The sequence below is a fragment of the Acidobacterium sp. FHG110202_01 genome (assembly GCF_059115305.1).
On the sequence record NZ_JBZYWJ010000003.1, the window covers coordinates 1 to 57671 of the forward strand.

53 protein-coding genes (1 of these 53 running past the window's edge) are annotated in these 57671 nt (G+C 57.0%); 29 read left to right on the forward strand and 24 right to left on the reverse strand.

The annotated features are described in order from the left end of the window. The 4 genes from AC5S16_RS06340 to hemL form a co-directional block, all read left to right on the forward strand. A partial coding sequence (locus AC5S16_RS06340) for a hypothetical protein (RefSeq protein WP_493929197.1) occupies nucleotides 1-198 on the forward strand: 198 nt, incomplete at its 5' end. Nucleotides 199-259: 61 nt separating this feature from the next. Then, entirely contained in the window at nucleotides 260-1042 is a 783-nt protein-coding gene (locus tag AC5S16_RS06345) for a hypothetical protein (protein ID WP_493929198.1), read from the forward strand. Nucleotides 1043-1054: 12 nt separating this feature from the next. Beyond that, a complete protein-coding gene (locus tag AC5S16_RS06350) occupies nucleotides 1055-1582 on the forward strand; it encodes a hypothetical protein (RefSeq protein ID WP_493929199.1) in 528 nt (175 codons plus the stop codon). A gap of 62 nt (nucleotides 1583-1644) precedes the next feature. Then, nucleotides 1645-2952 carry a glutamate-1-semialdehyde 2,1-aminomutase gene (gene hemL / locus AC5S16_RS06355; protein WP_493929200.1) on the forward strand — a complete coding sequence of 436 codons (1308 nt, stop codon included), beginning with the start codon at nucleotides 1645-1647 and terminating at the stop codon, nucleotides 2950-2952. On the opposite strand, the gene AC5S16_RS06360 is transcribed toward hemL, so the two are convergent. Next, nucleotides 2949-3668, reverse strand: coding sequence for a polysaccharide deacetylase family protein (locus AC5S16_RS06360; RefSeq protein WP_493929201.1), 720 nt, complete (start codon nucleotides 3666-3668; stop codon nucleotides 2949-2951). The two genes, hemL and AC5S16_RS06360, sit on opposite strands and share 4 nt — an antisense overlap. 83 nt (nucleotides 3669-3751) lie before the next feature. On the opposite strand from AC5S16_RS06360, the gene AC5S16_RS06365 reads away from it, so the two are divergent. Next, nucleotides 3752-4402, forward strand: a complete 651-nt coding sequence (locus AC5S16_RS06365; RefSeq protein WP_493929202.1) for a deoxynucleoside kinase — start codon at nucleotides 3752-3754, stop codon at nucleotides 4400-4402. Nucleotides 4403-4635: 233 nt separating this feature from the next. Here AC5S16_RS06365 and rplT read toward each other — a convergent pair whose 3' ends face one another. The 5 genes from rplT to AC5S16_RS06390 all read right to left on the reverse strand — a co-directional run bounded on the left by rplT (nucleotide 4636) and on the right by AC5S16_RS06390 (nucleotide 7632). Continuing rightward, complete coding sequence (gene rplT / locus AC5S16_RS06370; protein WP_493929203.1) at nucleotides 4636-5007, reverse strand: 50S ribosomal protein L20; 372 nt, start codon at nucleotides 5005-5007, stop codon at nucleotides 4636-4638. A 152-nt stretch (nucleotides 5008-5159) separates the two neighbouring features. Beyond that, entirely contained in the window at nucleotides 5160-5357 is a 198-nt protein-coding gene (gene rpmI / locus AC5S16_RS06375) for a 50S ribosomal protein L35 (protein ID WP_117299858.1), read from the reverse strand. 391 nt (nucleotides 5358-5748) lie between these two features. Next, nucleotides 5749-6186 (reverse strand): hypothetical protein, encoded by a 438-nt coding sequence (locus AC5S16_RS06380; RefSeq protein WP_493929204.1) that lies wholly within the window; start codon nucleotides 6184-6186, stop codon nucleotides 5749-5751. A gap of 173 nt (nucleotides 6187-6359) precedes the next feature. Beyond that, complete coding sequence (locus AC5S16_RS06385; protein ID WP_493929205.1) at nucleotides 6360-7217, reverse strand: slipin family protein; 858 nt, start codon at nucleotides 7215-7217, stop codon at nucleotides 6360-6362. A 1-nt stretch (nucleotide 7218) separates the two neighbouring features. Further along, nucleotides 7219-7632 carry a GntR family transcriptional regulator gene (locus AC5S16_RS06390; RefSeq protein ID WP_493929206.1) on the reverse strand — a complete coding sequence of 138 codons (414 nt, stop codon included), beginning with the start codon at nucleotides 7630-7632 and terminating at the stop codon, nucleotides 7219-7221. 260 nt (nucleotides 7633-7892) lie between these two features. On the opposite strand from AC5S16_RS06390, the gene AC5S16_RS06395 reads away from it, so the two are divergent. Together AC5S16_RS06395 and AC5S16_RS06400 are read left to right on the forward strand one after the other, a co-directional pair. Then, nucleotides 7893-8207: a hypothetical protein gene (locus AC5S16_RS06395; RefSeq protein WP_493929207.1), complete on the forward strand. Its 315-nt coding sequence runs from the start codon at nucleotides 7893-7895 to the stop codon at nucleotides 8205-8207. A gap of 129 nt (nucleotides 8208-8336) precedes the next feature. Beyond that, the gene (locus AC5S16_RS06400) at nucleotides 8337-9818 is read left to right on the forward strand and encodes a protein kinase family protein (protein WP_493929208.1); all 1482 of its coding nucleotides are present in this window, start codon (nucleotides 8337-8339) and stop codon (nucleotides 9816-9818) included. A 62-nt stretch (nucleotides 9819-9880) separates the two neighbouring features. On the opposite strand, the gene infC is transcribed toward AC5S16_RS06400, so the two are convergent. Beyond that, nucleotides 9881-10531 (reverse strand): translation initiation factor IF-3, encoded by a 651-nt coding sequence (gene infC, locus AC5S16_RS06405; protein WP_493929697.1) that lies wholly within the window; start codon nucleotides 10529-10531, stop codon nucleotides 9881-9883. A 21-nt stretch (nucleotides 10532-10552) separates the two neighbouring features. Beyond that, nucleotides 10553-11887 carry a tRNA (N(6)-L-threonylcarbamoyladenosine(37)-C(2))-methylthiotransferase MtaB gene (mtaB, locus tag AC5S16_RS06410; protein WP_493929209.1) on the reverse strand — a complete coding sequence of 445 codons (1335 nt, stop codon included), beginning with the start codon at nucleotides 11885-11887 and terminating at the stop codon, nucleotides 10553-10555. Nucleotides 11888-12010: 123 nt separating this feature from the next. On the opposite strand from mtaB, the gene AC5S16_RS06415 reads away from it, so the two are divergent. Continuing rightward, nucleotides 12011-12487 (forward strand): response regulator, encoded by a 477-nt coding sequence (locus tag AC5S16_RS06415; RefSeq protein ID WP_493929210.1) that lies wholly within the window; start codon nucleotides 12011-12013, stop codon nucleotides 12485-12487. Nucleotides 12488-12537: 50 nt separating this feature from the next. Here the strand turns inward: AC5S16_RS06415 and AC5S16_RS06420 are convergent, their stop codons facing one another. The 6 genes from AC5S16_RS06420 to AC5S16_RS06445 form a co-directional block, all read right to left on the reverse strand. Next, nucleotides 12538-12861, reverse strand: a complete 324-nt coding sequence (locus AC5S16_RS06420; protein ID WP_493929211.1) for a zinc-ribbon domain containing protein — start codon at nucleotides 12859-12861, stop codon at nucleotides 12538-12540. Between the two features lie 276 nt (nucleotides 12862-13137). Further along, nucleotides 13138-13335, reverse strand: coding sequence for a 30S ribosomal protein S21 (rpsU, locus tag AC5S16_RS06425; protein ID WP_026442558.1), 198 nt, complete (start codon nucleotides 13333-13335; stop codon nucleotides 13138-13140). A gap of 228 nt (nucleotides 13336-13563) precedes the next feature. Beyond that, nucleotides 13564-14010, reverse strand: a complete 447-nt coding sequence (locus tag AC5S16_RS06430; protein WP_493929212.1) for a DsrE family protein — start codon at nucleotides 14008-14010, stop codon at nucleotides 13564-13566. Nucleotides 14011-14480: 470 nt separating this feature from the next. Next, nucleotides 14481-15512, reverse strand: a complete 1032-nt coding sequence (locus AC5S16_RS06435; protein WP_493929213.1) for an IS110 family RNA-guided transposase — start codon at nucleotides 15510-15512, stop codon at nucleotides 14481-14483. Between the two features lie 248 nt (nucleotides 15513-15760). Continuing rightward, nucleotides 15761-18418 (reverse strand): ADOP family duplicated permease, encoded by a 2658-nt coding sequence (locus AC5S16_RS06440; protein WP_493929214.1) that lies wholly within the window; start codon nucleotides 18416-18418, stop codon nucleotides 15761-15763. A gap of 9 nt (nucleotides 18419-18427) precedes the next feature. After that, on the reverse strand, nucleotides 18428-18760 hold the full coding sequence (locus AC5S16_RS06445) for a PadR family transcriptional regulator (protein WP_493929215.1): 333 nt from the start codon (nucleotides 18758-18760) through the stop codon (nucleotides 18428-18430). A gap of 128 nt (nucleotides 18761-18888) precedes the next feature. On the opposite strand from AC5S16_RS06445, the gene AC5S16_RS06450 reads away from it, so the two are divergent. Further along, the gene (locus AC5S16_RS06450) at nucleotides 18889-19635 is read left to right on the forward strand and encodes a carbohydrate-binding family 9-like protein (protein WP_493929216.1); all 747 of its coding nucleotides are present in this window, start codon (nucleotides 18889-18891) and stop codon (nucleotides 19633-19635) included. A 2-nt stretch (nucleotides 19636-19637) separates the two neighbouring features. Here AC5S16_RS06450 and AC5S16_RS06455 read toward each other — a convergent pair whose 3' ends face one another. Beyond that, complete coding sequence (locus AC5S16_RS06455; RefSeq protein ID WP_493929217.1) at nucleotides 19638-21419, reverse strand: hypothetical protein; 1782 nt, start codon at nucleotides 21417-21419, stop codon at nucleotides 19638-19640. Beyond that, nucleotides 21412-22200 (reverse strand): ABC transporter ATP-binding protein, encoded by a 789-nt coding sequence (locus AC5S16_RS06460; RefSeq protein ID WP_493929218.1) that lies wholly within the window; start codon nucleotides 22198-22200, stop codon nucleotides 21412-21414. The genes AC5S16_RS06455 and AC5S16_RS06460 overlap by 8 nt, the downstream gene beginning before the upstream one ends. Nucleotides 22201-22257: 57 nt before the next feature. Between AC5S16_RS06460 and AC5S16_RS06465 the strand changes: the two genes are divergently transcribed. The 13 genes from AC5S16_RS06465 (at nucleotide 22258) to AC5S16_RS06525 (ending at nucleotide 36574) form a co-directional block, all read left to right on the forward strand. Then, nucleotides 22258-22584 (forward strand): PadR family transcriptional regulator, encoded by a 327-nt coding sequence (locus AC5S16_RS06465; RefSeq protein ID WP_493929219.1) that lies wholly within the window; start codon nucleotides 22258-22260, stop codon nucleotides 22582-22584. Continuing rightward, complete coding sequence (locus AC5S16_RS06470; RefSeq protein WP_493929220.1) at nucleotides 22581-24035, forward strand: hypothetical protein; 1455 nt, start codon at nucleotides 22581-22583, stop codon at nucleotides 24033-24035. Before AC5S16_RS06465 ends, AC5S16_RS06470 begins: the two co-directional genes overlap by 4 nt. Nucleotides 24036-24081: 46 nt before the next feature. Then, complete coding sequence (locus AC5S16_RS06475) at nucleotides 24082-24606, forward strand: gamma carbonic anhydrase family protein (protein ID WP_493929221.1); 525 nt, start codon at nucleotides 24082-24084, stop codon at nucleotides 24604-24606. Nucleotides 24607-24657: 51 nt separating this feature from the next. Next, the gene (locus tag AC5S16_RS06480) at nucleotides 24658-25068 is read left to right on the forward strand and encodes a putative toxin-antitoxin system toxin component, PIN family (RefSeq protein ID WP_493929222.1); all 411 of its coding nucleotides are present in this window, start codon (nucleotides 24658-24660) and stop codon (nucleotides 25066-25068) included. Next, entirely contained in the window at nucleotides 25065-25313 is a 249-nt protein-coding gene (locus tag AC5S16_RS06485) for a hypothetical protein (RefSeq protein ID WP_493929223.1), read from the forward strand. Before AC5S16_RS06480 ends, AC5S16_RS06485 begins: the two co-directional genes overlap by 4 nt. Nucleotides 25314-25400: 87 nt before the next feature. After that, complete coding sequence (hisS, locus tag AC5S16_RS06490) at nucleotides 25401-26684, forward strand: histidine--tRNA ligase (RefSeq protein ID WP_493929224.1); 1284 nt, start codon at nucleotides 25401-25403, stop codon at nucleotides 26682-26684. An 83-nt stretch (nucleotides 26685-26767) separates the two neighbouring features. Further along, nucleotides 26768-28603 carry an aspartate--tRNA ligase gene (aspS, locus tag AC5S16_RS06495; RefSeq protein WP_493929225.1) on the forward strand — a complete coding sequence of 612 codons (1836 nt, stop codon included), beginning with the start codon at nucleotides 26768-26770 and terminating at the stop codon, nucleotides 28601-28603. 189 nt (nucleotides 28604-28792) lie between these two features. Continuing rightward, a complete protein-coding gene (locus tag AC5S16_RS06500) occupies nucleotides 28793-30664 on the forward strand; it encodes an amidase (protein ID WP_493929226.1) in 1872 nt (623 codons plus the stop codon). A gap of 191 nt (nucleotides 30665-30855) precedes the next feature. Further along, nucleotides 30856-31581: an ATP-binding cassette domain-containing protein gene (locus AC5S16_RS06505; protein WP_493929227.1), complete on the forward strand. Its 726-nt coding sequence runs from the start codon at nucleotides 30856-30858 to the stop codon at nucleotides 31579-31581. After that, a complete protein-coding gene (gene gluQRS, locus AC5S16_RS06510) occupies nucleotides 31578-32432 on the forward strand; it encodes a tRNA glutamyl-Q(34) synthetase GluQRS (protein WP_493929228.1) in 855 nt (284 codons plus the stop codon). Before AC5S16_RS06505 ends, gluQRS begins: the two co-directional genes overlap by 4 nt. Before the next feature lie 23 nt (nucleotides 32433-32455). Further along, a complete protein-coding gene (dnaG, locus tag AC5S16_RS06515) occupies nucleotides 32456-34210 on the forward strand; it encodes a DNA primase (protein ID WP_493929229.1) in 1755 nt (584 codons plus the stop codon). 120 nt (nucleotides 34211-34330) lie between these two features. Next, nucleotides 34331-35263 (forward strand): hypothetical protein, encoded by a 933-nt coding sequence (locus AC5S16_RS06520; RefSeq protein WP_493929230.1) that lies wholly within the window; start codon nucleotides 34331-34333, stop codon nucleotides 35261-35263. 288 nt (nucleotides 35264-35551) lie between these two features. Beyond that, nucleotides 35552-36574, forward strand: a complete 1023-nt coding sequence (locus AC5S16_RS06525) for an Ig-like domain-containing protein (RefSeq protein WP_493929231.1) — start codon at nucleotides 35552-35554, stop codon at nucleotides 36572-36574. Between the two features lie 15 nt (nucleotides 36575-36589). On the opposite strand, the gene AC5S16_RS06530 is transcribed toward AC5S16_RS06525, so the two are convergent. Further along, nucleotides 36590-37816 carry a serine hydrolase domain-containing protein gene (locus AC5S16_RS06530; protein WP_493929232.1) on the reverse strand — a complete coding sequence of 409 codons (1227 nt, stop codon included), beginning with the start codon at nucleotides 37814-37816 and terminating at the stop codon, nucleotides 36590-36592. Nucleotides 37817-37880: 64 nt separating this feature from the next. Between AC5S16_RS06530 and AC5S16_RS06535 the strand changes: the two genes are divergently transcribed. From AC5S16_RS06535 to AC5S16_RS06545, 3 genes are all read left to right on the forward strand, one after another. After that, nucleotides 37881-38654 carry a DUF2461 domain-containing protein gene (locus AC5S16_RS06535; protein WP_493929233.1) on the forward strand — a complete coding sequence of 258 codons (774 nt, stop codon included), beginning with the start codon at nucleotides 37881-37883 and terminating at the stop codon, nucleotides 38652-38654. 372 nt (nucleotides 38655-39026) lie between these two features. Continuing rightward, complete coding sequence (locus AC5S16_RS06540; RefSeq protein ID WP_493929234.1) at nucleotides 39027-39323, forward strand: HU family DNA-binding protein; 297 nt, start codon at nucleotides 39027-39029, stop codon at nucleotides 39321-39323. Nucleotides 39324-39488: 165 nt separating this feature from the next. Continuing rightward, complete coding sequence (locus tag AC5S16_RS06545; protein ID WP_493929235.1) at nucleotides 39489-40244, forward strand: spermine/spermidine synthase domain-containing protein; 756 nt, start codon at nucleotides 39489-39491, stop codon at nucleotides 40242-40244. 3 nt (nucleotides 40245-40247) lie between these two features. Here the strand turns inward: AC5S16_RS06545 and AC5S16_RS06550 are convergent, their stop codons facing one another. The 7 genes from AC5S16_RS06550 to AC5S16_RS06580 are packed head-to-tail and all read right to left on the reverse strand — an operon-like array spanning nucleotide 40248 to nucleotide 47738. Next, on the reverse strand, nucleotides 40248-40757 hold the full coding sequence (locus tag AC5S16_RS06550; RefSeq protein ID WP_493929236.1) for an NADH-quinone oxidoreductase subunit B family protein: 510 nt from the start codon (nucleotides 40755-40757) through the stop codon (nucleotides 40248-40250). Nucleotides 40758-40765: 8 nt separating this feature from the next. After that, nucleotides 40766-42313: a hydrogenase large subunit gene (locus AC5S16_RS06555; protein ID WP_493929237.1), complete on the reverse strand. Its 1548-nt coding sequence runs from the start codon at nucleotides 42311-42313 to the stop codon at nucleotides 40766-40768. 5 nt (nucleotides 42314-42318) lie between these two features. After that, nucleotides 42319-43770, reverse strand: a complete 1452-nt coding sequence (locus AC5S16_RS06560) for a hydrogenase 4 subunit F (RefSeq protein ID WP_493929238.1) — start codon at nucleotides 43768-43770, stop codon at nucleotides 42319-42321. Between the two features lies 1 nt (nucleotide 43771). After that, nucleotides 43772-44437, reverse strand: a complete 666-nt coding sequence (locus AC5S16_RS06565) for a hypothetical protein (RefSeq protein WP_493929239.1) — start codon at nucleotides 44435-44437, stop codon at nucleotides 43772-43774. Beyond that, nucleotides 44438-45394 (reverse strand): respiratory chain complex I subunit 1 family protein, encoded by a 957-nt coding sequence (locus tag AC5S16_RS06570; protein WP_493929240.1) that lies wholly within the window; start codon nucleotides 45392-45394, stop codon nucleotides 44438-44440. It abuts the gene before it with no gap. Next, entirely contained in the window at nucleotides 45391-47412 is a 2022-nt protein-coding gene (hyfB, locus tag AC5S16_RS06575; RefSeq protein ID WP_493929241.1) for a hydrogenase 4 subunit B, read from the reverse strand. Before hyfB ends, AC5S16_RS06570 begins: the two co-directional genes overlap by 4 nt. Further along, nucleotides 47409-47738 carry an ArsR/SmtB family transcription factor gene (locus AC5S16_RS06580; protein WP_493929242.1) on the reverse strand — a complete coding sequence of 110 codons (330 nt, stop codon included), beginning with the start codon at nucleotides 47736-47738 and terminating at the stop codon, nucleotides 47409-47411. The genes hyfB and AC5S16_RS06580 overlap by 4 nt, the downstream gene beginning before the upstream one ends. A gap of 388 nt (nucleotides 47739-48126) precedes the next feature. Here AC5S16_RS06580 and AC5S16_RS06585 point away from each other — a divergent pair, with 388 nt between their 5' ends. The 4 genes from AC5S16_RS06585 to AC5S16_RS06600 all read left to right on the forward strand — a co-directional run. Further along, a complete protein-coding gene (locus tag AC5S16_RS06585; protein WP_493929243.1) occupies nucleotides 48127-53886 on the forward strand; it encodes a HAMP domain-containing protein in 5760 nt (1919 codons plus the stop codon). Nucleotides 53887-53896: 10 nt separating this feature from the next. After that, entirely contained in the window at nucleotides 53897-55498 is a 1602-nt protein-coding gene (locus AC5S16_RS06590; protein WP_493929244.1) for an ATP-binding response regulator, read from the forward strand. Between the two features lie 137 nt (nucleotides 55499-55635). Then, complete coding sequence (locus tag AC5S16_RS06595; protein WP_493929245.1) at nucleotides 55636-56517, forward strand: ABC transporter ATP-binding protein; 882 nt, start codon at nucleotides 55636-55638, stop codon at nucleotides 56515-56517. A 23-nt stretch (nucleotides 56518-56540) separates the two neighbouring features. Next, nucleotides 56541-57671: the 5' end (the start) of an ABC transporter permease gene (locus tag AC5S16_RS06600; RefSeq protein ID WP_493929246.1), read on the forward strand. It continues 2538 nt past the right edge of the window; only the first 1131 of its 3669 coding nucleotides appear in the window; it begins with the start codon at nucleotides 56541-56543; its stop codon lies beyond the right edge, outside the window.

Sequence of the window (57671 nt, forward strand, 5' to 3'; positions counted from 1 at the left end):
GGTCCTGGCGGCGGCGTCCCTGGCCCGCAGATTGCAGCTGGTCCTGGCGGCGGCGTCCCTGGCCCGCAGATTGCAGCTGGTCCTGGCGGCGGCGTCCCTGGCCCGCAGATTGCAGCTGGTCCTGGCGGCGGTGTCCCTGGCCCGCAGATTGCAGCTGGTCCTGGCGGCGGTGTCCCTGGCCCGCAGGCTCTTGTTTAGCTGAGATATAAACGTTGATAAAAAAAATAATTTCGATAATGAATCAGCGTAAGATGCGCTTATGCAGCTGTCATTGCTGGATTACTCGCTTTGGGGACTTAGCTTTGTAGGGTATCTTGCAGTAGTTGCTGTCCTTTTGTTTTACAAAAGGTGGAAGCAGTTCCCAGTTTTCACTCTGTGGATGGGCTTCTTTATTGTTCAGTCAGTCGTGCTGTTTTTCATCAGCCGACTTGGTAATCGCCATTCCTATGATGCTGCTTATTGGAGCTTGTTTGTAATCGACATTCTGCTGCAGCTCGCACTGATCGTTGAAATGGCGCGGATTGTGCTCAGGCCAACAGGGACGTGGGTTCATGATGCGCGCATGACATTCATCTCACTGGGTATTGCCGGAGCTGCTATTGCACTGGGACTGTCCTATGTGGTGAAACCTCATGCACAGGCAGGATATGGAGAGTGGGGTGTCCGTGCCTATCTCTTCACCAGCTTGCTTTTTTGCGAATTGTTTTTCGCTATGATGTTTTCTGCCCAAAAACTAGGGCTGGTTTGGAGAAACCATGTCATGGGACTGGGGCAGGGGCTGATGGTCTGGGCATTGACTTCCGCGCTGGTTGACACTGCGCACAGCTACTTCACGGCATCATCTCGTCCTGTGTTCTCCATGCTGGAGCACATTCGTACAATTGCCTGGATCGGGGCAACCATTTATTGGATCATCATCTTCTGGCTTCCGGAGCCGGAGCGGCGTCCACTTTCGCCAGAAATGCAAAAATATTTGATTGCTTTGCACCAAAAAGTACAATACGATGCTTCCCAGGTTAGTAGTGCGCCAAATTCTCGTTGAGAGCTAGCCCTGATGCCAATTGTTCTGCTTCTCGCCTTCGTAGTTCTTCTCGCTGCCGGACTGGTCTCTATGCAGATCAGTGCGCAGCGTCTACGCTCCGCTTCATGGGAAGACCTGATTGCGAAGTTGCAGCCGATGCATGCCCGTGGTCTGGAAATGGTCGCTCTCGATAACCTTCAGCCTAAGCCCAATCAGCTCAAGCTGGAGCCTCAGCATTTGTGGGGATTGATTGGCGGCAAAGAAGGCCTGCGCCGGATGCGGTACAATGCCGACCTGCTGATTGGGCTGGCAGCCTATGTCCAGCGCTGGAACTTTGAAGAAGGCGTCATTGTCACTGAACGGATGCGTCACGATGCTATCCAGCTGAAGCGTGCTGTCTTCCGCATCCGGATGGAGATGCTGTTTCGTCGCAGCCAGCTTCGGACACCTTTCTACATTCATCAAGCTGCGTCAGCATATTATCTGATGACCAAGCGCCTCCTGGCCCTTTATGAGACGAGCCACGCCGGACTTCTGCCCGTGCTGGCTGAGGCGATGTAATCTCCTCAAATTATTTGTTTATCCACTCATAATCTTTTTGTGCGCCCTATACTCTTTAGGTGATGGCTACCTCTCTTAAGCGGCATTTAAGCCGCTCTGTTTCTCTGCAACAGCGTGCTGAAAGGCTTTTTCCGGGCGGAGTAGACTCGCCTGTACGCGCATTCCGCGCCGTTGGTGGAAATCCTCCCTTTGTCGTAAAGGGAGAAGGCGCGTATCTCTGGGATGCCGACGGCAACCGCTACCTTGACTACTTCGGCTCATGGGGGCCCATGATTCTGGGCCATGCGTTTCCGCCCACGGTGGAAGCTATTCGGAAGGCAGCAGCGAGTAGCGCGAGTTTCGGCGCCTCCACCCCAACTGAAGGCGATCTTGCGGAGCTGGTCACACAGGCTTTTCCTGCGGTGGAAAAGCTGCGCTTCGTCAACTCCGGGACAGAAGCGACGATGTCGGCTATCCGCCTTGCCCGCGCCTTTACGGGACGCAAGTACGTCATCAAGTTTGAAGGCTGCTATCACGGCCACGCTGACGGATTACTGGTGAAAGCCGGCTCTGGCGTGGCGACTTTCGGTATTCCTGGTTCCGCCGGAGTTCCGGAAGAAATCGCACACTTCACGCTGGCGCTCCCGTTCAATGACGTACCTGCGCTAGAAGCAGCGTTCGCAGAGCATCGCGGTGAAATTGCCTGTGTGATCGTTGAACCGGTTGTCGGCAACATGGGCTGCGTTCCACCTGCGGAAGGCTATCTGCAGGCGCTTCGTGATATCACACTTCAGGAACACGCCCTGTTGATCTTCGACGAAGTCATGACCGGCTTCCGCCTCTCCTTCGGAGGAGCGCAGGAACTATTCGGCATTCGGCCTGACCTGACGACAATGGGAAAGATCCTTGGCGGTGGATTGCCGTGTGGTGCATTTGGCGGACGGGCCGACATCATGGATCTGCTGGCTCCGCTTGGGCCGGTGTATCAGGCGGGCACGCTCAGTGGAAACCCACTGGCGATGGCTGTCGGCATTGCAACCCTCGGATATTTGAAGGAACATCGCAGCGAGGTTTATTCGCAGCTTGAAACCTTGACTGCAGCGGTTGCTGAAGGTGTTGCGGCTGAAGCAGCGAAGGCTGGCATTCCCGTTACGACGAACCGTGTGGGCTCGATGTTCACCTGGTTTTTCACCAGCTCCCACGTTACGGATTTCGCTTCGGCATCGACCTCAGACACAACAGCATTTGCGCGCTTTCATCAAGCCATGCTGGACAACGGCGTGTGGCTGCCTCCATCGCAGTTTGAAGCGGCATTTCTGAGCACAGCGCATACGATGGATGATGTGGCTACGACAATTGCCGCGGCCAGGGATGCCTTTGCCGCAAGCTAACCCCAGGCATCGATCGTCACGAATCGGATTCCTTCGCTCCTGGCTGCTTCGATTAGAGAGTCAGTTGCTGCAACTGTGTGACTGCGGTCCTGCCCGATGCTGGCTTGTCCTCCATCATGCAGAAGCAGGTTTGAACCAGCACCGCGTTTCCTGTTTCGCCTGATTCCTTCTTGCAGATTCGCGAGCACTGCGTCTGAAGTCGTCTGTTTCCAGTCATAGCCCATTGCGTTCCATAGCACCGGAGTCAGTCCAAGCTTGCGCGCGGTGTGCAGCACATCTGGACGGCGGGCGCCATGCGGCGGACGGAAGTAGCGGACAGGCTCACCCAGGGCATCTTCAATCGCAGCGTTGCAGTTTTTCAGCTCTTCATGGACGTGTTTCGGCGATTGGAACAGAAGCACAGGATGTGTCGTGGTATGGTTGCCCACAAGGTGCCCGGCGGAGCGGATGGCGCGAACTATGTCGGGGCGCTGGCGCACAAAGCGTCCGATCAGGAAAAAGGTTGCGCGGACGTTGTGCCGGGCGAGCACGTCGAGCAGCTGTTGGGTGTAGGGATCGTTGGGGCCGTCGTCGTAGGTCAGGGCGAATTCACTGGCGTCTTTGCCACCGATAATTGCCGGGCCGAAGATCTGCGAAGTGGGCCACATGGCGGCATAGACGTATCCGCCTGCGGCGAGAGTTACCGCGGCTCCGGTGGCGGCCAGTGTGGTGAGCATTGGATTTAGTGTAGCCTGCGGCTAGCGCAGCAAAGCCCAAGCATGATATCTTCGTCTTTTCTTCGCTAAACAGCGGAGTTGGTATGGCCAAACTTTTTGAACAGCCTCAATTTATTGCCGTCGAAGGCCCTATTCGCGTTGGCAAGTCATCGCTGGCGCAGTTGCTGGCCGAACGGCTGCATGCGCGTCGGATTGTTGAGCCGGAGAACAATCCTTTTCTCGACCGCTTTTATCAGAGTGAGCCGGGAACGGCGTTCTCTGCGCAGATGTGGTTCCTGGTGGAACGCTATGAGCAATTGCATCCGGTAAAGAAATCGGAAGGGCCTGTTGTCGCCGATTACATCTTTGAAAAGGACAAGCTTTTTGCCTACGTCAACCTCAGCGATGCTGAGCTTGCTCTCTACAACCGCTACTACCAGATGCTCCGTGAGAGCGTGCCTACGCCGGATCTCGTAATCTATCTGCAGGCTAAGCCGGATGTGCTCAAAACAAGGCTGAAACGCAAAGGTGTCGCCGGCGAGCGCGCCATCAGTGATGGCTACATCGAGCAGCTGGCAGCCGCCTATGAGCATTTTTTCTTTCACTACTCGGCCAGCGATCTGCTGGTGGTGAATACCTCGGACATCGATTTTGTGAATAACAACCGCGACCTGCAATTGCTGCTGAAGCGGCTGTCTGAGCCGGTAAAAGGCACTCAGTATTTTCTACCTCTGGGTGATAGTGCTGCGGGATAAAAATCCTTTAACCGCAGAGGACGCAAGGAGCGCGGAGATCTGCAGAAAATTCTTTTACCACTGAGTTCACAGAGAGGACGGAGTGAATTGCAGTCCTTCGACTTCGCTCAGGATGACAAATGCAAAAGAAAGAGGGCGCGATGATTGTGCGCCCTCTTTGCTAAATTGCCAGTTCGAATCCCTGTACAAGCATGAATGGCACGCGAAAAGCGCGCGTCTGCTCCATGCAATGGTTAGGCTGCGGCTGGCTTTGCCAGGGCGGCCTTCGCCTGCTCGACCAGAGCGGTGAATCCCTGGGCGTCGTTCACGGCGATGTCGGCGAGCACCTTGCGGTCGAGCTCTACGCCGGCCTTCTTGAGGCCGTTGATGAACTGCGAGTAGCTGATGCCGTTCTGATTGGCGGCGGCGTTGATGCGCACGATCCACAGCGAACGATACTGGCGCTTTTTCTGGCGGCGGCCGGAGTAGGCGAACTTGAGTCCGCGCTCGACGGCTTCCTGCGCTGCCTGGTAGAGCTTCGATTTTGTAAGAAAATAACCGCTTGCGCGCTTCAGAATCTTTTTGCGCCGGTCACTGCGTTTGGTTCCACGTTTAACGCGGGGCATTGCTGGTTCTCCTTTTTGCGTTTCGTTCTGCGGCTGGAGGCAGGAGCTGTTCGCTTAACCTCTTCACTCGCTTTTTCTTGCCTGGATCGCTCGGCCAGATGGCCGGGGTCTTCGTAACGCTTGCCGGAAGACCTTAGATTCGAAAATCGAGATCAGGCGTATGGGATCATGCGGGCCACCTTCGCGTGGTCGGCGTCCGAAACCAGGGCGCTGTGTGCGAGCTTGCGCTTGGTCTTGGTCTCCTTCGACGTGAGGATGTGGCGCATCTTGGACTGGCCGCGCTTGATTTTGCCGGTGCCAGTCTTCTTGAAGCGCTTGGCCGCGCCCCTGTGTGTCTTCAATTTGGGCATGGTTATCCTGCTTGGAAAAACAGTAGGTACAGCAGCATTCAGTATACGGGTTTTCAGGGGTTTGCGCTACCGGATGCCCAGTTCTTCTAACCCTCCCCCTGTTTTGTACGGGGATTGTTTGTTTTCAGTAATTTATGCTGAAATCGCTGTACGGAGATCCTTTGTTTTCAGTGAATTACAAAAAGACGCACGAGAAAGGCTCACGCACGATGAGGCGATTCGCTCCGTATGGTTTTAGTTTAGCAAATCAGGTGGAAATTATATGCACTTATAAACGGTTATATATCAAATAGTTAAACGGGTTGGCTCTTGACAATTTACGGCCGGAAGGAATTACCCCCCGTTAGCTCCGCGAACGTGGGGCACCCGTTTTCTCACCGCAGAGCCATGCTTACTGCAAATTGCGGTCCCAGATGCGCGTCAGAAGCATATCTTTGCCGTCGATGGCGTTCTTTATAGCAGCCTGGTTGTTTCCGGTAAATTCTACTCGGAAGGTTTTGAGCTCCTGATCGGCCGGATCGATGGAGCCGTGACGTTTCGCATGCACGACTTCGAAGACCAGTGTGCCTCCCTCCAGGCGAGGGTGAATCAGCTGAACGAGGTCGCCCCGCGTGGCGGTGTATGGGCCATCTGGCTGCTTGATGAGCAGATAGAAGATGATCTGGCCGCTCAGCTTGCCGTTGCAGTCGTTCAGTTCGAGGGCAATGAATGGCTGGTCGTGTTCCCTTGCTGTCCAGACACCTGCGTAGGGGGAATCGGCTGCCCATGCCGGGTGAGTTGCGATCGCGAGAAGAAGTCCTAACAGGCTGAACGTGAGTGTACGTTTCATTTGAGCACCTCAGGGGCTGAAGCCCCGTTGCATTGCCACTGAATTGCGAGGGCTAAAGCCCCTCGCCTACCTTTTCCCCGCTATGCTGCTGACATTTGTGGTTCCCATCCTTTCGGCGAAAAACCTGCCGAAAGGATGGGGCACCCCTTTTCGTGGCCCGATCAGCGCACTTGTTACTGTTTTGCTACAGAGGCCATGGCTAATGTTCCGCCGAGGCCCATGGTTTCTACAGCTGAAGACGGCACGATCACGGTTGAGCCTTTGTCGCGGATGGCCTCGTAGAGCATGTTCATGGCACGCAGGTGCAGGGCTACGGGATTATTGCTGTATGCCTGCGAGGCCTGCGCGAACTGGTCGGAGACCTGGACTTCGGCTTCGCCCAGGATGACGCGCGCCTGGCGCTCCCGCTCTGCCTGTGCCTGCTGCGACATGGCGTTCTCAAGGCCCTGAGGGATGCGCACGTCGCGAATCTCGACTGACTGCACGGTGATTCCCCACGACGTGGTCTTGGCATCGAGAATCTTCTGGAGCTCCTCGCCCAGCATTTCGCGCTCGGTGATCATCTGGCCCAGGTGGTGGCGTCCGATAGACTCACGCAACGCTGTGTGCGCGCTCAGGGTGATGGCCTCGACGAAGTCTTCGACTTCGAGGATGGCCTTTTCCGCATTCCAGACCAGCCAGAAGATGATCGCGTCGACGTCGACCGGCACAGTATCGCGTGTGAGGGTGGATTCAGCATTGATGGTGGCGAGACGGATGCGCTGGTCGACGTAGCGGCTCAGCGTGTCGATGACGGGGACGATGAAAAAGACTCCGGGGCCGCGCAGGCCTTTGTATTTGCCGAAGCGCAACACAGCGACGCGCTCCCATTGGCTGACCACCTTAATCGCAAAAAGAAAGTAGATTCCGATCACGGCGGCCACAGCAGCAAAGGCTGCATTGTGGGTGAGCGCCGAGGCTGCTCCGCCAAGAATGACGCATACAAGAAACACTGTTCTGCCTACACTGCTGACCTGACCAATTCTTGCCATGTCATCTCCTCTTTCTTCCGGCTTCCGATTGAACTTCGCGTAAAATATCGAGCACCTCCTGCAGAGTGAATCCGCCGGCTCCGGCGCGCGAAACAAATTCGTTCACCAGCTGGGAGAGCGCGCGTTCACGCTCTGCCTTTGATTGATCAATTTTGCGGCTGGTGATGAAGGTGCCAGTACCCTGCTGCGTGTCGACGATACCGCGAATCTCCATCTCGCGATAGGCGCGCAGCACGGTGTTGGGATTGATGGCGAGATCGACGGCCACCTGCCGCACGGTGGGCAGCTGCTCGCCATACTCGAGCGTTCCTGCAGCGATGCCGGCCTGCACCTGATCGATGATCTGGCGGAAGACGGGCACGCCGCTGTGGAGATCAAGACGGAAGGCGAACGCTTTTGATGGAGCCGGAGTCATAATCTATTTAACTATTGTACTAATTAAATAGAACATTGCAAGAGGAAATTTTTATTTTTTTTGGGTTTCCGCCGCCAGGTGGATTTCCGGCAAATCTCCCACGTTAGCTTCGCGAACGTGGGGCACCCAGGTTTTGCAGGCCTAAGCAGGGGAATCAAAACAGATATTGAAAATGCGCCAACCATGATGGCATTTCGCTCATCTTTTGTTCTTTACTAACGATGAGCAATACATCACTTCCCATTAAGGATCTGCATTTTATGGCGACTCTTCCGACACCCAACTCAGCAGATAAGTACCTCGTGGCCTTTGTGATCGCGGGCGACGACGTCTTCAAGGTCACAACCGATAACGTTATTCAGGCCGGGCACGGCGCCGGAACTCCGGCATTTGAAGGCGTGGCCAAGCTGAAGGCCGCGGCGGCGCTCTTTCAGCTCACAGACATCCATAACCAGCGGCCCAATGAACTGCGCAAGATGGCGCGCGAGATGGCCATTGAAGGCATGGCGCTGCTGACGAGGGCCAGTTCCGTCCCGAGGCTGACTACCGCAACTTCGGAAAGCTCGGTAGCATAGTCTTTTGTCAGGATTTTCTCCCTAGTTGATTTTTTCCTGCCTGATGTAGCCTGTGGCATGGAGGCACCGAAGAGTGCCCGCTCGGGCTTGCAAGACCTATAAATAAAATCGAGTGAGAGAGTCGCCGAAGTGTGGAGTGATTTTGAATCCGAAAGCGTTGCCGGACGCTATCCGCTGGGCAAGCTCGTCCGGTCAGAAGGTCGTTATGGATGGTTTGAGACGAAATTCAAAGAAAAACCGGCCATCATCAGCCTGATCGAGTCCTTGAATGACGAGGATGTGCTGCTCGAACGCCTGAAGGCTGCTGAGAAGGTCCACCATCCCAATGTTGCCGAGATCTACGAAACGGGCACGACCAAACTGAAGGACACGCCGCTGGTCTACGCGGTGATGGAGTTTACCGAAGAGAATCTCGAAGACGTGCTGCGCTCGCGTGCGCTTTCTGCCGATGAAGCGAAGGTAGTGGCAGAAAGCCTGGTGGGTGCGCTGGCCGCAGTTCACAAGGAGCGGCTGGTTTGTGGCGAGATTGAGGATTCGAGTGTGCTCGCTGCAGGTGACACGATCAAGCTGCGCAGCGACCGGCTGCATAACAACCACACATCGCCGGACACTGCCTTTCAATCGCTGGCAGCCAAGGATGTGCAAGCATTGGGAATTCTGCTTTACCGGTGCCTGACGCAGAAGTCGCCAAAGCTCGACGGAAACGATCCTTCGATTCAGCTTTTGCCGCAGCCTTTTGTGGGCGTGGTGCGCAGGGCTCTGAGCGAGAAGGCGACAACGGATGAGATTGCGGCGCTGCTGCGCGGCGAAACCACTCCGGCAGCTCCAGCAGCAGCGGCGTCTAAGCCCGTGGCTGCATCACCAGCAACAGCCCCGGCTCCATCTCCGGCGGCAGCGGCATCAGCAAAAACGGACGAGAAGAAGCTACCTTTACCTGTATCGCTGTCTGAGTCTGAACCTGAGCTTAAGCCGCGGGCTCGCGTCATCGAAAAAGACGATGAGGATGATGACCTGTTCAAGGACAGCAGCTCATCCAGAAGATCGCCATGGCTGGTTGCCGGAATTCTCGCGGCACTTGTCATTGCTGGCTTTGTGCTGAAGGCAATGTTCTATCCTTCGGGTGGCGCGTCCCGGCCATCTCCTGCGCAGAACGCTCCTGCGGCTGCTCCAACTTCTTCGCCTGCTGCAACGCAGCCCCCTGCACCCGCGCCTCAGGCTTCGGCCCCTGCTCCGGCGGCACCGCAAGCCACTCCACCACAGCCTGCTCCGGAAACTGCACAAGCACCACCGCCATCGGCTCCCCAGCCGGAAACAACTGCAGCTCCGGCGGAACCAGCAACACCACAGACACCGCCAAACAGGAATGCGTCCTGGCGGGTTGTGGCTTTTACCTACAACCATCAGGACCAGGCAGAGCACAAGGCGCGCACGATTAACAGCCAGCACCCTGATTTACAGGCTGGGATATTTGCTCCTAGAGAAAATCATCCTCCGTACCTGGTGACTCTGGGTGGATGGATGGAACGCGATGAGGCGTTCCGGTACCTCCACAATGCTGTGCTCAAAGGGCTGCCACACGATACTTACGCGCGAAATTATCCGCAACGCTAAAACTACCCCACGTTAGCTCCGCTTCCGCTCCGCGAACATGGGGCACCCGTTTTTGCGGGAACTTATGCCTGAGCTGCCGGGGTTGGCTGAGCGGCAGGAGGCTTCGGCGGAGCGGGCTTCTTTGGAGCTTCCTTCTTTGTGGGAGCAAGGATGGCGTGCAGCGTGGTGCCTTCCATGCGCGGCATGAATTCAACTGTGCCGGTGTCGCCTATGTCCTGAATGAGCCGGTTGATGATGGCATAGCCCAGCTCGCGGTGGGCCATCTGGCGGCCCTTGAAGCGCAACGATGCCTTCACCTTGTCACCTTCAGTCAGGAAGCGGACAGCCTGGTTCTTCTTCGTCTGGTAGTCGTGTTCGTCGACGGTGACGGAGAACTTCACTTCCTTAATGGTGATGACCTTCTGCTTTTTGCGCGCTGCGCGCTCGCTCTTGTCTTTTTCGTAGAGATATTTGCCGTAGTCCTGAATGCGGCAAACGGGCGGAACGGCGTTGGGCGAAATTTCAACGAGATCAAGGCCTCGTTCACGGGCGATCTTGAGAGCTTCAAATGGCGGCAGGATGCCGAGCTGCTCGCCTTTTTCGTCGATCACGCGGATTTCGCGGGCGCGGATTCTTTCATTAATGCGGATAAATTGCTTAGCCGAACGCTTGTCTAACTGTGCGATGGGTGTCCTCCAAAAGTGTGACGCAAACTCTGCGCCCCTACTCAGTATAGCAACTTGCTCTGCTTCTTTTTAGATGCTGGAGCTGCCGCGAAGTCCATCTTCGCTCAGATCTGTGATCTGTACGAGGATGGTGCGGTTTGCAGGGAATTCCGTTTCAACTTCTACTTTCAGGAAGTTGTCTGAAAGTGCCGGAGTATGTCCGTTATGGCTGCCTTCGAGTGTCACTACGCTCAGCTCGCTGCCAATGAAGCTTTCGCGGAATGACTGGTTCTTTTCGCGATTCAGCTGGCGCAGGGCGGCAATGCGCTCTTCAACGGCGCGGGCTGGAACCGGGTGGTTTCGATGCAGAGTGGCTGCGGGCGTTCCCGGACGCGCGGAGAATGGGAACAGGTGCAGGTAGGTAAACGGCTGCGCAGCGATGAAGTCGTAGCTTTCCTGAAACAGGGCGTCTGTTTCGCCGGGGAAGCCGATCATCACGTCAGCTCCAATAGCGGCGTCCGGCATCAGGCTGCGGATCTGAGCCAGCTTTTCCGCGTAATGCCATGGGCGGTAGCGGCGATGCATGCGGCGCAGGATCGCGTCTGATCCGGACTGCAGTGGAAGGTGCGCATGGCGCGCGAGCCTGCCTGCGGGCGCGTATTGCGCGAAGAGCGCGAGTAACTCGGGCGTCCAGTCCATGGGTTCGATAGAGCTGAGGCGCAGGCGCGGCAGCAAGGTCTGTTCGAGAATAGCCGCGACGAGATCGGAGAATCGCTGCTGCGGGCTGAGGTCGCGTCCCCAGCGACCGAGGTTGATGCCGGAAAGGACCAACTCCTGTCCGCCGCTTTCCGCAAAACGATTCGCGGAGTCAAGGCATTCTACGAGTGAAACGGAACGGCTGGGGCCGCGCGTTTCCGGGATGATACAGAAGGAGCAGCGGTTGGCGCAGCCGTCCTGCACCTTGAGATTTGGGCGCGTCTGGTGTGCGTCTTCCGCAAAGGGCAGCGCGGCCAGCTCGGCGTGAGCAAAATTTTCGTCGTGCAGGACGGGAACACTGTTCACCAGATGCGCCAGAGGAACAAAGCTTGATGGCTCCGTGATCCCCTGCACAGTGAGAGACTTGTGGCTGTTGCCGATGATCGATGAGACGCCTTCGATCTCTGCAACTTCTTCGGGAGCACGCTGAGCGTAGCATCCGGTAACGACGATCTTTGCCTGCGGATTGCGCCGGTGCACGCGGCGAATGAAAGCGCGGGCGGCGCGATCAGCTTCTTCCGTAACGCTGCAGGTGTTTACAACCACGACGCTGGCGGTCGAGAAGCCCTGGGCTGGCGCGAGGCCGCGATGGCGCAGACCTGCGGCGATGGCCTCTCCATCAGAGCGGCTGGCGCGGCACCCAAAGTTCTCGACGTGATATTCTGCCACGTTGTCAGTGTAACAACCGGGCTTTTGGCCCTCGCCGGACCGGATAATTCCCTTACTTGCGATTCGTGCAGAGTGGTGTAGTCTGAAGCAGCGGCGGAAAATCAGTAAATGCAGGAGTACGGTATGAAACGGCGCATTTTGCTCGTGGATGATGAACTGGCGGTTCTGCTGACCTTGAAGGCAGTCCTCGAAATCAATGGCTTTGAAGTCGAAACAGCGGCTTCGGCACGCGAGGCGAAATCCAAGATCAAGAACAGCGAATTTCACATGGTCATTACCGACATGCGCATGGAAAGCGAAAGCTCGGGCCGCGAAGTGGTGCAGGCGGCGAAGAAGGCTCCTTACAAGCCTGCAGTCGCCATGCTGACCGCATTTCCGCAATCGGATTCCGAGCTGGGAGACCACGGCGCCGATGAAATGCTGGTGAAGCCCATGAACACCCAGGATCTTCTGGTGCAGATTGAGGCCCTGCTGGTGACGCACGAAGACAAAAAGCGTGTCCAGAGCGAAAGAGACCTGCTGCTGGTGGGTGCGAGAGAATCAGCTTCTGCCAAACGTCCCGCATCCTCCCGCAAAGTTGCAGCCAGCCGCTCCAAGTAAGTTCTTCCTAAAGCCGTTAACGCGGAAACACATCAACAAATCAATTGAGCTTACAAGGCAGCCGGCCGGCTTGGCGCTGGAACAGCAGTGGCAATCCCCGGCCCACGTTTCTTTTGAAAGCACTGGCGACAAAGCACGGGACGGCCCTGAGTCGGCTTGAAAGGCACAGTAGTTTCCGCACCGCAGTCCGAACAGACGGTCCGGGTTTCCGTGCGGGCGGCCATGCCTCCAGCGGCGCGCTTGGCTTTGCACTGCTTACATCGCTTGGGATCATTTTTGAACTGCTTGTCGTGAAAGAAAAGCTGTTCGCCCGCGGTAAAAACGAACTCATTACCGCAGTCGACGCATGTGAGAATCTTGTCGATGAAGTCCATGTTGGCGTCCCCAGCTCTTAGCGAAAACGCAGAGCCCTTCACTCCCTGAGATAGTGAGCGAAAGTACCTGTTTCATAACAACTGCACCGTTTTTTTGAACAAAGGACCGGGCCGCGGTGAGGAGCGGCGAGTGCCAGGCATCTAATCACACTGGCATGACATGCCGAGAAGGCATGCCGATGGGACTGCAAAGAGTTTTATTTACAGATTCAACGTAGTTCAGCCCTATCGCGCTCTGATGTCGCGATAGGGCCAGTGTGTTTCGAACGGAGGATATTAGTCCTGTTCCTTGCGGGCTTTCTTGCGATTCCGCTTGCGCGCCAGCGCTTCCTTCATGCGGCGCTTTTCGCCGGGCTTCAGGTAGAAGGAGTGACGTTTTACTTCCTTGATGATGTCCTCCTGTTGTACCTTGCGCTTAAACCGGCGCAATGCATTTTCAAGCGGTTCGCCTTCCTGCACACGAACCTCTGCCAATGGAACTACACCTCCAAACCAGCCCACTAGGGCCTATATAGATTACCGGATTTTGAGGAAAGAGGCGAGTTTTTAAGATTGTCCGGTATTGGTCAATTTGAACCCCATAGGACGCTATGGAGAATCACCTGGATGATGTGAATTTCTTGAGTACATTGACCTGTTCTCGTAAATCGAGGGGACTAATGAACGACGATCGGATCACCAACGGGCTTTGCGGCACTCCAGCTACTCGGTGATCACACGATCGGCCCACTCTACGAGAGAGACAAAGATTGCCGGATTGCCAAACTTCGCTCCCCACTGATCCAAGTCGGTTTGTACAACGGACCGCGCCCGGCAACAGGCGCCGCATGCATAGATAGGAACGCGGCGTCCAGCAACCTTGGTGAGGGTCTCTTCAAGCGGCGGCCAGCCGACTGGTACCACGGCGCTGGCAACCGACTTGCGCATCAGCGAAACGGCTTCCCCCAGCAGGAAGATCTGGACCGAGTGCCCGGCTTCGGAGAGCGCGAGTCCGTGGAGAAAGGGAAACGCCGCCTTCGTGGGATCATCGGAGCCCCAGGCGCTTTTCATCATGACTTTGAGTGATTTGTGCACCGATTCCTGACCCCAGGCTGTCAGACCAAGGAGTGGCAACACCATCATCTGTCGAAGAAAGAAACGTCGTGCCATAAAGACCTCGTGGAATGGGGACTCAGTATAGCAACCGATCGAGGGCTCGGTGTCAACTTTTCAAGACGCTGCAGTTCTCACGAAAAGGACAACAGTGAATTCTCGCCGGCCGCCGTCCTCTATCCGTACTAACGCTGTATGAAAATCGCCATCCATGTAAGTCATCTGTCAAGAAAAAGCACGAGAGATCTGGGCGCGCTCAGGAGAGCGCGCATTGCTTCTGATCCGATCATCCGCCTGCGCGCGTGAGCCTCTCGGCTGGTGATCCCTGCTCCCGCAGGACCTGACATCCATTTGCTGCCTCAAGCTCCGAAGAGCCGTCGCAGAAGATTGAGTTTGTGTTCTCTGCCAGTCCCGAAACAATGCGAAGTGAGCCTCGGGAGTTTCCTCCGTCGCCCGGGCGATTTGTTGCAGGACCTGGCAGCCTGCGCATTGAATGATCTTTTTTTCCCTAATTAGGAAGGTTTTTTTCAAACCACGGCTTTGGCCGCCAGCTCTTCGGCCGGCACAAAGTCCTGTTGCCTGCGGTCCACCGCGAGCATGTAGGCCACCAGTTTCCTTGCTACTGCCAGGGTGGCCCGATTCTTATTCCCTCGTTGGATTTCCTTGTCCCGAAGGAGTGCCAGTTCGTGGGAGTAGCGGGGCGCCAGCTTGGCGGCTTCCACAAGCACATGTTGGATGTGCTTGTTCCTCTGCTTGGAAATCGGCATGCGCATCACCTTGTCGGCGGAACTCTTCTCAGCGCCGCATAGTCCGCAGTAGCTGATGGCTTGCTTCACCGATGGGAAGCGGGTGTAGTCTCCGATCTCCAAGGCCCAGGTCAGCGCGGTGATGGAGCCCACTCCGGGGATCGTTCTCAGCCGTCTCAACCGCTCCGATAGCAGCGAATCCCGTTCCAGTGAACTGATCAGCTCGCGATCCAGTCGCTGTCCCCGCAGGATGTGTTCGCGACCAAGCCTAAGCAGGGACCGGATACTGTCGCTGATCTCCTCGTTGGTCGAGAGCAGCTCGGTGAAGTAACCCATCTTGTGCAGCCGCTGCTTGTCATAGCCGACCCCGCTTTCCATGAGCAGCCCCGATATACGGTTCTTCATCTGCACCACCTGCCTCACTACCAGGTGCCGGTAGCGCAGTGTACGGCGCCGGTCTCGGATCTCGGTCGAAGCCATGTGGCACTTGGGCAGAAAGTCGCACCGCAGGCAGTCGGCGATCTTGCCAGCATCGATCCGATCGTTCTTCTTCTTGGACGCGGCGATGGCCCGCAGCATCAGCGGATGGGCCACCTTCAGCTTCTCGGCATGCGGTAGCAGGTAATCGTAGATCCAGCCGGTGAAGATGGTCGCTTCCATGGCCATCATCCGGGGTTGAGGCAACATCTGGATCCAGCAATCCAGTTCGCGCCGGGTCGATCCGATCTTGCCTTCCCGGTGCACATGACCAGCCGCATCCTTCACGCAATAGATGATCGTCTTCTTGTGAACATCCAGTCCGATGTAATACATATCGTCTCTGAGGAGCCTCCGAGGTAGTTCCCTGAATCAGCCTCATGGCTGAGTTCAGCTTTTGCAACACCCCGTGCTCCTCCCAGACTTAGCATTTAAACAATGCGCTTGATGAACACGTTATCGCCAGCTAAGAACGGAACGGTTCTACTCTGGCTTATAGCTATTTTCAAACATCCCGCACGGATTTTGAGGAAATAGGAGTTTTCAAGGTAGCCGGAATACGACAGCCGGCCTGTACTTCATTTCTATTCATCCCGCAACGTCGTGGCGGGATCGATGCGTGCAATGCGCAGAGTAGGCACCATGGCCGCGATGAGAATGACGGATACCAGCGTCAGGACCACGGCGAGGATGGTGCGCACATCATAGACGCCTACTCCATAGAGCACGCTGCGCATGGCGCGCAGTGCTCCTGCGCAAAGGATGAGACCCAGGACAAGGCCCAGTGCTGAAGCACGCACTCCCGGCGCACCGATGTGAATCATAGCCTGGCGGACAGTGGAACCCAAAGCAATGCGGATGCCGATTTCGCGCGTCTTCTGCGCGATGATATTTGCTACCAGGGCGAAGATTCCGATAGCGCTCATCAGGAGAGCCAGCGCCGCCATCGCGCTCAGCAACGCGACTTCCACGCGCTGTGTCGCCAGAGTTTTCTGGAGCAGGTCGCGCATGCTGTAGAAGCCGGAGAACGGCAGGTTGGGATCAGCGCTGGCCAGCTCGCGCTGCATCTGCGCGGTCAATCCTTCCACCGGATGGGAAGTACGCACGATCCAGCTGGGCTGGAACCAGACGTGAATCACCGCGAGCTGCTGGCCCTCCACTTGAGCAGCGGGGATATACATGGTCGCCTCGCTGGTGAGAGGCGCTATGGGATCGATACCCGGCGCCATGGCCACATCTTCCACCACTCCGACAATCACCATGCCCTTAAGCAGGTGACGGCCCACCGGATTTGCGCCATGAAAAAACTTCCGCATGAAAGCGCGGTTGACGATGGCTACCTGTTGCGCGTCCGGCCCGTCTGCATCCGTGAAAGTGCGCCCAGCGAGAACCGGGACCTGCAGTGCCGCAAAGTAATCAGGCGTGACGTAAACTTCATCGGCCATGGCCTTCTGCCCTGCTTCCTTGCCATCGCCGATGTTGATTCCTCCCATGACGACGGAGCGCTCATAGGGCAAGCCCAGCCCCACAGCGGCCTGTTCGACTCCGGGAATCTGCCGCATGGCCGCTGTGCTTTCATCGAGCAGCTTTCGGAATGCCACAGCGTCGTGATACTGCACATTGTCGAGCGAGGCTTTTGCGGTCATCACTCCGGTTGGGTTGAATCCGGGCGGCAGAGTCTGAAGATGGATAAGCGTGCGGATGAGCAATCCGGAAGCCGCGAGCAAAACGACGGTGAGCGCGACCTCGCTCGCGATCAATGCCTGCCGCAGTCCAAGATGGTCGCCGCCTGTCGCGGCATGGCCACCGATGGCGGAGCGCAGATCGAGCTTTCGTGTTGTCAGCGCCGGAAGCATTCCAAAAAGCACGCTGGTCAGCAAAGAGACTAAAAGTGTAAAGGCCAGCACACGTCCGTCGAGAGAGACATCAGCCACGGGCAGAAAATGCTCGGGCAGCAGCAGGAGCAATCCGCGCAATGCGACGAAGCCGACAGCCACGCCCGCTGCTCCGCCTGCGATGGCCAGAAGAAGGTTCTCGATCCAGAGCTGCTTTTGGATCTGCCAGCGCGAGGCGCCGAGCGCCAGCCGCGTCGCAATCTCAGGCATGCGCCGCAGCACGCGCACAAGCGTCAGGCCGGCAAGGTTGGCGCAGGCAATCAGCAGGATGAATCCTGCCGCCAGCATCAGCGCCAGGGCCTGTGGGCGCAGCGTGGCGGTTTCTCCTTTTTGAAGAGGAACGGAATAGTAGCTCACGTCTGCGCCGGGGTTATCTTCCAGCTCATAGCGGCGCGTACGCAGCGACCAGGCGCGGTTGATCTCGGCATCGGCCTCCTGCCAGGTGGCGCCGTCGCGCAGCCGGGTGATGGCCTCGAAGTTCGTTCCCCCACCTTCGCCATCACGGCTGGGCTGGAGCGCGGTGTACACGTCGGCGCTTACGGGAATGGTCGCTCCTTCAGGGAGCACGCCAATGACTGTGTATGGCTCGCCCTTGAGCAGAACAGCCTGGCCCAGAATCTTCGGATTCGAGCCAAAGGTGTTGCGCCACAGACCATAGCTCAGAATGACTGCCTTCGGCCCGTGCGGGCGGTCCTCCGCATCGGAGAAGTTGCGGCCGATCACGGGATGGATTGCAAGGACGTCGAGGTAGTGCTCAGAGATGCGGCCTGCGCGCAAGTACTCGACATGCGATCCGGACTGAAGATTGACTCCGGAAGGACGTATACCGGAAACAGCCGATACGAGAGCAGGAACATGATCGCGCAGCAGCTCCCATTGCTCGCCATTGACGTGATGCCTCTCGTCTGTAGCAACGGTGCCTCTGATCCGCGTGTAGATCGTGCCCATCCGCTCAGGATGCGCGTAAGGCAGGCTCTTGAGCATGAGCGCATTCACGATGGAGAAGATCGCGGTGTTCGCTCCGATTGAAAGCGCAAGGGTAAGGATCACGGTCACGGTGAATCCAGGATTACGCCAGAGCTGACGCAGTCCGTAACGCGCATCGCGCCAGAGGATCTCCATGCCGGCGCCCGCGCGACGGTCGCGCACGGCCTGCTTCACCTGCTCGACGCCGCCTATTTCTGCCAGTGCGGAGCGACGGGCCTCAGATGCGGACATGCCGGCAGCGATCTTCTCATCCGCCAGCAACTGAGCGTAAGCGCGGACTTCGTCATCGAGCTGGCCTTCGACCTGCTGCTTCCGGAAGAGGTTGCGCAGCAGGCTTTTTGTGCGTGACCAGAGTTCCATCCTGCACCTCTATATCGCCTTCAAAGCGTTGGTCATGGCGAGGGCTATTTTTGTCCATTGCGCTTTTTCTACTTCGAGCTGCGCTTTGCCTGCCTTCGTAAGCCGGTAATATTTTGCGCGACGGCTATTTTCCGATTCGCCCCAGAACCCACTCAGCCAGCCTGCTTCTTCCATGCGGTGCAGCGCTGGAAACAACGAGCCGGGCTTGACAAGGAATGTCCCCTGCGTGATCTGCTCGATGCGCCGCGAAATGCCCAGGCCGTGGAGTTCTCCTGTACCCAGGGCTTTGAGGATCAGCAGGTCGAGTGTGCCCTGCAGGAGGTTTGTCTGTTTTGCGCTCATTTCATTAAACCTATCGAATGACTATATGAGTCTCGACTTTCTCCTGCAGATTGTCAATAGGAAGCTGCGTGAGGCATCGAGTTGCCTTCCGAAAGGAAATGCAACAAGATGCATACAGAGACCTGCCGATGATCCGACCCCTGAACCTGCTCTGCCTGGGAGCGCTGATGGCTTTTTCCGCGACTGCGCAAAACACGCAATCAACGCCATTGTCCTATGACTGCTACCGCACCACAACGCCTATCCACATTGATGGGAAGCTCGATGATTCTGCCTGGAAAAAAGCGCCGTGGACGACTGATTTTGTCGATATCGAGGGCGCGGTCAAGCCGACGCCGCGCTTTCGGACACGCATAAAGATGTTGTGGGATGACAAGTATCTCTATATCGGAGCAGAACTGCAGGAACCGAATGTGACGGCCACGCTGCGCCAGCATGACTCCGTCATCTTTCATGACAACGACTTTGAAGTCTTCATCAAGCCACTGCCGGACACAGAGAACTACTACGAATTCGAGATCAACGCATTCAACACTGGCTGGGACCTTTTCCTGAATAGGCCCTACAACCAGGGCGGCAAAGCGGACAACAGCTGGGACATCGCCGGGCTGAAGACGGCTGTCGCGGTACAGGGGACGATCAATAATCCCGGCGACACCGACCAGGGATGGACGATCGAGATTGCTTATCCTCTGGATGCCTTTGCCTCGCGCCAGAATGTACCGCATCCGCAGCCAGGTACGGTGTGGCGCGCCAACTTCAGCCGCGTGGAGTGGAAGGCAGGTCAACCGAAGGAAGACAACTGGGTCTGGTCACCGCAGGGCGTTATCAACATGCACATCCCTGAACGCTGGGGCTATCTGCACTTTCGCTAGATTCACGACAGGCCGAGGCGCTGGGGAAATTCCTCGAGATCGAAGTCCTGCGGCAGACTTGCGCGCTCATGGATCAGTCGGCGCTGCTGGTATTGAAGGCCAAGGTGAAGGACTGCGATGCATGCTGCAGCGATGACCAGTCGGGCGGCGCTTCGTTGTATCCAGGCTTCAGCGCTTACAGCGGTATCAATATATTCCGGAAAGAGCAAAAGAAAGCCCGCGATTGCGAAGGCGATATTCTGCTTTGAATACGCGAGCGGCGCGGCAAAAGGCACGGTCATAAATCGTAGAAAAAATCCGTCGACCAGCAGCAGGCTGATTCCCTGCGCGACCAGCAAGCGGGCTATCATCACACGTAGATTTCCGAGCGCGGCTGGATGAAGCATCGCTCCGAGAAAAACGAGCGCTGTGGTGACACAAAGCACACGCAGAAGCGTCCAACGCTGTGTCGCGGCAATGTGTTCGCAATCCGGGCGTATACCGATTACGTGAAAAGGCCAGTTGGCCGGCAGCTCAAAAGGAACCGTAAAGGCAGCTTTAAATCCAATGACCAGCCAGAAGGCTGCGAGCGGCACAGCGGTATGCAGGCCTCTTTCTGAGAGCGCCAGTCTGACCGGCCCGTTGCCCGGCTGGAAGGCTACAGTGCCGGCGATGATGAGCGCCAATCCGATTCCCGCATAGATCGACAGATAGACGCGGTGCTGCGGCGCGCGCTTCAGCGTCTGGGTCATGAAGTGGTAGACCGCCCGCTGCGCAGGCCGATGGAGGATAGTTGAGTGAAGGATCTTGTTCTTTACCTCTGCCAGCCAGTTGCGGCTGTTCTTTGAAACAAATCCTTCGATCAGTCTGCGTGTCCGCCTGCGGTATGCAAGCGGGTAGGTGAGGCACGCGATCGAGACGACCACAAGCCAGGCCAGAATGCCAGTCTTCGCTAATGAGTGGAAAACAGGCAGCGCCGATGCTCCCTGGAGGAGCAGTTGGTAAAACCCCAGAAACCAGAATGGCGGAAAATACTGAATCGCATGACTGCCCGACGGCAGGAGAACCCGCAGCTCATGGGACAGAAGAGGAAAAAGGAAGAGTACGATCAGCAACACAGCAAGCGCAAGCGCCTGAAGCGTTGATGAAATCCATCTGAAGATTCGCTCTCCCAGGAGAGTCATCAAAATGCCTTCGAGCGCGATGAAGAATGCTGCGGCAAAGCTTCCGCTCGCGGCCACGGCGACGACATAGGCTGCAAGATGGCGGAAGAAGCTGGGCTCGTCTGCGATGGCCGTCAGAAAAATTGCGCCCAATATGCTGCTCCCGGCCAGGAATAAGCCCAGAAAGGCGATGAGTGAAGTGATCTTTGCCGCAAAAAGCTTGCGCGCCGCAACCGGCAGCGACGTCATGACAAGAACATCGATCTTGTCAGGGAAGAGCATGTCCCACTCGAAGACCGTGGCTGCCCCCGTAACTACAGCCGTATACATCACATAAAAATAGTGGTCGCTTACGCGCGGCCAGAACCCGCGTGGCGGAGCCGGAATAGGCGGCGGAAACCTGAAATACGATGGGATCAGAGACATTGCAAACATCAGCCCAGGTACGGCGATGGCGCAGAGTATTTGGATGACGCGCACGCTGTTCTCGCCATCAAGCGAGGTCAGCGGATTATCGAAGAACCGCCGGAAGAAGTGCGCAGCGAGAACAGCGAAGCGATTCATGCGCACGATTTCTTTCTGAGCGGCATTTGCCTGCACTTCCAACGAGAGCACAGGGGGTTCTGAAAGTATGCTAAGCATGGTTTGCCTTCATCACTTCGACCATTTCATTTGCGACTGCCTTCGTGTCCTGCTGCTCGACCAGCTGCGCGAAGACTCTTTCGAGACTGGGCAGCTGCATGAGCTGCGTCAGTTCTGATGGCGCGGCATTGGCTAGAATGTGCCCTTTGGCAATGACCATGACGCGGCTGCAGACCTGCTCCACGACTTCGAGCACATGCGAGATGTAGAGGACAGCTTTGCCCTCGGCGGCGAGCACTGTAAGCAGATCTTTGAAGAGACGCGCGGACACCACATCGAGCCCGGAAAGCGGCTCATCGAAGATCAGCAGCTGCGGGTTATGCATGAGAGCTGCTGCGATGAGAACACGCTGTTTCATGCCCTTGGAGTAGGAGGAGATCGGTGAATAGCGCCAGGAATCGAGCGCCAGCAGCTTGAGCATGGTGTTGGCTTTGAGCGCGATCAGCTTTTCTGTCATCCCCCGCAGCCGTCCGATGAGCTGTAGATATTCGAGCCCTGACAGATGCGTATACACATGTGCCTCTTCCGGCACGTAGCCGAGTGCCGCGCGATAGCGCACCAGGTCATCGTGAATCGATCTCCCCTGGAAAAGCACTTTGCCGGTATTCGGCCGAACCATGCCGGTGATGATCTTCACCGTCGTCGATTTTCCAGAGCCATTCGGGCCGAGGTAGCCGGCGATTTCGCCCGCGGCCAGCTGGAAGCTCACGTCTTCGACCGCGGGAATGCTGCGGTAGCGCTTGGTGATGTTCTGCAATTCGAGGACAGGCGCAGTTTGCATGCACCCTATGTAGCAAACTACTCATTGGCTCGTCAAGTAGCATGCTACATAGGTATAATGCCGCGCATGGGTTCTGACCCGAGACTTTCGCATACCGCCGCCATGATCCTGCGTGCCATCAGCGCCGGCTATATCTATGGCTTCAGCGTGATGGAAATGACCGGACTGCCGAGCGGCACGGTCTATCCGGCCATGCGCCGTCTGGAGCGTGACGGGCTGATTCAATCCAAGTGGGAGTCTGAGTCTATCGCAACAGCGGAGCAGCGGCCTCCGCGCAAGTATTACAAACTCACCCGCGCGGGCAAGACGACTCTCGATGCCTCGCTCAAACGCTATCCATTGCTTGAAAAACTGATTCCGCAGACCGAGGTGGAGCACGCATGATTGGCATGTATCTCGCGCTGCACTGTGCCTCCTGGATGGTGCCTGAGGATGAGCGCTTCGAATGGCTGAAGGAATGGACTGCTGAGCTGTGTCATGTTCGTAGCAAAACAACGCAGCGGCAGACAGCGGCCTTTGTTGCAGGAGCTTTTCAGGATGCCTTTCATCTTGCTGTGCACGGGCTGATTCGCCACAAAAGAATTCATCCCTTTCGCTCGCCTGTGCGTTGCCTTTCACTCCTTCTGTTGATGGGCATGGCCGCAGCCGGAATTGCATTTCTGTTGCCCGGAACGCGCACGCTGCTGCTTCCCTTGCCATATAACGATGCCCATGACCTGGTGGTTGTTTCCCCCGATAAGAGTACTCAGGATTGGTGTCCCAAAGTCGGTGTGGATGAATATCTGCGATGGAAGAAAGATGCGCGGCATATCTTCAGCAGCCTGGCCTACTACCAGATCGTGCAGAAACAGATCCACGCCGGCCATGGCGCAACGGCAGAACTTTCTATCGTGCACGCGACTGGCAATCTTCTGAGCGTGCTCGATACTCCACGCTTTCCCGTATCCTCCTCGCTTTCTGAAGGCGTATCAAAGCTTGTTCTGAGCGATGTGGCCTGGCACAGATATTTCCATGCTGATCCGCACCTTGCTGGCCGCACGGTTTTTGTGATGGGAGAAAAGGCAGTCGTCGTAGGAATCGCCAAGCCGGATGCCTGGCGGCTTCCTGGCAAGGCTGACGCGTGGCTTCTTGAAGGCGCTGACAGGCCCGGCAAATTTTCTCTCTCCATGCAGGGCTTTGCTGTGGCCCGCATGCAATCCGCAATCACCAAAGAGCAGCCGGATGGAAACTGGCGCATGCTGGTGCCGAACGAAGGCGGAGGCTACGACAGCTTTGCCTGTGTTTCCGTAGATGAACTGGCGCGACAGCCTCTGATGGCGTTCCTCTTCCCTTTCATGCTCGCGCTGCTTGCGCTGCCGGCAACCACTTCTCTTCCACTTGGCGAGTATCCGGTTCATCCGCAGCAGCAGCCGTGGTCGATTTATCTGCGGCGCTGGATATTTTTGACGACGAAGCTCACGCTGGTTGTGCCTGTGGTCTATTTTGCGTCGCTCGATCTTTCATACTTATCTCCGGCGATGCATCTGGAATCGTCGCAGTGCCTGCAATTATGCCTGTCGTTTGCAGGAATGCTTGCGGCCCTGCGGTGGATCCTGCGCGACCAGCGGAGACGCTGCCCGGTTTGTTTGCAGGTCCTGCGAAATCCCGTCCACGTCGGGGAGCCGACGAGGAACTTCCTTGCATGGAACGGCACAGAGCTGATCTGCGTTGTGGGACACGGCCTGCTGCACGTTCCGGAAATCCCCACCAGCTGGTTCAGCACACAGCGCTGGCTGTATCTCGACCCCTCATGGAGGCCTATCTTCCGGCCGGAAGCGGCGCTGCGCGCTTCATAGAAGGCTCCTCACCGCTCTACACTGAAAGAACAAAGGAAGTTAAACGATGATCCGTTCTTACCAGGGACATACGCCTGTGATTCCGGAGAGCTGCTATGTCGATATCTCGGCGCAGGTGCTGGGCGATGTTGCGCTGGGCGAGCACTCGAGTGTGTGGATGAATGCCGTGGTGCGCGGCGATGTGAACTCGATCCGCGTCGGCGCACATTCCAACATTCAGGATTGTGCTGTACTGCACGGCATGCGCTATGTGTATCCGGTAATTGTGGGCGATTACGTGACCATCGGACACAATGCGACAGTTCACGGCTGCGTAGTGGAAGACGCCTGCCTGATCGGCATGGGCGCTGTGATTCTGAACAATGCGCGTATCGGCGAAGGATCGATCATTGCAGCAGGCGCTGTGATTCCGGAACATACTGTCATTCCACCGAAGTCGCTGGTGGCAGGCGTTCCGGGCAAGGTGCGGCGCGAGCTTACGCCTGATGACCGCGAACTGATTCTGAAGTACGCGAGGAATTATCTGGATTACACGAAGATTTATCTCGAAGAGCAGAAGAACTGGAAGTGAACATGGCCACCGATGAGACATCCCATGGGATGTCTCATGATATTTTAAGATGTGCGAATAGTATTCGACACCTCGGTGCTGGTGGCTGGGCTTCGAAGCCGAAACGGAGCGTCAAATGCGTTGTTGCAAGAGGTATATGCCAACCACATAACAATGCTGATTAGCCCTCCACTCTTTTTAGAATACGAGGAGGTTTTGTTGAGAGCAGAACATCGTCTCTCAGCAACTTATGTAGAAGAATTTCTCTCCTGGGTTGCAGCATTAGCGAAACCCATTGAGATTCATTTTCGCTGGCGGCCTCAACTTCCCGACCCGTCAGACGAAATTGTTCTTGAAACAGCAATCAACGGGATGGCAGATGCAATTGTTACGCATAATATTCGAGACTTCGCTGCGGCCCAGCAGCGCTTTCGCCTGAAGATTATGCGTCCCGCCGAATTATTAGAGAGGATGCGATCATGAGCAAAGCAACCTATCCGCTGAAACTACCTATTTCCATTAAGAAGGCCGCACAAAAATTGGCCAAAGAGGATGGCGTTTCTTTGAATCAATGGATTGCTGTGGCAGTTGCGGAAAAAGTCGGTGTAGCAGAGACTGCGGCGGAATTCTTTGCGCGGCGCGCGAATAAAGGCAACAAGAGCGCATTCCTAAAACTCTTGCGCAACGCTCCCGATGTAAAGCCATTGCCTGGCGACGAAATCGAATAATTTACCAATCGCTTCTCGCGCCAGGCAGAAGCACGACGCGAGGCTGCGCAGCCCCCTGTTAATCTAAGAATTAGGCCAATCTACAAGATGAGCACATTGAAAGCCGTTCGCGGCACGCGGGATTTACTGCCGTCTGAAACCGAATTATGGAACAAAGTTGAAGCTACGGCACGGCGTGTCTTTGCGCGGTACAACTTTGGAGAAATCCGCACACCTGTTTTTGAGGACACGCAACTGTTTGCGCGCGGCGTGGGCGAAGAGACCGACATCGTCTCAAAAGAGATGTACACGTGGGAAGACCGCGCACGTGCGCAGTCAGAGAAGTCGCAATCACTCACGCTGCGGCCGGAAAATACTGCGGGCGTCGTTCGTGCCTACATCGAGCACAAGCTGGGCGAGACGGGGCTGCTGCAGAAGCTCTATTACATCGGACCGCAGTTCCGGCGCGAGCGCCCGCAGAAGGGACGCTACCGGCAGTTCTATCAGATTGGCGCTGAGGTGATCGGGCCGCCGAGCGCGGGCTCGGAGTCGCCACTGCGCGATGCGGAAGTGCTGGAGATGTTGGCCACGCTGCTCGATGAGCTGGGCATCACAGGCTGGCGGCTCGAAATCAATTCTGTCGGGTCGGCAACAGATCGCCCGCGCTATGTTGCTGCGCTGCGCGAGGCGCTGGCTCCGGTCAAGCATCTGATGAGCACCGACAACCAGCGGCGGGCAGAGACCAATCCTCTGCGCGTGCTCGATTCGAAGGACCCGAACGATCAGGAGATCATCGAAAAGCTGCCGAAGATTGCGGATTATCTCGATGAGGATTCGAAGGCGCACTTTGCCGCTGTCTGCGCGGCACTCGATGCCTGTGGGGTGAAGTACGAAGTGAATCCGAGATTGGTGCGCGGGCTTGATTACTACACGCGCACGACTTTCGAGTTCACGCATGGCGGGCTGGGCGCGCAGAATGCGCTGCTCGGAGGCGGACGCTACGACGGCCTGTCGGAGCTGATTGGAGGGCCGAAGGCTCCGGGCATTGGCTTTGCCATGGGCGCTGACCGGCTTATTCTCACGCTCGAAGCGCAGGCCGTGCAGCAGACTGTTCTGGCTGATGCCTATATCGCGCCGCTTGGGGAAACGCTGAATCCTGCTGCACTGGAGCTGGCGCGCGAGCTGCGGCGCAATGGATTGCGCATCGAGCTGGGTGATGGGGCATTCCGTTTAAAGAAATCATTCGAGATGGGAAACAAGCTGGCGCGAAAGATTGTGCTGCTCGGCGAGGATGAGCTCAAATCCGGTATCTTGACTGTGAAGGACTTCGCTTCGGGTGAGCAGACAAAAGTGCCGCGCGCAGAGCTGGCATCCGTGCTTGGGGCGAAGTAAAAGCAGGTTCTTCGACTGCGCTTCGCTACGCTCAGAATGACAAGATTGAGAAGTTACGCTCGCAAGAGCTAAGGGACTATACATTGCTCGATTTTTTGGGAACACTCGAACGCACACACACCTGCGGCGAGCTTCGCGCTCAGGACGCAGGCAAATCTGTTGTTCTGCTGGGATGGGTCAACCGCCGCCGCGACCACGGCAACCTCATCTTTCTTGATCTGCGCGACCGCTATGGCATTTCGCAGGTCGTTCTCGATAAGGACCTGAGCCCTGCCGGACATGCGAAGGCGGAGCAGGCGCGGTCTGAGTATGTGATCGCGGCCATCGGCAAGGTGCGTCTGCGCGACAAGGATGTCATCAATCCCAAGATGGCGACCGGCGAGATCGAAGTTGTCGCGGATGAGATTCGCATTCTCAATGACGCGAAGGTTCCGCCGTTTTCACCGGCTGAAGATGCAATCGTCAATGAAGAGGTGCGGCTGAAGTACCGCTATCTCGACCTGCGCCGCGCTGAAATGCAACACAACTTCGAAGTGCGTCACAAGGTCACGCTGGCAGTGCGCGAGTATCTGTCGCAACAGAATTTCTTTGAGATCGAAACTCCGTTCATGACGCGATCGACGCCCGAGGGCGCGCGCGATTACCTGGTGCCGAGCCGCGTGCATGCGGGAATGTTTTATGCGCTGCCGCAGTCGCCGCAGCTCTTCAAGCAGATTCTGATGATCTCCGGTTTCGACCGCTACTTCCAGATTGCACGCTGCTTCCGCGACGAAGACCTGCGCGCTGATCGCCAGCCGGAGTTCACGCAGATCGACCTCGAAATGACTTTCCCGCAGCAGGAGACGATCTTCCGCGTGGTCGAAGGCTTTCTGAAAGCCGCTTTTGAGGTCGCGGGCGAGAAGATCAGCACTCCGTTCCCACGCATGACCTACGACGATGCCATCCGCCTTTATGGCATTGATAAACCTGACCTGCGCCTTCCCCCCTTGACTGATGTCCGCGATGTATTCACTGCGGAGGAACTGGCGTCTCTGAAGATCGAAGCGGGGCTGCCGATCCTCGCCATTGTCATTCCGGGCCAGACGGAGATGAGCAACACGCAGAGGAAGGCGTTTGCTCAGGAAATGGACACGGCAGCCGGTCCCGATCTTGCGTTTCTCGACGTGCGCCGCCTGGAAAAGAGTCCGCAGTACGCGGCTCTGGCGCAGCGCATTGACAGCGCCGCGGCCAGGAACTGCGGGCTTGATCGGGTCGAGCCAGAAAACCGGCTCGTCGTCCTGTCGCCGCGCGTCGGGACGACCGCCCCGGCCAAAGACCATCTGTGGCTCTATAAGAAGGCAGGCCAGGTCCGCCTCGATCTGGCAAAGCGCTTCCAGGACGAGCACGGAGCCTTCGTAAAAAAAGGTACCGCCGACGATTACAGATTCCTTTGGGTCACCGATTTCCCCTTCTTCGAGTGGGACGAGGAGACAAAGGCCTGGACCTTCGCCCATCATCCCTTCACCTCGCCGCATGAGGATGACCTGAAGGCCGGGCGCATGGAGTCCGACCCGGAAGCCGTACGCGCTCTGGCTTATGACATTGTGCTGAACGGGCTCGAGCTTGGCTCGGGATCGATTCGTATTCACCGGCAGGACGTGCAGCAGCAGATCTTCCGCGCGCTCGGCATGTCAGAGGAAGAGGCGAAGGAGCGCTTCGGGTTCTTCCTGGACGCACTGCAGTACGGAACGCCTCCGCATGGCGGCATTGCGCTCGGCCTTGACCGCCTGGTGATGCTCCTTGCCGGCGCAAGCAGCCTGCGCGAAGTTATCGCCTTCCCCAAGACGGCCAAGGCCATCGACCTGATGGTCGATGCACCAACTCCGGTCAGCGATTCGCAACTGAAGGAGTTACATATCCGGACAGTGCTGAAGTCATAGCTGTAACCGTGATGCTCAAATCCCAGCGCATCGTAAAAGCGGTGCGCTGATTCCCGGTTCAGATTGTGGTCCTCGCAAATCAGGATTTTCGCCATGCCGAAAGAATAATCTTTCGGCGTTTATTTCTGCCCTCTTTCAGAGAAAGCTGGATATACTGCCGTTTCCAGTTATTGCGAAAAGAGGTTTTCCATGGCGCTTGACCGTCGCGCATTCCTCTCCACCTGCGGCCAGCTCGGTCTGGCTTCCACGCTTTTTCCCGGAGCGCTTTATACACTGGCGGCGCGGGCGGAAACACCCGACGGCATTGAGCCGGCAAAGATCACTCCGGAGATGGTCGACCAGGCCGCGACGCTGGCGGGAATCACTCTTGCTCCCGAGCAGAAGCAGATGATGCTCGACGGCTTGAATGATCAGCGCAACTCCTACGATGCAATTCGCAAACTGCATCTGCCGAACAGCGTGCCGCCTGCTTATGTTTTCGATCCGCTGCCTCCGGGAGCAAAGGTCGATACGGAAAGGCGCGAACCACGCTACAGTAAGGCCCCTGCAGTTGTGACCGCCACTGCCAATCTTGAAGAGCTGGCTTTTGCTTCTGTTGTTAAGCTTGGCGATCTTGTGCGCCGAAAAAAGATTTCGTCAACTAATCTGACCGAGATGTACATCACGCGGCTCAAGCGATACGACCCAGTCTTGCATTTTGTGGTGACAATCACGGAAGAGCGCGCTCTTGCGCATGCGCGGGAGGCTGACTCAGAGATTGCTGCAGGAAAATATCGCGGACCATTGCACGGGCTTCCCTGGGGAGCGAAGGACCTGCTTGCCGTGAAGGGCTATCCGACGACCTGGGGTGCGGGCGGATTTGAGAAGCAGTCATTTGACGAAGACGCGACTGTGGTCAAGCGCCTCGATGCGGCTGGCGCTGTGCTGATTGCCAAGACGACGCTCGGCGCCCTAGCCATGGGCGATAAGTGGTTCGGAGGACGGACGCGCAATCCGTGGAATCCGAAGCAGGGATCAAGCGGCTCTTCAGCCGGCTCGGCCTCATCTACGGCTGCAGGCTGCGTGGCCTTTTCCATCGGATCAGAAACGCTGGGCTCCATCGCATCGCCTTCGACGCGCTGCGGCGCAACCGGCCTGCGGCCTACATTTGGATTTGTGCCACGCACCGGAGCCATGGCCCTGAGCTGGACGATGGACAAACTGGGCCCGATCTGCCGCGCGGTGGAAGACTGCGCCATCGTTATGCATGCCATCTACGGCCCGGATGGGCAGGACCTGGCCGCGCGAGATGCCGCGTTCAACTGGGATGCGGAGCTCGATTGGAAAACGCTGCGTGTGGGATACCTCAAGAAAGATTTTGAGCCGCCGAAGAATCCGGAAACGCTGGATGAGAAGTCTCTGGATGGCTTATCAGAAGAAGAAAAGAAGAAACGGAAGAAAGAGCAAAGCGACACCAATGCCTGGCGCGCGCGACGTGCTTATGATCTGAAATACGACCAGGCAGCGCTGGACAAGCTGCGAGTGATGGGTGTGAACCTTGTTCCTCTCGAACTGCCTGATCTTCCTTATGATGCGATAACACCGCTGCTCTCAGCCGAGGCCGCGGCGGCCTTCGATGAACTGACTCTGAGCGGCCACGATAAATTACTGACCGAACAGAGCGCAGGCGATTGGCCAAACATCTTCCGCACCTCGCGCTTTTATCCGGCGGTCGAATACATCCAGGCCAACCGCGCGCGCACGCTTGCGGTTCGCGAGGTGTCAAAGCTGTTCGAACAGGTGGATGTCATTGTCGCCTCCACCAGCAGCAAGCAGCTCTCGGTCACTAATCTCACCGGGCATCCCGCTGTGATTGTGCCCAATGGAATTCGGGGAAATGACGCGCCTGTTCCTCCGCGCATCGACACAGGGGACGATGACTCGATCGGCGGTCCAGGCACTCCGGTGAGCATCACCTTCCTCGGTGGACATTATCAGGACGCGAAGCTCTGCGCCTTTGCCAAGGCCTACCAGGATGCAACCGGCTTCCACAAATTGCACCCAAAGCTGGCTGGTAGCTAAGGAGTAAACAGCGCTTCGCGTTGGCACGCCCTTCGCCGTGTCAGCTTAAAAAGCGGTTAGCTAAAACCTAACAAAAGCTATCCGGTTTCTTAGCTGACCGTTTTCATCGCTGGCCGTTCTTCCGCTAACCTTTAACCGTGCCCCTAATTACCGTCGAGCATCTCTCGAAAAGCTATCTGAGGCGTGAAGGATTGCGCAGTGAGCAGGCGCTGGTGGTTGACGATGTCTCGTTCACTATCGAGCGCGGCGAGACGCTTGGGCTGGTTGGCGAATCTGGATCGGGCAAGAGCACGATTGCGCGCATGGTGCTGGGCCTGATTGAGCCATCATCCGGTCGCGTTATGTTTGACGGGCAATCCATTACAGGCGCGATGCAGCGCAGCCTGCAGCCATTGCGCCGGCGGATGCAGCCTGTCTTTCAGGACCCCTTTGCCGCGCTCAATCCGCGCATGCGCGTTTCTGAGATTGTTGCTGAGCCGCTGGTGATCCATCGAGCCGCACCGAAAAATGATCTCCGGGCAAAATCAGCAGAATTGTTGCGCTCCGTCGGACTCGATGAGTCGGTGCTCGATCGCTATCCGCATGAGTTTTCCGGAGGGCAGCGGCAGCGCATCAACATTGCGCGCGCTCTGGCGCTCAGGCCGGAAATGCTGGTGCTGGACGAGCCAGTATCGGCGCTCGATGTGAGCGTAGGCGCGCAGATTGTAAATCTGCTGCGTGATCTGCAGCGCGAATTTCAGCTGACGTACCTGTTTATTTCGCACTCGATGCCGCTGGTGCGCTATCTTTCGACGAACATCGCCGTGCTGCAGCGCGGAAAGCTGGTTGAATACGGACCGCGCGATCAGATCTGCGGCAAACCGCAACAGGACTACACGCGGACGCTCATTTCAGCTACGCCTGAGATCAGGATTTGAACGCCATCTATCGCGGCCGTCTTGCTCCGTCGCCAACAGGATTGCTGCATCTGGGACATGCGCGCACTTTCTGGACGGCTTACCAGCGCGCAGTTGAGGCAGGCGGTACTCTCGTGATGCGCAACGAAGACCTGGATCCGCAGCGGTCGAAGCCCGAGTATGCCGAAGCGATGCTCGCAGACCTGCGCTGGCTCGGCATTCGCTGGCAAGAGGGGCCGGATGTGGATGGTGCTTATGCTCCATATGCGCAGAACCGACGGCGCGAACTTTATCTGGAAGCGTGGCGCAGGCTGGTCGAGGCGCAGTTTGTGTATCCTTGCCGCTGTTCACGCAAAGACCTGGTCCGGAGTGCACAGGCTCCGCACGATGAGGACGACGAACCGATCTATCCGGGAACCTGCCGTCCTGAGAGCAAAATTGTCGTTCCCTCGTCTCCTGCCGGCCTGAACTGGCGTTTCCGTGTGCCGGACGGCCTTGAAATCAGCTTTGAAGACGGTCATTTTGGCCCGGAGAGATACATAGCCGGGCATGATTTTGGCGACTTCCTCGTCTGGCGGCGCGATGATGTACCTGCGTATCAGCTGGCTGTGGTCGTGGATGATGCAGCCATGCGCATTACGGAAGTTGTGCGTGGAGCCGATCTGCTGCGCTCCACGGCGCGGCAGATTCTGCTGTATCGCGCGCTGGGGTTGACTCCGCCAGCCTGGTACCATTGCCCGCTTATGGCCGATGCGCAAGGCCAGCGCCTGGCCAAGCGCCACGACGCGCTCTCGCTGCGGGCGTTGCGCAAGCAGGGAAAGTCGCCTGAAGATGTCATCGCGATGTTCAGCGCAGCTGTCCTGCATGGTTGAGTACACTCTAGTCTTAGGTTCAGATGGCGTCTGACTTCGCACAGCAGGTAAAGCAGCAGGCCGATATCGTCAAAATCATCGGCGATTACGTGCGCCTGAAAAAAGCCGGAGCGCAGAATTACAGCGGGCTGTGCCCCTTCCATAAAGAGAAGTCGCCATCGTTTTCCGTGCATGCCACGCGACAGTTCTTTCATTGCTTCGGCTGCGGCGTTTCTGGAGATGTTTTCAGCTTCATCCAGAAGATCGAGAACGTCAGTTTCCCTGAGGCTGTGCGTTTTGTGGCGCAGAAGTGCGGCATTCCGCTACCCAAGCGTGAATTTTCTTCAGAAGAAGAGGCGCAGGAGGGCCGCCAGCGCGCCAAGCTGCTCGAATTGCACGAACTGGCAACGGTGTGGTTTGAGGAGCAGCTTCGTTCGCCGGAAGGTGCGCTGGCGCGGGAATATCTCACCGGTCGCGGACTTAAGCCTGAGGACATCCAGAAGTTCCGCATCGGCTATGCGCCGGATTCGTTTCATGCACTGCGCGAGCGGTTGCATTCCGTGGCCGACCAGGAGACGCTGCGGCTTTCCGGGCTTTTTTCTTTTAAACCGCAGGAAGACGGCACGCCCGGGCCGCTCTACTCACGCTTCCGCAAGCGCGTCACGTTCCCTATTGCAAATGAATCGGGACGCGTGATTGCTTTTACTGCACGGGCGCTGGAGGCGGGAGAGAAGGCTGGCCCGAAGTATCTCAACTCGCCGGAGACGCCGCTTTATTCCAAGGGCAACGTGCTCTTCAATCTCGATAAGGCGCGGCAGGCGATCCGCGAAACCGGTTTCGCTGTACTGGTCGAAGGGCAGATGGATTGCATCTCCGCCTATCTGGCTGGCGTGAAGAATGTGCTCGCCACCAGTGGCACGGCCTTTACCGAAGCACAGGTCCGATTGCTCGCGCGCTATACGACGCGCGTCATCGTGAACTTCGATCCCGATACGGCGGGCGCGAATGCAGCAGAAAAATCCATCGCGCTGCTCACAGAGGAAGGATTTGAAGTACGCGTGGTTACGCTCGAAGGCGGGCTCGATCCTGACCGCTATATCCGCGAGCATGGAACACCAGCCTATCTCTCGGCACTGCGCGGAGCGAAGCGGCATTCCGATTACCTGATCGAGCGGGCGCGGCAGCTCTTTCCGCCAATCACCGCCGATGCGAAGGTCAAGGCGCTCAATTTTCTTCTGCCGCACATCCGGCGCGTTCCGAACCGCATTGGACGCGACGAGTTTGCCGCAGACGCCGCGCAGAAATTGGGCATTGATTCCGCGTTGGTGCGCGAAGAGCTAAAACAGGCTGCCGCCAAACGCCGCGATTCGCTCTCCAGTGCAGCCCTCGCGGTGAGCGAGGCAGAAAAAGTGATTCTGCGTGCTCTGGCTATGCCACCTTCTGATTCTGCCTTTCAAGCGGCAGCTGCTGGATTGGACGCGAACGAGGCCCACTTCGAAGGGATGGCCGTCACGCAGATCCTGAAGCAGTTGCGACATCGCAACTCCCAGGAGCCAATGGAGACGATCGACGACCCGGCAGGCCGCAGCCTGCTTGCACAGACGCTGATGGGCGAGCTCTCTCCGCTAGACACCGAGCATATTTCTGCTGCGCTGGAGACTTTGAGGCATCGCTACCTGCAACGCCGGCAGCGCGAATTGCGGGCTGCGATTGCGGAAGCAGAGCGCCGGGGCGACGGTGTATCGCTTGTGAAACTGACGGTGGAAAAGCTGGCTATTGATCGTGCTCTTCGCGAATGATCCACTAAATTTGATTTTGAATCAGCGATGAAATCTCCCTTATTGAAGGACTTAAAGCCTCTCATATCGAGGCGGCGAAGCCGCGAACGCCTGGACGGCCAGTCCTATAAAATATAGGCAATGAGCACGAACCTCGAAACAGCCCTGACCGCCATGCTCGAAAAGGCCGCGCATGAAGCTGGCCTAACAGTTCTTTCCGCAGAAGCAGGCACAGACTTCAGCAATCGTCCCACAGCAAAATTCAAGCTGTCGCTTTCACCCGATGCGCCGGCAGAGCGCACATTACAGCTTGAGTTGAGCGATGCCTTCAACTTCCAGAAGCCGGAGCTTCTGCCTGAGATGACCTCCTACCTGCGAGAGGCCGCCAAGCGCCTGCACAATCCACGTCCGGATGTGTATGTGACGCTTGAAGGGCTGCCGTTAAGTCTTGGCGGATTCGGCTGGCCGTTCCATCGCTCGACTTCCGGCTCGGATACCTACATCGTCCACGGCGTCGCGCATCTGGAAGACGGCACAGGCTCGCCGCTGCACACGAAGATCGCCGCAAGCATGACAGTTACATTTGCCGAGATCGTGCCCGCGCCTGAGCAGCCCTACGCAGAAACATTCATCTTCAACGCCATCCGCAAGACCTTCGACCTGGGCCAACTCGAACTGCTCAAGAGCGGCAACCGCCAGCCCGTACCTGTGACCACGCGCTACTACAGCCGCTGGCAGAAAAAATTCTTTTTCACGGACACGACTGACGAGTCACGCCTCGAATTCCTGAAGCTCAAGACCTACTGGCTCTCGGGAGTTCTGGGAAACAGCCAGCCGGTCTGGATTGCCGATCCGCGCGACGCGCAATACCTGAACACCACTCCCGAAGAACTCGCCCGCATGGCTGCCGACCTCGCAAAACAGGGGCTGGTCACGCTGACGGACGATTATGCCGCAGCCACTCCGGCATTGACTGGGCTCACCGACGAGTTCCACGCCAAGCTCCAGGCCGCGCTCGACATCACCAAACCATCCTTCAACGAAGAAATGCGCGCCGGCCACACCAACATGTAGGACTGGCCCCTTCGGCTTCGCTCAGGGCAGGCTCCCAGGCGGACGCGGCTTCGCCGCCTTTCGTGCAACTCGTTGCTGCTTTGCTGGTCGTCATTCTGACGACCTCAAGAGCCGAGTCTGGTTATGAGCTGGTATGGTCGCAAAATTGGACTGATGTGAATATTGCCAATTCAGAGCCCCAGCGTCTAATACTTGCGTCCGCTGACAGGCATCGCCGTTTTTGCGTCGCGCAGATACAATTGTCTATTACGAAGATTTTCCGCTGAAAAAGGGTAGAGAACCGGACGAATGAGTTTGCAGTCACGCATCAGCATCTTCACCTCAGTCTGCGAAAACCACGCAGTCTGGGCGCCCCTTACCAGGAAATGGAAGTTCACAACTGCCATCGCACGCGGGTCGTATCTGGCCGTAGTGCTGGCTCTTCTTCTGGTTCTTCCTCAGGCCCATAGCCAGACCTTCGCAACCATCGGCACCCGCACCAGCCTTTCTGTCGTAAAAGACAACGCGAAGACTACGCTGACCGTCACGGTGAAGGATCCCACAGGCGCTGCTGTCTCTGACGGGACGGTCAGCATTATGAGTGGCGACACATCGCTCGGCTCGGCCTTTGTGAATCAGGACGGCACGGCTACGCTCACTCTGGACGGGCTGCCTGCAGGCGTAAAACAGGTCACTGCTGTTTATTTGGGAAGCGACAGCCACGCTGCCTCCGCATCGGCCAGCGCAAATGTGCAAGCAGACGCAACGACCGGGCTTCCGGATTTTTCCATCTCGGCGAACCCGACTTCCCTCTCGCTGACTCCCGGCGAGTATGGGGCAGTAGTGGTCACAATAACTCCGAGTAGCAATCTCTTTACCCAGTCGGTCACGCTGACTGTGTCGGGGCTGCCGAACGCGAGCACGGCAACCTTTACACCGCAGATCGTTACGCCGACCTCATCAGGAGCAGCGGTCACCAGCAGCCTGCAGATCCAGACCACGGCTGCTTCAGGATTGAATGAAGGCCTTCCCTTCGGCGGCAATGCATCGCATATTGCCTACGCCCTGGTCTTTCCCGGAGTGCTTGCCCTTGTGGGAATTGGCGCCCTGCGCCGCCGTTCAGGATTGCGTCTTATGGGCCTGGCGCTGCTCCTGCTGGCCAGCATGTCAGGTCTGACAGCCTGCTCGCAGCGCTATGGATACCTGCATCATCCGCCTTCATCGAATCCCGGAACCACCGCCGGCTCTTACAACGTGACGGTGACGGCATACTCGAACAACGGCGGCCAGGTTACAACCCACACTCTGCCGCTTGCTGTAACGATCAAGTAATTAGCGCTTCACGGGCTATTTGCCAGCGCCGCGGAAGAAGTGGTCGATGAGGTAATCGCGCAGCTCGATATTGAAGCTGCGTGTGTTCTGTTTTGCGTCCTCAGCATCCGTGTTGTAAGCCACGATATACGCGCTATGGCTTGCGGGATCGAGATTGATCTGGCTGCGGAATCCGTTCTGCCAGCCGGGGTGGCCGATCAGAGTGAGATTGCCATCTTTGTGCACAAAAAAGCTTGCAGCAACAAAATCCTGCGCTCCGGAGCGCGAAGGAAAGTCTTCATCCGGCGTAACCGGCAGCAAAGGCTTCCACATCTCTTCGAGTGAAGATCGCTTCAGTATGGCATCGTACTCGGCTTGATGCGCAGGATCGCCGAGCAGGAAGCCGATGTACTTAAGCATGTCCGGGATTGGTGAATTGAGGCCGCCGTTCGAGCGTGTGATGCCCGTGTTGAAGTCGAATGGGTCTTCGGTGAGCTTGCCGTCTTTCAGATCCCAGCTGTGCGAGCGGTATTGCAGCAGATGATATGGGCTGCGGTCGAAATAGGTGCAGTGCATGCCGAGCGGCTTGAAGATGTTCTTATCCATGTAGACCTCGTACTGATCTCCGGAGAGGCGCTCGATGATTTCGCCAAGAAAAACAATCGCCAAGTTGGAGTAGCTGAATCGTGATCCTGGCAGGAACTTTACGTCGGTATACGGCAGCATGGCGACAATCTGCGACCACTGTGTCGGCTCAAAGGGCTGCCACTCGGCATCGCGCCAGGGCCAGGTCGCATCGCGGAATCCGTTTGAGTGCGACATAGCCTCGCGGATGGTGATCGCGGAAACCGGGCCAAAGGGATCATGCACGGTGGCGAGCTCAGGAATGTACTTGATCAGTGGATCGTCGAGTGAGAGCAGACCACGGTCGCGCAGCTGCATGATGGCGATGCCGGTAAATGTCTTGGTAACTGATGCCCAGTGATACGTCGTGTTTTCATCGACGGCCTGCGTTTCACTCTGGCGGCCATAATAATCATGAAAGATGACTTTGCCATCGCGAACCAGTGCGAGGCTGCTGCCGACGATTCCATTGCGGCGCAGACCTGATTCATAAAACGACCGGATTTCCTGCGAAGCGGCGGGCGCTTTTGTCTGCGCTGCCAGGCATGAGGCGATGAGGCAAACTGCGAAGAGAGAACGACTGGGAATGAGCATGGTCGTAATGCTCGGATTGTAGAGGATGCCAGCCTGATGCAGCATACAAAATCAAGGGTCTTACAAAACTGAAAGACCCATCGCTCGTGAGTAAAACATTTCCACCGCGATGCGCCATTACAATGCGGATATGCCGAAGGCCATCTCCAAATTAGCCGACCATGAGCCTGCCAAGCCATACTTCAGCGAAGAGGCGATGAAGTTTCTGCGCGGCCTCAAACGCAATAACAAGCGTGAATGGTTTCAGGCAAGGCGCGATATCTTCGAGCGCGAACTAAAGCGCCCCATGCTGGCAGTCATAAACCAGGTAACAGACGCAATGACCGATTTTGCGCCAGCGCATGTGCGTCCAGCAGAGAAGAGCATAATGCGCATTTATCGCGACACACGCTTTTCCGCAGACAAGACGCCCTATAAAACACACGTATCTGCCTGGTGGACGCGCGTCGGGCTGGAGAAGACTTCCGGCGGCGGATTTTACTTTCACTTCTCGCCGACTGAAGTTGTGATTGCGGCCGGCATATACATGCCGCAGCGCGAGCAGTTGCTAGCCATCCGCATGCAACTGCTTGAGCACCATGAAGAGCTGCGGCGTCTTTTGCATGACCGGAAGCTGCGCAAGCTGATGGACCTCGATCTGGACGTTCGCGCACTCACGCGTCCGCCGAAGGGCTTTGCTGCAGACCATCCGGGAATCAACCTGATCCGACAGCAGCAATGGGGTGTTCTGGCGCGGCTGCCGGGAGAAACGGCACTCAAAAAAACGCTGGTGAAGGAGATTGTGACGCGCTTCCGGCTGGCCGCGCCAATTGTCGATTTCCTAAATCGGCCCTTCCGGCGTGATGTGGAAAAGAAGCGCCAATACATCTTCAAACTGGTATAGACGGCGCTTTCCGCAAGGAATACACTACGTCAAATCACTTCCACGGAAACATCACGCAACCGCTGCTGGCAAGGCTTTCCGAGTGTTCGATTCTGGTCAAAAATCGCGGAAAATCCATAAAAAAGGCATAAAATCAGGGAAAAACCTGAAATAATCGGGAAAAACCTGTGGAAACAGGGCTTTTGCCGTTGACAAAGCTTGCGAAAAGTCGCAAGGTAAACGGCGGTAGGTTTTTTTGAGAGCCGCATGAATACAGGGTTTTCCCGCTATTGCGCGAGAAAATCCGCCAGGGCGGAATGAAGAAACCGAAGCACGCGAAACCAGATTTCAGGTTCTGGAAAAGCGAAATAAGAACCAGGAGGATTTAAAAAAATGGCAACTGGAATGACCAAGACAGCTCTTGTCCGTCACCTGGCGGAGAAGCTGGAATTGACAAACAAGCAGTCGGCTGCATTTCTCGATCTGCTTGCAGAGACAGCGATCAAGGAAACGAAGAAGAACGGCCTCTTCGTGATTCCCGGACTCGGACGCCTTGTGAAGGCAGAGCGCAAGGCGCGCATCGGCCGCAACCCGCAGACGGGCGAGCAGATCAAGATCAAGGCAAAGACCGTGGTGAAGTTCCGCGTCGCCAAGTCCGCCAAGGACGTCATCGCCCCGCCGAAGAAGTAGCTTTTCGCGCTACAAAAGATCAAAGAGGAAACGGATTTCCGTTTCCTCTTTTTATCTATCCTGCCCGACAGAAATCCATCTACTCCTTTCGATAAAATATAGAGTCACAGCCATGAAGGGCACATGGAAAGCCATGGGTTCCATTTTCAAGGACAACCGCGACTGATGGATATCACAAAGCCTCGAGGCTCGTTCTATGTTGTGCAGCCCGATGACTCTTCCATGCCTGTCCCCTTTCTCTATGAAGAAGACGGCTCTGTGACGCTCTACTTCCGGATCGGCGCCGTGCAGAGCAGGATGCTCGACGATGCACCGGAGAAGCTGCTTCTTTCCTACACGCGGACGATGATGTCGTTTCTCCGCTTATTCCGCCCTGCTCCACGGCATATTGCCATGATCGGGCTGGGAGGCGGCTCGATGGCGAAGTGGTGCTATCGTCACCTGCTGCATTCCGAGATCACTGTCGTTGAGATCAACCCGCACGTCATCTCCTTCCGCGACCGTTTCCATATTCCCGAGGACAATAGCCGATTTCGCGTTCTCTGCGAAGACGGCGCAGATTACGTAGCCAGAATCTCAGGTGAAGTCGACGCGCTTATCGTCGACGGCTTTGACATCGACGGTCAGCCGCCCGAGCTGTGCACCGAAAAGTTTTATGATGACTGCTACCAGGCTCTCTCTCCCTCGGGATTCATGCTGGTCAATCTCTGCGGACGGAATGACCGGGCCATTACCGCGCGCATCGCCAAGAGCTTTCAGGAGCAGGCGCTGGTGGTGAGACCCGAGGATGGCAGCAACAAAGTTGTCTATGCCTATAAGGGCGACCCTCCATGGTCTCAGGAAGAGACGCCGGGCTCATTTCTGATGAGGCTCAAGGCCATCGAGCACAAGCGGGATTCGTATCTATTAACAGGCGACTAACCCCTACTGGCGCGCCACTCTCATATCCGAGCGAAGGGCCTGCAGGATTCCCTCCAGGATGGCCTTCGGACTCGGAGGGCAGCCCGTAACCGTGTGGTGGACAGGGATGACGTTCGCAATGCTGCCGCGGTTTGCATAGCTCTTGCCGAAGACTCCGCCACAAGCTCCGCAATCGCCAACCGCGACTACTAATTTTGGTTCAGGCACCGCATCGTACGTGCGCTTCAGCGCTTCTTCCATGTTGACTGATACCGGACCGGTAACCAACAGCATGTCCGCGTGACGAGGGCTTGCGACAAACTTAATGCCTTTGCCTTCGAGGTTGTAATAAGGATTGTTGAGCGCCTGGATTTCGAGTTCGCAGCCATTGCAGGAGCCGGCATCGACATGGCGGATGGTAAGCGCCCGCCCGAGCACACTCCAGATATCGTCCTGCAATGCTTCAGCCGCTGGAGATGTTGCGGGCTCCGTGACGATCCCTGTGCGCACCATGCGTGAAAGAACATCAAACACAAGTCACCTCATCCATCGTGTCCGCTGTAGGACAGGTTGAAGGATTTATTGATGAGCGGAAAATCCGGCACAATGTTGCCGAGAATCGCGTATTCCAGCAGCGGCCAGTTCTGCCACGATGGATCATGCGCGTGGCAGCGCCGAATGGCGCCATCCCGGCCGGTTTCAACAGCGATCATCACCGGCCCGCGCCATCCTTCAATCAGGCCGATTCCCAGGTGATCAGGCTCGGCAACAGGAACCTGCGCCTGTATGGGCCCGGGCGCAAGATCTTCGAGCAGAGCGCGGCAGAGTCTCAGTGACTCGAGAATCTCGTCGAATCTCACCTGCACGCGCGCGGCGACATCGCCATAAGCTTGTGTAATGAGCTTTGGTGGCAGCCTGTCATAAGGCGCCCACGGATGATCGACGCGCAGATCAGATGAAATGCCCGATGCGCGCCCAGCCAATCCAAGCGCACCGAGACTTTCAGCCAGTCTATGCTCTAAACGTCCTGCCTCGCGGAAGCGGTCCTGAATGCCGGCGTGCTCATCGTAGATCGAACGCAGGTTGAGAACACTGTCCTGCAGCTCCTGATACTGCCGCAACAACTGGCCACGGGCATGTCCCGGCAGATCGACCGCGACGCCTCCGGGCAGAATGTAGTCCATCAGGTAGCGCGCCTGGAAGGTGACGGTGTTTGTGCGCAGCAGATCTTCTTTCATCCGCGAGAACTGAGTAAGTCCGAAGGCGAAGCCTGCATCGTTACCCAATGCGCCGAGATCACCCAGATGGTTGGCGATCCGTTCATGCTCGAGAGCGAGGGCCCGCAGATTCGTTGCCCGGTGAGGGACAGCCGTCTGCGTAATGGCTTCCAATGCCGCGCAATAAGCCCACGAGAATGTGACAGCAGAATCGCCGGAGACACGCGCTGCAAGGCACTGTCCTAATTGCTGCGGCATTCTCTCAAAGAGCTTGGCGATGCCTTTGTGTTTGTAGCCGAGCCGCTCTTCCAGACGCAGCACCTTTTCGCCCACAACGGAGAAGCGGAAGTGTCCGGGCTCGATGGTGCCCGCATGGACTGGGCCGACAGCAATCTCATGAACGCCATCGCCTTCTACAGTCACGAATGGATACGGCTCCGATACGACCGGATACTGCACACTGCTGTCGACATCCTTCCGCAGAGGAAACACTGTTTCAGGCCATCCGCCATGCCACAGCCAGCCGCGCGTATCAGATTCGTTGGTTGCAATCCCCAGCAGGTCGTGCGCGGCACGCTGCATCCGCAACGCAGACGGAAACAACTCGGCGAGGCTCGGATACGAGAGATTTTCTACGTTATGGATTGTGTGTTCCACCACCAGCACGGTCTTTGGTAGAAGGTAGGAAGCATAAATACGGAAGCACTGGCCGCGGTCGCGATCATCGCTTCCCCATAGCGACATCAGTCGCGCTCCAGATTTGCGCAGAGCTTCTGCCGTCCGCAGCCACTGCTCGCCGTCCACACGCAGCAGTTCTGCCTTGACATTCGCGGGAAGCTGCACGGGCTGCTGTTCGAGAAAATCGAAGCTCATGTCCATCATCCAATCAGCTTTGCTGCCGCCCTGTACCACTCAGCCAATGCCGGCGGCATATACAGTCCCAGAACCAGCACCATAGCCAGATGAACAAAGACCGGCACCAGCGCAGGCGAATGCGGCAGGGGCTGCGCATGACTCTCTCCGAAAACCATGGGCTGCACCTTGCCGAAAATGCCGGCAAAGGCCACACCCAGCGCGATGAGAAGAAACGGAGTCGCCCAGGGATGGTCGCGCATGGCCGTGGTGAGAATCAGAAATTCACTTGAGAAAACACCGAAAGGCGGCATGCCGAGAATTGCAAGCGATCCAAGCATCAGGCCCCAGCCGATCGTGGGACTGACTCCCACGAGGCCGCGAATGCCGTCGATGTTCTGTGTGCCCGCAGTCTGCGAAGCGTGGCCTGCAGTGAAAAAGATCGAGGACTTGGTGAGCGAGTGAACCGTCATGTGCAGCAGTGCTGCGAAATTGGCCACGGGACCGCCCAGTCCGAACGCAAAGGTGATGATGCCCATGTGCTCAATCGACGAATAGCCGAAGAGCCGCTTGATGTCCCGCTGTCTCCACAGGAAGAATGCACCGAGTATGGCAGACAGCAATCCGAAGGTCATCAGCATGCGGCTGGGCAAAGAAAAACCGATCGAGCCTTCCACCAGCACCTTGCAGCGAATTACCGCATAGAGCGCGACATTCAATAGAAGCCCGGAGAGAACTGCCGAGACCGGCGTCGGGCCTTCAGCATGAGCATCCGGGAGCCAGTTGTGCAGTGGCGCGAGTCCGACTTTTGTTCCGTATCCCACGAGAAGAAATACAAAAGCCAAGCCCAGCACGCGCGGCTCAAGATGTGTTTTCACCGCGTCGAGGTGCGTCCACAGCAGCGCCGTCATGCCTTCGCGACCCAGCATCTGTTCCGCGGCAAAGTAGAGCAGGATCGTGCCGAAGAGCGCCTGTGCGATTCCGACACCGCAAAGGATGAAATACTTCCACGCCGCTTCAAGGCTGGCCCGCGTGCGATAGAGCGACACCAGCAGCACGGTGGATAGCGTCGCCGCCTCCATGGCGACCCACAGCAGCCCCATGTTGTTAGTGAGCAGTGCCAGCAGCATGGCTGCCATAAAGAGCTGGTACATGCTGTGGTAAAGGCGCAGGCGCAGCGGGTTGAGACGTCCATGTTCTTCCTCAATGCGCATGTAGGGCCGGGAAAAGATGGCCGTCGTGAACCCCACAAAGGCCGTCAGCGCGACCAGGAACACATTGAACGAATCGACAAAGAATTGCTCGCGCCCAACCAGCATCGGGCCGTATCGAACAACACGCAGAACCAGCATCGCCGCCGCCGTCAAGGTAGCCAGGCTGAAAACTACATTCAGCTCAGGCGCAAAGCGGCGCGCTCCGAACAGCGCCAGCACAAGCGCTCCCAGCAACGGCAGACCCAGCACCAGCAGTATCTCCAATTCATTCCTCCTTCAGCGCTTCAAGATGGTGCAGGTCGAGGCTGTCGAACTGTTCCCGTATCTGGAAGAAAAAGATTCCCAGGATGAAGACGCCGACCAGCAGATCAAGCGCAATGCCCAGCTCGATCACCATGGGCATGCCATAGGTCGCGCTGGTTGCGGCGAAGAACAGACCGTTTTCCATCGCAAGGAAGCCGATCACCTGAGTCAGCGCTTTCCGGCGCGTGATCATCATGAGGAACGCCAGCAGAATCACGGCAAGAGCGATGCCGAGCGTATGGCGCGTGATGGTCGTTGCCATCATGCTGATGGGCTGCGCCAGTCCAAATGCAAAGATCACCAGGACAAGGCCCACCAGCATGATGGTTGGAATATTCACCAGCGTCTCGCTGTCCCACTGCGCGCCAAGCCTGTAGATCAGCCGGTGCAGAATCCATGGCAGCACGATGACTTTCAGGATCAGCGTAAGCGTAGCCGAATAATAGAGCTCCGTAAGCCCGGAACTATAAGCCACCAGGCAGGTCGAGAGAGACAATATGGCACCCTGCCAGGCGAGGAGCGTAATCAGTCGCTGCGTGCGCCGCCGCGAGAGCATGGCAAAGGAGATAAGCAGCAGGCCGGAGGCCAGAACATTCAGCACGGGACCGATGGAAGCACGCAAAGGCATCTATTTAGCTCCTATCAGCAGGTGAACCAGCAAACCAAGAACGGCCAGAAGAAACGCAATGGACAGATACTCCGGAGCGCGGAAGACGCGCAGCTTTGCCGACAGCGACTCGATCAACGCCAGCGCCGCGCCGCAGACCGCAAGCTTTGCTAAAAGAGCGACAACCGCCAGCAGTATCGCAGCAACTCCGTCGCGTCCGTCCACAGCTATGCCCCAGGGAAGGAACAAAGCAAAACCGATGCAGGCGTAATTGAAAAGCTTGAGGCTCGATGCCCACTCGACCAGAGCCAGGTGCCGCGCTGAATACTCAAGCAGCATCGCTTCGTGGATCATCGTGAGCTCGAGATGCGTCGCCGGATTATCAATCGGGATGCGGGCATTCTCCGCCAGCAACACCATCACGAAGGCAATCGCAGCAAAAGCCAGACTGGGCTCAATGAGAAACGGATGCGTGTAATAAAACTCAACCAGGCTCGGCAGGGCGGTGCTTCCGGAGATCAGGAATGCATTGAACAGCACCATCAGCAGGGCCGGCTCGGCAAGAAAACCAATCATCATCTCGCGCCGCGCGCCCAGTGTGCCGAATGCTGTGCCGATATCCATAGCAGCCAGCGAAAGAAAGACTCGCGCTGTGGCAAACAAGCCGATCAGTGCGATGGCATCCGCCGCGCGCGCGAAAGGCAGATCGGTGGCAAGCGAAGGAATGATGGCCGCTGCCAGAACCATTGTCCCGAAGAGCACATAGGGCGTCGTCCGAAAGAGTGGGGATGCATCCGTGGCCAGCGCCGCATCCTTATGGAAGAGCTTGCGCAGCATGCGATAGGGCTGCAGCAGCGATGGCGCCGATCGGTTCTGCATCCATGCCCTGCATTGCGCAATCCATCCGGCAAAGAGCGGCGCAATCAGGATCGCCAGAACGACCTCGCCGAATTGTCGAACGAATGTGATTCCCCTCATAGCACAAACACCAGCAGGCCCAATAACGTCAGAAAACTGTAGAGCAAATAGATTGAAAGCCGGCCGCCCTGCAGCACGCTGATTGCATCGGCAAGGCTCTGCACTCCATGCCCAATGGGCAGATAGATCGCGCGCCACAGCTTGTCTTCAATCCGGATTCTGTAGTGCGGAGATTTATCCGTCGGCGAGGGTAGATGGCGCTCCATCTGAAAGAAAGTCCCGAAGATATGCCTAATCGGCTGGCCAAATCCTTCGGCTGTATCCTGCATGCGCGCGGTCTGCCACGGATAGCCGCAGTCCCACGGAGCTGTTCGGCGGATGCGTCCATGAGCCAGAAGCCGCACCAGCGCAAATGTGACGCTCAGGACACCGACAATTACAGCGAGAAAAATCACGCCGCTGTACGAGGCCTGCTCCGGCGCAACGGGAGCAATCTGCAAAAGTGAGCCACTGGAATGTATCGTCTCTCCCAGCAGCTTGCCTGTGACTATGCCCGCTGCCTTCAATGCAAACTGCGGCAGCACGCCAATCAGGACGCACCCAAGAGCAAGCCATCCCAGGCCCAGGCGTTCGAGCCAGTTGGCGTCATGTGCGTGCACGAGTGAAGCCTCCCGGTGTTGGCCGAGAAAGATGACGCCGTAGAACTTCACCATCACGTATGCAGCCAGAGCAGCCGTCAACGCCAGCACTGCTGCTCCGAGTGGAATCAGCATATTGATGAACGCATGCGGCAGCTGCGGCGTAAACAGAAATGACTGCAGCAGCAGCCATTCGGAAACAAAGCCATTCAGTGGAGGCAGGCCGGCAATCGATAGCGTGCCGATCAGAGCCAGAGTCGCCACCCATGGCATGCGGCGGATCAAACCGCCGAGTTTGCCCAAGCTGCGCTGATTCGTAGCATGCAGGACGGAGCCGGTAGCCAGAAACAGCAGGCTCTTGAAGAGCGCGTGATTGAGCGCGTGAATCAAAGCGGCAGTGAGAGCGAGGGCCGCAAACAGCCGCATATTGCTCGCCGCAAACAGAATGGAGAGTCCGATGCCGGTAAAAATCAGGCCTACATTTTCAATCGAGGAATACGCGAGCAGGCGTTTCATGTCCGTCTGCACGGCGGCGAAGATTGCCCCGAAGAGCGCAGAGAAGAGCCCGAGCACGAGCATCAGCACGCCCCACTGCCAGAACTGCACATGCAGCAGATCAAAGCTGATCCGCAGCATTCCGTAGATTGCCGTCTTCAGCATCAGGCCGCTCATCATCGCTGAGACCGGCGAGGGCGCAGCAGGATGGGCCTGCGGCAGCCACACGTGCATGGGAACCAGGCCCGCCTTTGCGCCAAAGCCCAGCAGCGCAAGCACAAAGGCGGTCGTCGCCCATGCGGGCGCAAGCGAGGCGCTGCGCATCGCATCAAACGTGAATTGCCAGCTTCCGCCCTGCATCACGCCAAAGCTGAGCAAAATGCAGATCGCGCCCACATGGGCCATGATGAGATAGAGAAAGCCGGCGCGGCGAATTTCCGGAATACGATGCTGCGATGTGACCAGGAAGTAGGAGCTCAGCGCCATCGTCTCCCACGCCACCATAAACAGGTAGGCATCGTCGGCAAGAATCACGACTGCCATGCTGGCAAGGAACACGTGATATTGCAGGCCAAGCAGAGCCGGGGCCGTACCTTCACCCGAACGAAAATATCCCGCGGCGAAGATTGAAATTCCCGTTCCCCCCAATCCCAGCAGCAAAAGAAAAAATCCCGACAGCGCATCCAGGCGCAGGTGAAAAGGAAGATTCGGCAGACCCAGCGGAAGAACCAGGACTTCCGGCGCGTGGCCTGAAACGAGAAAGACTCCTGCAACAAGGGCAGCTCCAAAGCAGCCCAACGCTCCGAGAGGAAAGAGAAAACGGGCAACAAAACCGATGCTGAACGGCCGGAGCAATCCGGCAAGGCCAAGCATCACCCACACGCCGGCAATCAACAGAAGAGAATAGAGAGCATGCTCCGGCCATGTTTGCCACGCAAGGCTCACCGGTTCGCCTCCATCTCGCTCAGCATCTCCAGCGACTCTTTCAGGTGCGTCTGAAAATAGCGGCGCATCAGATCCAGTACTTCATTGATGATCGGGTCGCGAACCGAATAGAAAACCTGATTGCCGGCCTTGCGATTCACCACAAGCTGCTTCGAGCGCAGCACGGCAAGGTGTTGGGAGATGTTTGCCTGCTCCATCCCCAGCTTCTCAATGAGCTCGCCGGCCGAGAGCTCTCCATCTGCGAGCAGCTCCATGATGGCAATCCGGGTCGGATGAGCGAGCGCCTGGAAGATATTGGCCTTAAAGCGACGCAGGGAGTCAGGCATATACACTCCAAACAATATTGGAATATTCGAGTCTTCGCATATAGTATGCCACATACAGAACCGCAGATGATGCGATTGATGGACTGGCTTACGCGCATCTCTATGCAGAAACGAGGTAATGGGCAATGCCAACGCTACTTTAATTACGCTCGTAACAAGCCAACCCTTGTTTCTGTTCCTGCATATAATTACGCTATTGCCATTCCCTCTCGGAACGAAAATACACGCTTCTGTTCGATTTCCTCCCTGCGAACGGTTGTCAGCTGCGCTGCCCGAGGGCAAAACTAACGCCATCTGCAATAAATGGCGCAAATCATAAGTGTCCGTCTTGGTTTCACATGAAAGAGTTACCATTTCATGGCCAGTTGCCTAATCTGGAGACACGAAAATGAATAAACCCAGTGCCAGCAGCGAAGCCGTAGGTCTCCGGAGCCGGAGCGCCAATCCGCGTCACAGTAATGGCCGCGGAACTACCGAGCCGTCCGCCGACCTTGGAGTCATTTTGACCTGCCTCCAGCGCATGCAGGAGGGCGATTTTTCAGTCCGGCTACCGGGTTCATGGACAGGTCTGCCCGGAAAAATCGCGGATACCTTCAACGACATTGTTGCGGCGAATGAGCAGATGGCAGTCGAGCTCAAGCGCGTCGGCCAGGCCGTCGGCAAAAAAGGCCGCATTCGCGAACGCACCCGCTTCCGCGAACAGCAGGGAGCCTGGGGTGAAATGGAGACATCGATCAATACCCTCGTCGACGATCTCCTGCGCCCAACCACGGAAGTCACGCGTGCCATCGCCGCAGTCGCGCAGGGAAATCTCAGCGAAACTGTCCGCCTTGATGTCGACGGCCGCCCGCTCGAAGGTGAGTTCCTGCGCTCGGCAAACATCGTCAACAAGATGATCCAGCAGCTTGGCGTCTTCACCTCGGAGGTCACGCGCGTAGCACGCGAGGTGGGCACTGACGGCAAGCTCGGCGGGCAGGCGGCGGTCCCGGGAGTGGCAGGCACATGGAAAGACCTCACCGACTCCGTCAACTTGATGGCCAGCAACCTTACCAGCCAGGTGCGCAACATCGCCGAAGTGGCGACCGCCGTCGCCAGCGGTGACCTTTCCCGTAAGATCACCGTCGATGTGCGCGGTGAAATTCTTCAGCTCAAAGAAGCCATCAACTCCATGGTCGACCAGCTGCGCTCCTTCGCCTCGGAAGTGACGCGCGTCGCGCGCGAAGTCGGCACTGACGGCAAACTTGGCGGCCAGGCCGTCGTCCCAGGTGTTGCCGGAACATGGAAGGACCTCACCGATTCGGTCAACGCCATGGCCGGAAACCTAACAGCACAAGTCCGCAACATCGCCGAAGTCACGACAGCTGTCGCGAGCGGCGATCTCTCGCGCAAAATCACCGTCGATGTGCGCGGTGAAATTCTTCAACTTAAAGAAACCATCAACACGATGGTCGATCAGCTGAACGCCTTCGCCGGCGAAGTGACGCGCGTGGCCCGCGAGGTCGGCACCGAAGGAAAGCTCGGCGGACAAGCAAATGTCCCCGGCGTTGCAGGCACATGGAAGGACCTTACTGACAATGTGAATTTCATGGCCAGCAACCTCACCGGCCAGGTGCGCAACATTGCCGAAGTGGCGACCGCCATCGCTAATGGCGACCTTTCCCGCAAGATCACCGTCGATGTGCGCGGTGAAATCCTGCAGCTCAAGGAAACGCTGAACACGATGGTGGATCAGCTCAACCGCTTCGCCGGCGAAGTGACGCGCGTGGCGCGCGAAGTCGGCACTGAAGGACGTCTCGGAGGACAGGCGAACGTCCCCGGCGTTGCAGGCACATGGAAAGACCTTACCGATTCGGTCAACTCTATGGCCGGCAACCTGACCGCGCAGGTCCGCAACATCGCCGAAGTCACAACAGCTGTGGCTCGCGGCGACCTCTCGCGCAAGATTACCGTCGATGTCCGTGGCGAAATTCTTCAGCTCAAAGAAACCATCAACACGATGGTCGACCAGCTCAACGCCTTCGCCGGCGAAGTGACGCGCGTGGCGCGCGAAGTCGGCACCGAAGGAAAATTGGGCGGACAAGCGCAGGTGCCGGGCGTCGCAGGCACATGGAAAGACCTCACCGACAACGTAAATTTCATGGCCGGCAACCTGACCGCGCAGGTCCGCAACATCGCCGAAGTCGCAACTGCCGTGGCCCGCGGTGACCTGTCGCGCAAGATTACCGTCGACGTCCGTGGCGAAATTCTGGAACTCAAAAATACCCTCAACACGATGGTCGACCAGCTCAATGCCTTCGCGAGCGAGGTAACGCGCGTAGCGCGCGAAGTCGGCACAGAAGGGCGCCTTGGCGGACAGGCCACAGTACCCGGAGTCGCAGGCACATGGAAGGGACTCACCGACAACGTCAACTCCATGGCCAGCAACCTGACCAACCAGGTACGCAATATCGCTGAAGTATCGACGGCCATTGCCAACGGTGATCTTTCTAAGAAGATCACCGTCAACGTCAGTGGTGAAATTCTGCTGCTCAAGGAAACCATCAACACGATGGTTGACCAGCTCAATGCCTTCGCCGGCGAAGTGACGCGCGTGGCGCGCGAAGTCGGCAGCGAAGGGCGTCTTGGAGGGCAGGCAAGTGTGCCGGGAGTCGCGGGCACATGGAAGGACCTCACTGATTCGGTCAATTCCATGGCCGGCAATCTGACCGCTCAGGTCCGCAATATCGCCGAAGTTACAACTGCAGTTGCCCGCGGCGACCTGTCACGCAAGATCACCGTCGATGTGAAGGGCGAAATCCTCGAGCTCAAAGACACCATCAACACAATGGTCGACCAGCTCAACGCCTTTGCCGCCGAAGTGACGCGCGTCGGCCGCGAAGTAGGAACCGAGGGCAAGCTGGGCGGGCAGGCGCAGGTGCCGGGCGTTGCCGGCATCTGGAAAGACCTCACCGACAACGTTAACGTCATGGCCGCGAACCTGACCGCTCAGGTGCGCGGCATCGTAAAAGTCGTGACAGCTGTTGCCAATGGCGTCCTGACACAAAAGCTCACCGTAAACGCCAAAGGCGAGGTTGCCGCGCTGGCTGAGACCATCAATAGCATGACGGATACGCTGGCTACCTTTGCCGATCAGGTGACAACCGTTGCGCGCGAAGTGGGTGTCGAAGGCCGCCTCGGTGGACAGGCCAACGTGCCCGGCGCCTCCGGAACATGGAAAGACCTGGTCGACAACGTAAACCTGCTCGCAGATAACCTGACCAACCAGGTACGCGCTATTGCGGAAGTTGCGACTGCCGTGACCAAGGGTGACCTGACGCGTTCCATTCAGGTTGAAGCCAGAGGTGAAGTCTCCGAGCTCAAAGACAATATCAACACCATGATTAACAACTTGCGCCTCACTACCGAGCGCAATACTGAGCAGGACTGGCTCAAGACAAACCTCGCGCGCTTCACCGGCATGCTCCAGGGCCAGCGCGATCTCACCACAGTCGGCCGCATGTTGCTCTCCGAGCTGGCCCCCCTGGTGAATGCGCAGCAGGGCTTGATCTATCAGATGGATTCGGAAGAGTCCAGTGCCATGGTGCTGCTCTCGGCCTATGCCAGCAATGCAGATGGTCATCTGGAACGCATCCAGATTGGAGAAGGACTGATCGGACAATGCGCGGTTGAGAAGCACCGCATGCTGATCTCCGACCTTCCGCAGCACGCAACCCCAATTCGCTCCGGATTATTTACAGCTGTCCCCAGAAATGTAATCGTGCTGCCCATCCTCTTTGAGGACCGCGTAAAAGCAGTCATCGAACTGGCTTCGCTGAACGCATTCACCACATCTCACCTCGCATTCCTCGAGCAGCTCACCGCCAGCATCGGCATTGTTCTGAACAGTATCGAAGCAACGATGCAGACCGAAGCCCTGCTGAAACAGTCGCAGCAACTGGCAACAGAGCTCCAGTCGCAGCAGAAAGAGCTGCAGCAGACCAACGAGCAGCTCGCGCAGAAGGCGCAGCAGCTTGCCGAGCAGAACGTGGAAGTCGAGCGCAAGAACGATGAAATTGAGCAGGCGCGCAGGGCCCTTGAAGAAAAAGCCAAGGAGCTCGCGCTTACTTCCAAATACAAATCAGAATTCCTCGCCAACATGTCGCATGAGCTACGCACACCTCTGAACAGCATCCTCGTTCTGGGCCAGCAGCTCACTGACAATCCAGACGGCAACCTTACTCCCAAGCAGATCGAATTTGCCCGTATCATTCATGGCGCCGGCACCGACCTGCTGAACCTCATCAGCGACATTCTCGACCTCTCGAAGATCGAATCCGGCACCGTCTCCATTGAAGCTGAAGAAGTCATTTTCGCCAGCCTTCTTGAAGTCATCGCGCGCCCATTCAGGCATGAGGCGGAAAACAGAAAGCTCTCCTTCAGCCTGCACACAGACTCCCATCTCAGCCGAAGCCTGGTGACAGATTCGAAGCGCCTGCAGCAGGTCCTAAAAAATCTTCTCTCCAATGCCTTCAAGTTCACCGAACTGGGCGGCGTGCGCTTATCGGTATTCAAGGCAGGGACAGGATGGAGCAGGAATCACCCCATTCTCAGCAATGCCGGCTCCGTGGTGGCGTTCGAGGTCGCTGATACAGGAATCGGCATTCTGCCGGAAAAACAGAAGATCATCTTCGAGGCCTTCCAGCAGGCCGATGCCGGCACAAGCCGCAAGTATGGCGGCACGGGCCTGGGCCTCGCCATCAGCCGCGAACTCGCAACCTTATTAGGCGGCGAAATCCAGCTGCGCAGCATCCCAGGACAAGGCAGCACTTTCACGCTCTATCTGCCGCAGACTTACGTTGCCCCGTCAAGCTCAATCGCGTCTACCATGGAAGCCTTCCTGCCTGTCTCTTCTGCCGGCCTGCAGTTCACGAGCGCTTCGCTCGTGGAAACTCCGACAGAAGAGATTGAGGATGACCGTAATCGTGTTGAAGCAGGCGATGCAATCCTGCTGATCGTCGAAGACGATCCCCAATACGTCCGCGTTCTTTGCGATATCGCCCGCGAGCTCGACTTCAAGGTCCTGGTCGCATCGCGCGGCGCAGAGGCCCTTGCTCTGGCGCGCGAATTTCATCCCAGCGCGGTGTCGCTCGACGTATTTTTGCCCGACATGCTTGGATGGACCGTGCTGAATCATCTGAAACAGGACCCGTCCCTACGCCACATCCCGGTTCAGATGCTTACCTCGGACGACGATCGCCACCATGGGCTGTCGCGCGGCGCCTTCACATTTGTGACCAAGCCGGCGAACCGGCAGGACCTTGAAGAAGCCCTGCGGAGGCTCAAGGAATTCTCTGCCCTGCAGCACAAACGGCTTTTGATTGTCGAGGACAATCCCGCGGAACAGTTCACCATTCAGGAACTGCTTGGCCACGATGACATTGAGATCAGTATCGCATCGAGTGGCGCCGAAGCCCTCGCTGCGGTTACCACCCAGCCACTGGATTGTGTCGTGCTTGATCTCCGACTGCCGGATATGACAGGCTTTGAAGTATTGGAGCGTTTAGGCGATACCCCATCCCTGAGCGATCTGCCTGTTGTAGTCTTTACCGGAAAAGAATTGTCTCTCGATGAAGATGCAAGGCTGCACACGCTGGCCCGGAGCGTTGTCGTAAAGGATGTAGAATCGCCGGAACGGCTGTTGGACGAAACAGCTTTGTTCCTCCATCGGACGGTCGCTAACCTTCCTCCAGAAAAGCAGAGGATGCTCGACCGACTGCACCGCTCTGATGAGGCGCTGATTGGCAAAAAAGTGCTGGTCGTCGATGACGACGTCCGCAACATCTTCGCGTTGAGCAGCGTTCTTGAAAGGCGGAGCATGAGCGTGCTTACCGCCAGCACCGGACGTGAGGCGATCGCAACCCTTGAGTCCACGCCCGATCTGGCGATTGTGTTGATGGACATCATGATGCCGGAGATGGATGGATACGAAACCATGCAGGTAATTCGCCAGAATCCGGCATTTCACAGGCTCCCCATCATCGCCCTGACTGCCAAGGCAATGAAGGGAGACCGCGAAAAATGTCTTGAGGCTGGAGCTTCAGAGTATCTGGCAAAGCCGGTGAACACCGAGCAGCTCCTGGCCGCACTTCGTATGTGGCTCCACCGATAAGGATATCTTTATGTCTGTGAATGGCTGGAACTCCGAAGAAGGCCTGGAACAACTGCACCACGGCAACGAGAAGGTCAACATCCTTCTTGTCGATGACCAGCCCGCAAAACTGCTCAGCTATGAGACCATCCTCGACGAGCTGGGAGAAAATCTCATCAAAGCCTCTTCCGGAACCGAGGCATTGCAGGTCCTGTTGAAGAACGATGTCGCCGTCGTGCTGACAGACGTCAGCATGCCGGGCATCAATGGCTTTGAACTGGCCGACATGATGCGCCAGCATCCTAGGTTTGAAAAAACCGCGATCCTCTTCATCTCTGCCATTCATCTCTCTGACGTTGATCGCATCAAGGGCTATCAGCGGGGCGCCGTCGATTACATTTCTGTTCCCGTTATTCCTGAAGTTCTGCGCGCCAAGGTCGGAGTCTTCGCTGAACTGCACCGCAAGCGGCGTCAGCTCGAAACCTTGAATCGTGACCTCGAGCAGCGGGTCACAGAACGGACCGAAGAGTTAAGAGAGCGTGCAGATCTGCTCGATCTGGCCACGGAAGCCATCATTGTCCGTGACATGAATGGGCTGGTCCGGTTCTGGAATTCCGGTGCAGAGGTCTTATATGGATGGGGCCGTGAAGAGATCATCGGTATGGACCTTCACCAGATACTCGGGACTCAATTTCCAGTCCCGTTCGATGACGTTGAATCGACATTTCTCAAAACAGGAAGATGGGACGGACACCTTGTACAGCGCACGCGCGACGGCCGTGAAATTACGGTTGCCTGCCAGAAAGCTCTAAAAAGAGACGTAACCGGATCTCCATCAGCAATTCTAGAGATCAGCCGCGACATGACTGCAACTCTCAAAGCCGAGCAGGCATTGCGGAATTCCGAAAAACTTGCCGCCATGGGCAGGGTCGCAGGCATCATCGCGCACGAGATCAACAATCCGCTCGAAGCAATCCTCAATATCTTTCACCTGTTGCGCCATCATTCATCTCTCGATGCACAAGCCATGGAGTACGCGAGCATGGCAGAGGGAGAGCTGCTCCGTATGGCGCACATCGTGAAACACACGTTGAGCTTCTACCGCGAATCGCAACAGCCTATTTCTGTTTCGATCGCGGACGTGCTGGAAAATGTACTCGAGCTGCAGTCCCGAAATATACATACACAGGGAATCGTGCTCGAAAAACATCTCCTTGCCGATGCCGTTGTCCAAGGATTTCCCGGAGAGCTGCGACAAGTCTTCATGAATCTTGTCGTGAATGCCATTCAGGCGATGCCGCATGGAGGGCGGCTGCGAGTCAGCGTGCGCAAGCTTACCGATTCCAGAACGCGCGCTCCCTGGGTGTCCGTTTCTGTGTGCGACACTGGCACAGGCGTGAAGCCTGAGCATGCGAAGCAGTTGTTTGATCCGTTCTTCACTACAAAATCCACTAAGGGCACTGGTCTGGGGCTCTGGATCAGCAGAGGCATCATTCAAAAATACGATGGCTCCATTCGTTTTCGAAGTGTCAGACAGGCAGATGGTTTCACGACATGCTTCCGCGTTCTGCTTCCGGGACAAACCTCTGCGAAGAAACTGAGCATAGCCAATACCTACAGCTACGCCAGCTAAATCAGAGCGAACCACCAAAAGCTGCAGTACTCCCTATCAATCGATTCAGCGAAAATACGTCGGGCCCGCCAGGGTTCATGTGATACCGTTCTTTACATTAAGAATCCCCCGATCACATCTTTTGGAGGACGGCTGGCTTGGCACTCACAATTACAGGTCTATCCAAGACCTACCCCAACGGAGTAAAGGCTCTCAAGAATCTCTCCCTCAGCATTGGCAATCACATGTTCGGTCTTCTTGGTCCTAATGGAGCTGGCAAAAGCACGCTCATGCGGACCGTTGCTACTCTCCAGGATCCCGACTCAGGCGCTATCGATCTCGATGGCATCAATGTCCTGGCGCAGAAAGACGAAGTACGCAAGATTCTCGGCTATCTCCCGCAGGAGTTCGGCGTCTATCCCAAGCTCTCCGCACTCGACATGCTTCACCACCTCGCCGTCCTGAAAGGCATTACTAACAAGACCGAGCGCACGCAAATGGTTGAGGCATTGCTGAAGCAGACCAACCTCTGGGACTCCCGCAAGAAAGCCCTCAGCACCTACTCCGGCGGAATGAAGCAGCGGTTTGGCATCGCGCAGGCGCTGCTTGCCAATCCCAGACTCATTATTGTGGACGAGCCAACTGCTGGACTCGATCCGGCTGAGCGCAACCGCTTCCTCAACCTGCTAAGCTCCATCGGCTCAAATGTCACCGTGATTCTCTCTACGCATATCGTTGAAGACGTGCGTGAACTCTGCCCCCGCATGGCCATCATTTCGAATGGAGAGCTTCTCCTCGAAGGCGCCCCCTCAGAAGCTCTGGACTCTCTAAACGGAAAGATATGGTCGAAAGTCGTCGCTACAGACGATGAGTTGCGTGCTCTCGAGACTTCTTTCAATGTCATCTCCACGCATCTCATAGGCGGCCAGCATGAAGTTCGCGTCTATGCAGATTCAAGCCCGGGAGACGGATTCCGATCCGTAGAGTCCGGCCTTGAAGATGTCTACTTCATCAACCTCGCCCGCCAGGCGAAGAACTAACCCGGACATAGGAGAAAAACTATATGACTATGTTCTGGGAGTTCTTTACTTTCGAACTTAAGTTCCGCTTCAAGAGCATCTCTACTTACGTCTACTTCCTGCTCTGGTTCACGTACAGTTTTCTCTCCATTGCCAGTGAGAGCTTCGGGCCAATCGGCAACAGCAACGGCAAGATTCTGCTCAACGGCCCCTATGCAAACATCTACAATGACATCGCCATCAGCTTCTTCGGCATCATTGTCATCGCGGCCATCTTCGGCACTTCCATCCTGCGCGATTTCCAGCGCGACACTATCCAGATGCTCTTCACCAAGCCCGTTCCAAAGTTCGCCTATCTGGGCGGACGCTGGGCCGGCTCCTTCATAGCCACAGTCTTTGCCTTCTCCGGCCTGCTGTTTGGCGAGTTCTTCGGCACCTTCGCACCATGGGCCGACCACACCCGCATCGCGCCCAATCATCTCTCCTGGTATCTGCAGCCATTTTTCTCGATCGTTGTCTTCCAGATATTCTTTCTCGGCTCACTCTTCTTTCTTATCGCCGCGCTCTCGCGCAAAATCTTCATCGTTTACCTGCAGGGCGTAGCCATCTTCATGCTGTACCTCATCGGCGCCAATGCCTTCAGCGCTACGCGGTCACTCGAGCATTTCTGGTCCGGCATCCTCGACCCTGTGGGCTTCCTCTACAGCGACGCCATCAGCCGCTACTGGACTGTCGTCGAGCGCAATTCGCAGCTCTTCTCCTGGTCGATCCACGCAGCCTCCGGCGTCTTCCTCTATAACCGTCTTCTCTGGGGTTCGATCGGCATACTCGCGCTTCTGGTTCTCTGGAAGCTCTTTCCTATGTCCGTCGAAACACTCACGGCTGTTTCCAGCGGCAAGCGGGCAGCTCTGGCCCGCGAGCAGGACATTTCTGAAACCAGATCGCGCAGCCTGGTCGGCGCACGCCTTCCGCTGGTCCATCAGATTTTTGGCTCCGCAACTACGCTCGCGCAGCTCTTCTCGCTCACGCGCCTGCGCATTTCAAACATTCTGCGTGAAGTGCCCTTCTGGGGAATTCTCATTCTCATGGCTGGAGTGGCCATCAACAACGGCTATTTTGCCGGGCGCATTGCCGACCAGAATGTCTGGCCGGTCACTTACCTCATGTTGCAAGCC

What these genes read in the sequence shown, in the direction of transcription:
- AC5S16_RS06345 (WP_493929198.1), top strand. Translation starts at nt 260, where the DNA reads ATGCAGCTGTCATTGCTGGATTACTCGCTTTGGGGACTTAGCTTTGTA.
- AC5S16_RS06350 (WP_493929199.1), top strand. Translation starts at nt 1,055, where the DNA reads ATGCCAATTGTTCTGCTTCTCGCCTTCGTAGTTCTTCTCGCTGCCGGA.
- hemL (WP_493929200.1), top strand. Translation starts at nt 1,645, where the DNA reads ATGGCTACCTCTCTTAAGCGGCATTTAAGCCGCTCTGTTTCTCTGCAA.
- AC5S16_RS06360 (WP_493929201.1), bottom strand. Translation starts at nt 3,668, where the DNA reads ATGCTCACCACACTGGCCGCCACCGGAGCCGCGGTAACTCTCGCCGCA.
- AC5S16_RS06365 (WP_493929202.1), top strand. Translation starts at nt 3,752, where the DNA reads ATGGCCAAACTTTTTGAACAGCCTCAATTTATTGCCGTCGAAGGCCCT.
- rplT (WP_493929203.1), bottom strand. Translation starts at nt 5,007, where the DNA reads ATGCCCCGCGTTAAACGTGGAACCAAACGCAGTGACCGGCGCAAAAAG.
- rpmI (WP_117299858.1), bottom strand. Translation starts at nt 5,357, where the DNA reads ATGCCCAAATTGAAGACACACAGGGGCGCGGCCAAGCGCTTCAAGAAG.
- AC5S16_RS06380 (WP_493929204.1), bottom strand. Translation starts at nt 6,186, where the DNA reads ATGAAACGTACACTCACGTTCAGCCTGTTAGGACTTCTTCTCGCGATC.
- AC5S16_RS06385 (WP_493929205.1), bottom strand. Translation starts at nt 7,217, where the DNA reads ATGGCAAGAATTGGTCAGGTCAGCAGTGTAGGCAGAACAGTGTTTCTT.
- AC5S16_RS06390 (WP_493929206.1), bottom strand. Translation starts at nt 7,632, where the DNA reads ATGACTCCGGCTCCATCAAAAGCGTTCGCCTTCCGTCTTGATCTCCAC.
- AC5S16_RS06395 (WP_493929207.1), top strand. Translation starts at nt 7,893, where the DNA reads ATGGCGACTCTTCCGACACCCAACTCAGCAGATAAGTACCTCGTGGCC.
- AC5S16_RS06415 (WP_493929210.1), top strand. Translation starts at nt 12,011, where the DNA reads ATGAAACGGCGCATTTTGCTCGTGGATGATGAACTGGCGGTTCTGCTG.
- AC5S16_RS06420 (WP_493929211.1), bottom strand. Translation starts at nt 12,861, where the DNA reads ATGGACTTCATCGACAAGATTCTCACATGCGTCGACTGCGGTAATGAG.
- AC5S16_RS06430 (WP_493929212.1), bottom strand. Translation starts at nt 14,010, where the DNA reads ATGGCACGACGTTTCTTTCTTCGACAGATGATGGTGTTGCCACTCCTT.
- AC5S16_RS06435 (WP_493929213.1), bottom strand. Translation starts at nt 15,512, where the DNA reads ATGTATTACATCGGACTGGATGTTCACAAGAAGACGATCATCTATTGC.
- AC5S16_RS06440 (WP_493929214.1), bottom strand. Translation starts at nt 18,418, where the DNA reads ATGGAACTCTGGTCACGCACAAAAAGCCTGCTGCGCAACCTCTTCCGG.
- AC5S16_RS06445 (WP_493929215.1), bottom strand. Translation starts at nt 18,760, where the DNA reads ATGAGCGCAAAACAGACAAACCTCCTGCAGGGCACACTCGACCTGCTG.
- AC5S16_RS06450 (WP_493929216.1), top strand. Translation starts at nt 18,889, where the DNA reads ATGATCCGACCCCTGAACCTGCTCTGCCTGGGAGCGCTGATGGCTTTT.
- AC5S16_RS06455 (WP_493929217.1), bottom strand. Translation starts at nt 21,419, where the DNA reads ATGCTTAGCATACTTTCAGAACCCCCTGTGCTCTCGTTGGAAGTGCAG.
- AC5S16_RS06460 (WP_493929218.1), bottom strand. Translation starts at nt 22,200, where the DNA reads ATGCAAACTGCGCCTGTCCTCGAATTGCAGAACATCACCAAGCGCTAC.
- AC5S16_RS06465 (WP_493929219.1), top strand. Translation starts at nt 22,258, where the DNA reads ATGCCGCGCATGGGTTCTGACCCGAGACTTTCGCATACCGCCGCCATG.
- AC5S16_RS06470 (WP_493929220.1), top strand. Translation starts at nt 22,581, where the DNA reads ATGATTGGCATGTATCTCGCGCTGCACTGTGCCTCCTGGATGGTGCCT.
- AC5S16_RS06475 (WP_493929221.1), top strand. Translation starts at nt 24,082, where the DNA reads ATGATCCGTTCTTACCAGGGACATACGCCTGTGATTCCGGAGAGCTGC.
- AC5S16_RS06485 (WP_493929223.1), top strand. Translation starts at nt 25,065, where the DNA reads ATGAGCAAAGCAACCTATCCGCTGAAACTACCTATTTCCATTAAGAAG.
- hisS (WP_493929224.1), top strand. Translation starts at nt 25,401, where the DNA reads ATGAGCACATTGAAAGCCGTTCGCGGCACGCGGGATTTACTGCCGTCT.
- AC5S16_RS06500 (WP_493929226.1), top strand. Translation starts at nt 28,793, where the DNA reads ATGGCGCTTGACCGTCGCGCATTCCTCTCCACCTGCGGCCAGCTCGGT.
- dnaG (WP_493929229.1), top strand. Translation starts at nt 32,456, where the DNA reads ATGGCGTCTGACTTCGCACAGCAGGTAAAGCAGCAGGCCGATATCGTC.
- AC5S16_RS06520 (WP_493929230.1), top strand. Translation starts at nt 34,331, where the DNA reads ATGAGCACGAACCTCGAAACAGCCCTGACCGCCATGCTCGAAAAGGCC.
- AC5S16_RS06525 (WP_493929231.1), top strand. Translation starts at nt 35,552, where the DNA reads ATGAGTTTGCAGTCACGCATCAGCATCTTCACCTCAGTCTGCGAAAAC.
- AC5S16_RS06530 (WP_493929232.1), bottom strand. Translation starts at nt 37,816, where the DNA reads ATGCTGCATCAGGCTGGCATCCTCTACAATCCGAGCATTACGACCATG.
- AC5S16_RS06535 (WP_493929233.1), top strand. Translation starts at nt 37,881, where the DNA reads ATGCGCCATTACAATGCGGATATGCCGAAGGCCATCTCCAAATTAGCC.
- AC5S16_RS06540 (WP_493929234.1), top strand. Translation starts at nt 39,027, where the DNA reads ATGGCAACTGGAATGACCAAGACAGCTCTTGTCCGTCACCTGGCGGAG.
- AC5S16_RS06545 (WP_493929235.1), top strand. Translation starts at nt 39,489, where the DNA reads ATGGATATCACAAAGCCTCGAGGCTCGTTCTATGTTGTGCAGCCCGAT.
- AC5S16_RS06555 (WP_493929237.1), bottom strand. Translation starts at nt 42,313, where the DNA reads ATGAGCTTCGATTTTCTCGAACAGCAGCCCGTGCAGCTTCCCGCGAAT.
- AC5S16_RS06565 (WP_493929239.1), bottom strand. Translation starts at nt 44,437, where the DNA reads ATGCCTTTGCGTGCTTCCATCGGTCCCGTGCTGAATGTTCTGGCCTCC.
- AC5S16_RS06570 (WP_493929240.1), bottom strand. Translation starts at nt 45,394, where the DNA reads ATGAGGGGAATCACATTCGTTCGACAATTCGGCGAGGTCGTTCTGGCG.
- AC5S16_RS06580 (WP_493929242.1), bottom strand. Translation starts at nt 47,738, where the DNA reads ATGCCTGACTCCCTGCGTCGCTTTAAGGCCAATATCTTCCAGGCGCTC.
- AC5S16_RS06585 (WP_493929243.1), top strand. Translation starts at nt 48,127, where the DNA reads ATGAATAAACCCAGTGCCAGCAGCGAAGCCGTAGGTCTCCGGAGCCGG.
- AC5S16_RS06590 (WP_493929244.1), top strand. Translation starts at nt 53,897, where the DNA reads ATGTCTGTGAATGGCTGGAACTCCGAAGAAGGCCTGGAACAACTGCAC.